Raw genomic sequence first — 50,130 nt, 5'->3', positions numbered from 1 at the left:
AGCCGAAAGACTGGTGGACAGGATCCTTGAGTCAAAGAAGGTATTCGTAGCCGGCGCCGGCAGGTCCGGGTTCATGGCCAAATCGTTCGTCATGCGAATGATGCATATGGGGCTGGACGCCTATGTTGTAGGTGAAACGGTGACCCCGAGCCTGGAAAAAGAGGACATACTCATCATCGGTTCAGGTTCCGGGGAGACCACAAGCCTGGTGGCCATGGCAGAAAAGGCGACAAGCATAGGGGCAGCCACGGCCCTGGCGACGATTGCCCCTGAGTCAACGATTGGCAGATTGAGCGACTTTACCATTAAACTTCCGGCCAAGCCCAAGGCGGGAGCAGACAGTGATTATAATACGATACAGCCGATGGGCTCATTGTTCGAACAAAGCCTCCTTGTATTCTACGATGCCATCGTACTGAGGCTGATGGATAAGAAGGGATTGGAATCCGGGGTCATGTACGGAAGACATGCCAATCTGGAGTAGAAAAAAAGCCAAGTCAACAGATGTGATAATGTCCTGTAATAAAAGAAGCTAAGCTTTGCAATACATGCTTGGCTTCTTTTGATAGATCTTATTGTTAACCTGAATAAGCCAGTTTCGTTACTAAGGATTCAGATACATTTCAAAACGCTTATATAATCAATGCAGGGCAGTAATTTTTCACAGAATCATGCACCTTCAAATGCAGTGTGAATAAATGTACAACTGTTTATAACCTATTTCCTCTGTCATTATTCTTTTACTTGTTGTTTTTCACAATATTGTCATATGAGTGAGGCAGAACAAAACCTAAAAAGGAATTGTGTTTATAAAATCCCATACAAGTGGAGAATGTAATTGTAATATTGAGTTTGATTTGATGAACTCAGTATCAAATTGGCAATTAGAAGGAGATTGAGAAAATGGGGACTATTGTATGTCGACACTGTGATTCCATAATTGAACATTTTGAGGATGAAAAAGTAATTGTGCAATATTCAGAATGTGTACGTTGTTCGGAAGATATGACAGATGAACATGATCATTAAATACATGCACGGTGGAATTTTCTTGCAAAGAAACCCGATGTCGATATGAAGTCGGGTTTTTGCACACCAATTAATTCGGTTAAATTCCCCAATATTTCGTCGTTATTGTAAATCGGCCAAAAAATAGCTTTTGCCCTTGGATTCAAATGAGAGGTTCTCTTCCCTGTCAGATACGGTAAGAATATCAGTCCTCCAATCCCGGATGGTACGGTTTTAGCACTTTCACAGACTGGTTTAAAATTGAGGAATCGATGCTGTTTCCTTAAACCATTTTAAGACGCACTAAGGCATTGCACCCATCCATAGCCAAGTGCCAGGTTAAAGTTACAAAAAGTATTGGTATTTTAGTGACAAATTATATATAGCCTCCTGTACTTATTGTTGAAGTGGCTAAACCTGGGCTGATCTCGTTCAATTCGTTATTATTAAACCTTTTCTTGGGTTGTCAGTTATTCATAAGGCAATCTCATGTTATTTTACAATTTTATGGACCTCATATATTAATACCTTATATTACTACTCATTATCCATGCCCTTTAATATATTTCTGAACTCAGTTTGATACTCATCTGAATTAATAATTCCTTTATCAATCAGTAAATTGACAATGGCAATAATACTGGACGCTGTAACTCTGGAATCAATAAGCTCCTTTATAATTTCTGCAACATCTTTATTTAATTCTCCTTGATTTGTCATTATTACACTCCTCCCTTCTCCTTTATTTCGACATAATATAAGTCAATTCCTACTTTTGTCCCTGATGATTATGCCTAATTATGAAGTTAAAAAAGAATTTTCCGTAACTCTCCGCCTTCCTATCACCACTATGTCGCTTTTGCATTATGATTCTTTCAAATTATAAAAAAGTTATGAAAGGGCTTTCATTTCGGAGTTCCTTAAAACATATAAGATATGTTTCAAAACTATATATTAATAAAAAAACAGTATATAGAAGTGAACTTTTTATAACGGCAATCAGGTTTAAAATGCGACGTTAAATGTATCTGAGTCCGAATGCTCATAGATGAAACCAAAATTTCAATTCATAAACGGTGGATCTGCATCCTATTATTTCTTCATAACTCTTTCGATCGTTAAGAGAACTTCATTTAAAACTTCCAGGTCACCATCTTGTATCCTGTCTAAAACGCAGCCCTTTAGATGACCTTCCAATAGCAGTTTCGAAACCCCATTCAAGGCTGATTGAGCGGCTGATATTTGGGTAATGATGTCATCACAATACGTATCTTTTTCAATTAGACCCTTAATTCCGCGAATTTGACCTTCAATACGGTTCAGTCTCGTCACTAAATTCTTTTTTACGTGTATTGAATGATGACTTTTCCGGTCGGAACTTTCACTTTGTAATTCCTCTTGTGAACAATAAAGATCAACCTTCATAAAATCCTCCCCCTTTTTCTTATAATACAATAACCTTCAATAATTTGGAAACATCGAATTAACAAATAGTTTAATTTGTCTTAATACCATTACAAAACGAGATCAATTGATCATGGATAGAATTAAGGAATGTGAAGAGCACAATGACATAAACGGGAAGTTTTGGGTTCCGATCACTATAGGGGAGGTAATATCAAAAGTCGACAGCATTTTTTGCGCTATTAACATCTCTATTAAACTATATAACTTGTTTATACAAAAATATGAATAACGCGAACAAGAACAACCTAATACTTCAAAGACATGATCAATTACATTCCATACTATCCCAACACTGTGCATTATACAGAGTGCTGGGATACTTTAAAATTACTTTCCACACCATTCGGTATGAAAAATGCCTTGCTGATCGATGCGCTGGTAAGTGTGAGCACCGAAGTAATCGCGTTGTGCTTGCAGCAGGTTTGCCGGTAACTTTTCTGCGCGATAGCTATCATAGTAGGCTAATGCGCTCGAGAATGCCGGTACTGGAATTCCTCGCTCAATTGCCACAATGATTACATGGCGCAATGCATATTGATAGCTTTCTATGATTTCTTTAAAATATGAGTCGATCAATAAGTTTTGTAAGTAGGTACACGGTCATAAGCGTCTTTTATTTTTTGTAAGAATTGCGCACGAATAATACAGCCACCACGAAAAATCATCGCAATATCTCCGTAGCGAAGGTCCCAGTTGTATTCTTCAGATGCAGCCCGCATTTGCGCAAAACCTTGGGCGTATGAACATATTTTACTCATGTACAAAGCTCTGCGAACTGCTTCAATCAATTCTTCTTTGTTACCTTCGAAGGCTCTGTCGTGCGGCCCCCTTAAGATTTTACTTGCCTTGACTCTCTCTTCTTTCATCGCAGAAATATAACGGGCAAATACCGATTCTGTAATAATGGGAAGAGGAACTCCTAAGTCCAATGCACTTTTACTTGTCCACTTACCTGTCCCCTTTTGTCCTGCTGTGTCTAAAATCAAGTCAACTAGTGGTTTTCCAGTTGCTTCATCCACCTTCGAGAAGATATCTGCTGTAATTTCTATCAAATAACTGTCTAATTCACCTTTGTTCCATTCTGCAAACACTTCATGAAGTTCGTATGCACTTAGGCAAAGTGTATGCTTCATTATAAAATAAGCTTCCGAAATCAACTGCATATCCCCGTACTCGATTCCGTTGTGCACCATTTTCACATAATGTCCGGCACCATTAGGACCGATGTATGTACAACAAGGTTCTCCGTCCACTTTTGCTGAGATTGCTTCTAGAATTGGCTTTACCATCGTGTACGCTTCTTCCTCGCCACCCGGCATAATTGAAGGGCCTGTCAATGCCCCTTCTTCCCCACCTGAAACACCCGTGCCAATAAAATGAATGCCAGTGGTAATTAATTCTTTATTACGCCTAATTGTGTCGTCGAAAAATGTATTTCCACCATCGATTAAAATATCTCCTCTATCAAGATGAGGTTTCAACAAATCAATCGTTGAATCTGTTGGTGCCCCTGCTTTCACCATTAACAAAATCTTGCGAGGTCTTTCCAATGAATTAACAAAATCTTCGATGCTATTTGTGCCAACAATCCTTCTTCCTTCTCCTTCTTTTGCTAAGAACTCATCCGTTTTGTCGGAGGAACGGTTGTACACAGAAACAGAATAACCGCGACTTTCAATATTCAATGCAAGGTTCTTTCCCATAACTGCTAAACCGATTACACCGATTTGTTGTTTTGTCATATAACCCGCCCCTTCGAGATGTCAATTATACTCCCTAAACTTTATTACGCGTCCATTGTCGCCTATTGCGAATACTTTAAACAAATGGGCATTTCACCAACAGTACTATTTGGTTACGATCAACTCGTCCTCAAAAAATGTATTCCCTCCGTTGAGCCATGCTTTTTTCAAGGAAACGCTTAATAAACTAATCGTTAAATCTTCTCAAGTTCCTTTTTCCCTTTTTCAAATCCGGGCTTGCCGAGTATGGCAAACATATTCTTCTTGTAAGCCTCGACTCCCGGCTGGTCAAACGGGTTTACACCCATGAGGTAGGCGCTAACGGCGCAGGCCTTTTCGAAAAAGTAGACCAGCTCGCCAAAGGTATATTCATTCATTTCATCCAGTGTCACAACCGTATTGGGCACGCCTCCCTCCACATGGGCCAATATGGTTCCCTGAAAGGCACTTTTGTTTACTTCGTCCATCGTCTTACCGACCAGGAAATTTAACCCGTCAATATTTTCCGGATCTCCCCCAATCGTCATTTCCACTTTTGGTTTGGTAACCTGAAGCACGGTTTCCAACAGGTTGCGCTGCCCTTCCTGTACATATTGCCCCATCGAATGCAAATCCGTCGTGAAGTCCAATGATGCAGGAAAGAGGCCTTTTTGGTCCTTCCCCTCGCTTTCGCCAAACAACTGCTTCCACCATTCGGATACATAGTGTAGGGATGGTTCATAATTCACAAGCAATTCCACTGTTTTCCCTTTTCCATATAGGACATTTCGTACGGCCGCATACTGATAGCACTCATTCGACAGCACATCCGGGTTGTCGTATTTATGGTAGGCTGCCTTGGCTCCCTCCATTATCTGATCTATATCCAGCCCGGCCGCCGCCATCGGCAAGAGGCCGACTGAAGTCAGTACCGAGTAGCGCCCTCCTATGTCATCCGGAATCACAAAGGTTTCATACCCTTCCCTGTCGGCAAGCTGCTTTAAGGAACCCTTCGCTTGATCGGTGGTGACGAAAATGCGCTCCCTTGCCCCGTCTTTCCCATACTTCTTTTCCAGAAGCTCCCGGAAAATGCGGAAGGCAATCGCTGGCTCCGTTGTCGTCCCGGACTTGGAGATAACGTTCACGGCGATATCCTTGCCGTCCAGCAGCTGCAATAGGTGGGAGACATAGGTGGAACTGATGTTTTGTCCGGCGAAATAGACCTGTGTCCTTCCGTCCATCTGGTTATGGAAAGTATGGGCCAATGCTTCGATGCCCGCCCTTGCGCCTAGATAGGATCCGCCGATGCCAATCACGATCAAGGCATCCGAGTGGCTTCGAATCCTCCCGGCCGCTTGTTTGACACGTACAAATTCACCTTCAACAAAACGGATCGGCCAATCTACCCAACCGAGAAAGTCGGAACCTGGACCTTTTTTCTCATGAAGCCGGTTATGGGCCACATGTACGAAATCGGCCAGCTGGTCCACTTCACTTTTTTTCATAAATGACAAGGCATTCGAGTAATCAAAAGAGATCGACATATGACATTTTCCCTTCTTTATAGTAAGTGCATTTATTTGTTCCAGTGTTGGTTCCTTTTTTTCAATGAATGTCTAGTCCGCTAGTTATTGACTTGTTTTCTTGAGGTCATGCGAAAATATACTCAAATAAATAATCACAGGTTCTTTTTCATAAAACCCGGTGTATTGGTGTCGATATTAAGCTGGCCACCTTTATTGGCTTTTGTAATAAAAATAAACTTTGAAGAAACATAGTAGCAAATTCCCGTTACAAAGTATGTTGGGATACCGGCAGTAACATAGTAGAAAAGATAACTTGGCTCATCCAACCAAGGATTATACATATACCAATAGAAAACGGTCCCAACAAACATGCTTAACGCTGCTGAAGGATTAATACCATGCCAGTATTTATATATTCCATTTGTGTTGTAAAGATCACGTACTGATATGGTCTGTTTCTTAACAAAGAAGAAATCTGAAACAACAATACCACCTAATACTGACATGATAAATGAAATGAATAATATAAAAATATTATAAGAATCATAAAAAGCTGGAGTAAGGACTAATAATATTACAGGTATGTTGGTACCCATAGCAATCGCCCATTTCTGTTTGGGGAATACCGTTTTAAAGCTGATGGCTTGGGAATACATGAAGAAGATGGCCGCAGTCACATTTCCTAATATTAGAAGTCCTAAGCCCAGCACCGCAAGGGCTGTACCGCCGATTTCCAGCATCCAGTCTGTTGGATTTAAAGATCCAGTGAGCAAAGTCATAAAAACGGCTAAAACAGCTGCAATGCATAATCCTATGCCATAGCTTAGGAATCCCCCGTTAAATGCACCTTTTTCAGTTTTGCCGAGACGGCTGTATTGTCCTAAATATGGCAGCCAAGAAAATGCAAGACCGACATTTAGCTCGATCGCCGTTGAAAATGATCTTCTGACAGTTTCATATGGTTCTGCAGGCTGTAGACTAAAGACCTTATCCAATCCTTGTACAAATAAAACCACTCCAAGTAGGACCAAAATAAGTACAAGCATGGCGGGAGCGCCAATCCAGTTGAAATACTTAATGACGACAGGACCTTTTGCAGTGATAAAAAGACAGAGAAGAATCAACGAAACTGAAAAAAAAGGAACCCCGAAACTGTTTACTGTGAATATATTATCTGTATGGAACATTCTTAATATCTCAACAATTGCTTGACCAGACATATACATCGTAAAAGCCGTATATCCTAAAGTCGTTACGGCAAACAACACCCAGAGGAAATTCGATCCAAGATAGCCCAGAGAACTTCTAAACCCGACAAATGTATCCACCCCATATCTAGCGAAATAAACGGCAATCGGGGCAATTAATAACATCGGAATTGCATTTCCAAATAAAATGGCACCGATGGAATCTTTAGCATCTAACATTATGCCTGTGTATCCCCCGGTAAGCAGGCTGAAACAAGACAAGCCTGTTCCTAGTTGAATAAGCAAAAGACTCCAAAACCCTAAAACTCTATCACTTTTTTGTGCAGGCAAAAACCCAAATGCAACCTCTTTTGAGATAGATGAATCATTACTACTCATAAAATCCCTCCTTAAGAAAGCGCTTTAATTTTATAAAAAAGTTATTCCCTTAGTTCCTCAATGCTGATATCTGAGAAATCAAAGATTATAAGTTTTACTTTTGGCGTTTTAATTCCATATCAGGTAGATCAAATAAAGACTGATAGCAAAAACTAAAAATAACGGAACTGAAAAATCCAATAAGGTTATTCTTTTAACCTCCGATTCCTGCCCTTCAAATTCCTCAATGCGCGTGTTTAAATCAGCATATAATTGCTTGATAAATGAATCTTCTGAACGTGTATTTCTTAAAATTACATCGTCTGTAACTCTCGAATCATACTCTGCTGGTTCTATTACACCAACATGTTCTCTCATTTCTAACACATCATCTTGTGCTTTCTTTTCCAAGACAATAACTTTAGTATTCATATTTTTCACACTCCATCATATAATTGTAAGTTAGGAAATGAATACCCCTGACACTTCACCGTTATACCGATAGTCATGTTGGGAAGTTAATAAGATTAAACCCTTCACAATAACCATTATGTGTTCAAAAATAATTTTCGTTCATACTACATATCCGGCGTCCCCCCTTGTTTATTTGCTACCGAACTTTTCATTAAACTTCTGAACTACCATGATCCCCCGGATCTCAATTACTCGAAATTGTAGATTAATCCTATAATTGCATAAACGGGTAAACAAAGCCTAGTTGGTTTTCCCAATTATCGAGACAAGTGAAAATTCCAGAAAAACTCATTACGTAGATCTGATCAGAGACTGCTTTCTTTTAGGCGTCACCACATTATTTCTGTCTACACAGGCAGCTGAGCAAGTCCAAAAGGTGCAAATTGTATAGGTTCCTCCCGCTTCATCATTAGAAACACTGAAAAAGCAAAGTTTGGTAGAAGGGGGCCCCAGAACTTTGCTCCAAAATTTTTTTCGATTTAAAGACTTTTTCCTATTACATATACAAGATTTTATAAAATGGAGTTATCAACACTGATATGCGCGGTCATATAAACTCCTTATCTTTTTATTCAAACCAAGGAACTTCAATCAGGGTTTTACCAATCCACTCACGCAAGATTTCATTAGTAGGACCCATGATCGCCCCGGCCCGACCGTCGCGCAAGAATTTTTCCACTTGACCTGTCAGATAGCCTCTGCCGCCTGATACTTGCAGTGCCTGGTTGGTTACCTGGATAACAATATCAGCGGCATGGGTTTTTAGTTGCCATAGTGGATAAAGGCATTCCGATAGTGCACGCCCATTTTGAATGGTATTGTCCATGCCCTCCGCTGTTCGGTACAACATGGCTCTAGCGCTATCTACCAAAATTTGAGCCTTGGCCAGTTCGTGACGTATGACCTGATATCCTGCAACAGATTTCCCTGTATCTGCGTGAACCTTTTTCTTGGCACCATCAATCGCAGCGTTAAGCGCTCCTTGAGCAATACCGGTCCAGCAAGCAGCAGTTCCTAACAAAAACAGGGGATCGATTGTATTATCATTATAATAATTCATACCACCCTCACTACCAAGGCGGTCCTCTTTAGGAACGAACACATCTTTGAATTTCATCGGACCACTGGAGTTACCACGCAGACCCATGGCTGAAAATGGAAAGGATTCAACCCCTTCCTGATTATTATTCACCAGTAAAAACATTAACTTATCCGACTCAACGCTGTTCGGAAAAGATGTGGCAACAACATACCAATCTGCTTCCCCAGCACTTGTGACAAATGATTTATCTGCATTCAACAAATAGCCGTCCCCATGCCGCGGAGCTTCACTGACTACGTTCCAAAAATGGCTTCCTGTTGCCGGTTCACTGAATGCCAATCCACCGATTTCTCCCTTCAGCACACCTGGGATATATCGCTGTCGCTGTTGATCGGTTCCTGCTGTATACAGTGTTTGTACCGCTGCAGTGTGCATCACCCAGCACATCGTTGAAGAAGCACAATATTGGGCAAAACTTTGAGATAAAATTGCGAACCCTGTAAAGCCAGCTCCAAGCCCGCCATCATCAGCTGGAATGGTCACTGCAGCAAATCCAGCATCCGCAATTTTTCTTAAACTCTCACGGGGATAACAGCTCTGCTGATCAGAAGTGGAGGCCCGGGGCAGTAACTCATTTTTTCCGAGCAAATGAGCCGTTTCTTGAAGTTTTTCATAACCTGGGGGAACCTTCCACCAACTTGGAATCTGCATGACTCCTTCTTCTAAAACAATGTTATTGACTGTCATATTCATCACTCTCCATTAGTTTTTTAGTCATAAGTTCAGATATAAGAAGGGAACGCGAAGCACTTCCTAAGCACTTCAAGCGTCCCCCTGTTTCTCCCCAAAGCACAGAAGCTATGAACAAATTTGATGATTAACTAAATTTTCCCTTACATAAATGAAGGTTCTGGCGCTCTGTGTCCAGTATAGATTGCATCTCCATCACTCTCACCGTCAAATACAACGGTTGTAGTAGGAGTGAAAAGGAAAACATCGCCCTTTTCTGCTGTATACTTTTTTCCTTGATCGTCACGTACAACAATCTTTCCATTGATGATGACCTTTATTTCCAAAAATGTGTAGGTGAATTCAAATTCTTCCCCAGGCTGCATGGAGAAGTAACCCATTTGTAATGGTCTTTCATCTGAACACACGGGGACATCAATGATCTGGCTTTTAAGTTTCGGTACTCCCAACAAATCATTTAATTCTTTCTTTTTGTACGTGCCAGCTTTAATCAATTGCACCCCTGGTTTTACATGTAAATAATTAAACTCTGTTTTTGTAACAGTTTGTTCACTCATCTTCTTCACTCCCAATTAATAGTATTAATTAGGAAGGATTAGGAATTATCCTTCCTAATTGGTGTCCCATCGCCTTCGCAAACAAGCTTGTTTCCATAAAATCTCATGCCGTTCAATATATTCCCTTTTACATAAACGAAGGTTCTGGCAACCTGTGTCCGGTATAGATGGCGTCTCCATCGCTCTCTTTATCAAAAATTACTGTCGTGTCCGGGGTAAATATTAAAACATCGCCCGCTTCGGCTACATGTCTTTTTCCTTGATCGTCACGGACAATGATTTTCCCATTGACAACGACCTTCACTTCCAGGTATGTGTACGTGAATTCGAAATCTTCTGATGGCTGCATGGAGAAGTATCCCAAAGATATTGCGTTTTCTGTTGAAGAAACCGGTACATCAATGATTTGGCTCTTAAGTTTTGGAATTCCCAAAAGATCATTTAATTCTTTCTTTTTGTACGTGCCGGCTTTAATCACCTGCACGCCCGGCTTTTGACTTAAATAATAGTATTGCGTCTGTGTCGCCGTCTTCTTGCTCATCTTCTTCACTCCTATTTTTTAGTTTCCTACATCTTTCTCAAGCGCTTTCATTTTCTGAAGTGTTGTGCCGGTTTCTTGATTTAAAAGGTACAGAAAACAAACTTGATATTGTAGGACAATTTTATAATCACATAAAAAACGAGCAAAACATACTTGATTTTCCCAATTATCGGGATGACCCTATTTTTTGAATTGAGAACCGACAATTATAATTTTGTTACATAGGATCTAGCTATGGCAAGGCACAATAGTGACAGTGCAGATATGCCGATTATCGCTAGATAGGGTGCAGAAGCGAATCCCCAAAACTCGCTCATTTCTGGCATAAAGATCACCTTCTTTCCTGGTTTAATGTCATTAAATTATTCCTGTGTCACGCATCCGCTGTTCACCAAAACTTGTAAGTGCAAACTTAAATAAAATCTTTCCCTCACCGAAGTGTTCACCCTCGTCTATTTTTTCTTCAATGGTTTCGATTAGTGCACCTGAAAACAAATCGGTTAATGTAACACGAACATTGCCCTTTGCATAATCTCCAGCCAATTGATATTCAGTCAGAATTTTGTCTGCTATGTTATAATCCCATATCCCGTTTTTTTGGCCATTGGAGTTTTCACGAACTATTTGCAGTATTCTCCCTTTCATATGCATCTTAGGCATTTTCGATGGCCTCCTCACTACTTTTATTATCTGAAGGAACTGAGCGGATAACCTCCAAGACATCTCGCTTTTCGGTATACATGACAAACCCACCTATAATGACAACCAAAGCTCCTAACACAAAATTCCACTTTGGCATAGTAAGAGTGAAAATGCTTATGAATACGATAGAAAATAAACCGTATAAATCCCCGATTGCCTGGCCTCTTCCAACACCAATCAAAGGAAAAGATTTATACCATGAAACATAACAAAAACCAAAAGTAATACCAGCTAGCAGCAACCAGATTATTGGCAATAGAGTCATTGTTTGTGAAATTATTGTCAGAATGGGGGCATCTACTAAAAGGATAAAAGCTGGCAGAATTACAGCTACCCACCAGAAAACTTCACCTGTAAATCTGAGAGTTAATCCTACATCAGGGTCCGTGACATCCAGTGCTCTCCCAGCAATTGCGCCTTCAACGCCCCATCCCACAGCAGCCATTAAGCCTCCTACGTATCCTAACCAAGCCCCTGAACTGCCTTTAATTTCTTCTAAAATACCTGGAGCAAATACGACTACCCCGCCAGCCATTATCATTGCAATGCCTAAAATGGCCCTTCGTGTGATCTTTTCGTCGTACCATTTGAACGCTAATATGGAGCCTACAATCGGATACATCAGTGCTGCAACTGCCGCAAAAATGCCACCAACATAACCGATCGCTAAAAAGCTTCCAAAAATCGCCATTGGCCCCCCGAATATGGCAGCCCAGAAGTACCATTTAGTAATGTTTCTAAACTGTACAATAGTTCGACCGTAATCCTTCCATTTACCAAGTACACCAATCCAGACAAACATGAATAATAGAACTGATACTGCATTTAAAGCCGTAATGACTGCCGCCGCCGTCAAGTACTGAATATTTGAATCCAAGGCCATGGAAACATAGGGAAACTCATACCATATTGATGATCCTGGCACATACCATGCTCCCCATAATATTGCCGCCCATAAAGCCCACATAAATCCCCAACGCACCGTCTTTTCTTTGTATTTATTTCTTGCAGCTTCCACTGACTTCATAAAACCCCTCCTAACTGTATTCTGGTACACACAACAATTTCAGCATCCCACTTTACTGTGTAATGATTGATTTGAAACAATAGAAGTTTGCCTTAACCGACATTTATTCGCTCATATTCTTCCCTCCAATACCTTTTGGTTGGTGTTTGTCTTAATGCTTTTTTAATCTCTTACAGGAGTAGCACAATCCTATAATTAAAAAGAAAAAAAGCCTACCCCATTTTCTCAATTATCGAGATTCAACCAAATTTTCATAAACTAACAGGAGTATCTTCAAATCACGGGGTGCAAAAAAGTAGATAACATTAAGTTTTTTGCATGAATTCACATATGAATTCACGCTATTTTTGTTATTACCAAAATGGCTTTATATCTTTGCTTGAAGAGGCAACTCGCTTTTGTCATTATAGTAATGATGAAGATGTAGGCACAGAACCTGTTTTGTGGCTGCCTTAGGCAATATTTGAATACGCAAAATAAAAAGCATTGGAATCTGTTAATTCCGATGCTTTTTTCATGTGATTTTCACTGGAATAGAGGGTAGAAATCATATGCTATTTGATATTGCGTAGATTTAGAATAAGATTGGAGAAATAAATTGATCTTGCTGAAAGATTATTTTACGTCCAAAAGTCAGTTGTAGAATTCCATGAGTGTATCTTCACTTCCAGAATAGAATTACAGACATGTATATTGAGCATGGGGGAATTATAGGTCAATTCTTCCTGAGGTATCGAGATTTGAGTTGGACAAGTGAACTATACCTCTCTTCATTAAAACAAAGTAAATAAGCCGGCCATTGGATGGAGGTCGGCTTATTTCAACTATTTAGTTACTATCTCCTCTACTGCATTTACAATATCATTCGACGTTAATTGGTAGAATCGCTTTAAATATTCAGTCTTCCCAACTTGACCAAACTGCTCTTTGACCCCAATTCTTCTCAATAATGTAGGGCAGTTTTCACTCAATACTTCAGCAACCGAACTTCCCAACCCGCCAATGACGTTGTGATTTTCCGCGGTTACAACCGCTTTCGTCCTTGCAGCGTATTTTACGATAAGGTCTTTATCGATTGGTTTTATGGTGTACATATCAATCACGGTTGCTTCTATCCCATTTTCGAGCAGCTGATCTGCAGCTTGCAATGACTCGGCCACCATAATGCCGCTTGCGATGATCGTAACATCTTTTCCTTCACGCAAAACTTTGCCCTTACCTGTTTCAAATGTCTCCTGTTCATCATAAATTTTAATCGCATTTTTTCGGATAGTGCGGATATAATGAATCCCATATTCATGAGCAACTTTTCTCAATAAATAACCAAGCATTGTAGAATCGCTTACTTCATATACGGTTGCATTGGGAATAAGGCGGACCAGCCCGAGATCTTCAAAAGCCATATGAGTCCCGCCGTTGTGTTCAGCAGTAACGCCCGAATCAGAGCCTAATATTTTTATATTCAGCCGCGCATACGCACCAGATACGAACAATTGGTCAAAAGCTCGCCTTGTCGCAAATTGTGCAAAAGTGTGGACGAAAGGAATTTTACCGGTAAGCGAAAGCCCTGCGGCCACTCCCGTCATATTGGCTTCCATGATTCCGCAGTTAATGAGCTGATTGGGAATTTCCTTAAGAATTTTATTTGTGCTGATGGCGCTCATCAGGTCAGCTTCAAGGGCAATGATTTTCGGATTATTTCGGGCTAACTCCAGAATCGTATTTGCGTACATTTGCCGCATTTCAATCTTTTCTGTTTCGTATTGCTTCGAGGCCGCTTGTATCACCGTTCCACCACCCTCCCGATTTTTCTTTCCAAGTGGTCAATTGCTTCTAAAATCGCTTGTTCATCCTCGTTGTTGGGCCGGAGATGATGATTGTCGGCTTTTTCCTCCAAATAAGGAACTCCCTGTCCTTTTATCGTATCTAAGATGATGGCAACCGGTTTGTCCATCTGGTTCTTTCCGCGTTTAATGGCATCCAGGATTTCTTCTAATGAACTGCCGTCCACCTTTATTGTAAAAAAGCCAAATGCCTGGAACTTCTCAGCAAAATCGAGCGGATCAATGATGTCCTTCGTCAGGCCGTCGAGCTGCTTTTTATTATCATCCACAAACACAAATAACCGGTTTAGCTTATGATGAGCGGCAAACTGAAAGGCTTCCCAGCACTGCCCTTCATTTAATTCACCATCACCGACAATGGTGAACGTGTAGTTTTCCATTCCCGAAAGCTTATGGGAAAGAGCTATGCCAACGGCTGCCGATGTTCCTTGCCCGAGCGATCCGGTCGTCATATCAACACCAGGAGTTAAATTTCGGTCTGGATGAGATGGTAACGTCGTTCCATTCTGATTTAATGTGTAAAGCATTTCCTCTGGAAAAAATCCTTTTAAACACAGGGCAGCATAGTATGCCGGTCCCCCATGGCCTTTGGAAAGGATAAAATAATCTCTTCCTTCCCATTTTGGATTTCGTGGATTAACCTGGAGAACCTCGCCGTAAAGAACGGCAAGGACCTCCACAATTGACAAACTTCCTCCATAATGGCCAAATCCCAAATGATGCAATTCTTTTAATGTTAATAAGCGGATTTCGTCACGGAAGGTTTGAAGATGTTCCATTGATGTGATCATGCTTAACCTCCTTAAGCAAGCGATTCTGTGTCCTATGCTTGAATTTGCTTGTTGTCATCTTTTGACTTTCGCATGAATCCAAAAACAACAGCCAGTAAGGCTATGCCGATAACAAGGATGGTTACACCTGTACTTCCAAAGGAGTTCGCGACATTTCCAAGAAGAATGCCTGCTGCCCCAAAGTCACTATCTGAGAAGGTTGTATTTGCAAATCCCAGATCACCGAGGACAGGCATTAGAAATACAGGCAGGAAGGTGATCAGCAGACCGTTAGCAAAGGACCCAAGTGTGGCCCCGCGAATTCCACCGGTTGCGTTTCCAAACACTCCGGCCGTCGCCCCTGTGAAAAAGTGTGGCACAACACCCGGTAAAATGATGACCGCTCCTGCAGCTCCAAGAATAGCCATCCCTACAATCCCGCCAATGAAGCTGCAGAAAAATCCGATTAATACGGCATTTGGTGCATATGGGAACACAACTGGACAGTCAAGTGCCGGCTTTGAGTTCGGTACAAGCTTGTTTGAGATCCCTTTAAACGCAGGTACGATTTCAGCTAAAACGAGACGGACACCTGAGAGAATAACAAATACTCCGGCAGCAAATGTGACTGCTTGAATAATAGAGAATACAAGATAATGAGTTCCATTGCTCAATTCTGTTTCCACATAGGATGGACCAGCAAAGAGGGCAATGATTACATATAAAACCGTCATCGTAAGGGCAATGGTTACTGAACTGTCACGCAAAAATCCGAGTCCCTTTGGAAACTTAATATCTTCTGTCGATTTGGACCCTTTTCCTACCATTTTTCCAACCAGCCCGGAAAGTGCATAACCGAGAGTTGAGAAATGGCCAAAGGCAACACTGTCATTTCCGACTATTTTTCTCATGAACGGCTGGGCAATTGCCGGGAAAATAGCCATGATCAAGCCGAGGGCGATCGAACCGACGACAACCAAGGATATTCCTTCAAGACCTGATACGACCAATATGATCGCCAGCATACAAGCCATGTATAAAGTGTGGTGTCCGGTCAAGAAAATATACTTTAACGGCGTAAACCGGGCCACCAAAATGTTGGCAAGCATTCCAAAAAACATAATAAGTGCTGTTGCACTGCCATATTCAGTGAGCGCCATTGCGACAATTGCTTCATTATTAGGGACGACTCCATTGACATTAAATGCTTCCTGAAACATCTTTCCAAATGGTTCAAGCGAGCCGACCAGGATTCCTGCTCCAGCTGCAATTACAAGAAATCCAAGGAATGATTTCGTTGTTCCCTTGACGATTTCGCTTGCTGGCTTTTTCTGCAGAACAAGGCCTATAAATGAGATTAGTGCAATAAGCACAGCAGGCTGACTCAAAATATCCATCATTAACTTAAGAAATCTCTCACCCATGATTAAAACCCCCTTATTTTTTTACAACAAACCTTTATTTTTTAATACTTCCACAAGCTTTTCCCTGATGCCGTCCTTGTCGATGATACTTTCGATGACCACCACCTCCCCCAAGTGCGCCATTCCCTCAGCAATGTCTTTTGTCGCAATAAAACAGTCGGCCATGTCCGGCGTCGCAGAGCTTAAATCTGAATGGCTGACTTCGACTCCCTTTACGCCGAGCTCATCCAAAATCTCTTGAATATTCATTTCGAGCATAAAACTGCTGCCAAGTCCTGATCCACATACCGCAAGAATTTTCATTCATGTTCCCTCCAAATAATGTGTTTTACTATTATCGCTTACATTACTTTTGAGTACTGATCAAGGAGTTGAAGTACGTCTTCAGCACTATCCAACCCTTTTAGCTTCTGTACTTCTTCTTTGTTGCTTAATAGTCTTGTTAATTGCGAAAGGGCTTTCAAATGACTTTTATTATCTATTGCGGCTATACAAAATAATAAGGAAACAGGGTATTTCTCATCATTACAGAAATAAACCGGCTCTGTTAACTTCAGAAAACTCATGCCAATTTGGTTAACACCCATTTCCGGACGGGCATGCGGGATAGCGATTTCCGGGCCAACGATGACATAAGGTCCCAATGTTTTTACATTATCGATTATGGCATCGATATAGGAAGGTTCAATCACTCCTTTTATCAGCAATGGCTGTGCTGCTACTTTTATGGCTTCCTCCCAATCTGGCAATTGGTCTTTAAACTGGATCGTCTCCTTCGTAATTAAATCGGTCAACACTGGCGCATTCCCCCTGTACCTAGTTGCATTTTTATGAATGGATAAATGATTGAGAGCTATTTTTAGGCCCTCCCTGTCAAAAACAGTTGCATATTCTTCTATCAATTGGATGAATTCATTTGAAGAGACACCTTGATGTTCAATGCCAAACAGATTTTGATATACCTCATTAATCAGGCTGCTTTTTTCCATCGGTGTCATAATCGGTTTTACCAGATAATAGTGCCGCCGGGTTTGGAGTGGCACAGTAGAAAAAATAATATCAAAGTCACTAAAGCTATTATTATTAAATTCTTTCAACGACACGGTTTCTTCGACGGAAATCTCAGAGAAAAGCGCTTCTAGCTGGTGCTTGACCATTAAGGAAGAACTGATTCCGCTTGGACAAACAATGACAGCACTTTTCTTTTTCGGCAGTAATTGCTTTGGCTTTTCCAAAAGCGCTCCGAAATGAATCGTAATAAAGCCAATTTCTTCATCCGGGATCGTAATATTTAAGAGTGACTCGATAGGAAGCAGCAATTCCTTGACGATAAAATAAAGCTCCTTGTGCTCTTTCTTAATCTCATTAAGCAATGGATTACTAATTGGAATGCGGTATTTCATCCGATAATAGGCAGGCTTAATGTGCTGGTACAGCGTTTCAATCACATTGTTCTTTTTTTGAAACGTAACGCAAGCCTTCGATTCAAATTCTGTGACGAGCCGGTCACATATGCTTAGAAGCAAATCATGATCATCTTTTACAACAGAAGCATTTCCCAGCGACAGACCTTGAAGCTGGATAATAAGATAACCGATTTCAGACTCTGCTTCTTCAAGGTTCAACAAGTGAACCAGTTTGTTGGCAACAACTTTAAGCGGGTCCTGCATTAATACATCCAGCTCATCCGAATAAATCTGAACGATTTTATTCACCCTTTGCCTGATGCAATAAAATTGTAAAAAGAAAGCAAATTGACTGAGTCGTTCCTCGACAAACTGAAGGTGAAAGTCCCTCTCAAGTGAAAGAAGATGCTGTGTAATCTCTTCCAGATGTGTCTCACGCCCGCCTTTTCTTAAAATATAATGCAGAAGCTTTTCTCCATTTGGCTTTTGCAGAAGTATATTTAGTTGATTCATGAGGAGCACCCGTTTATCCCACTCTGTCCCCTTTAAGTGATATCCCGATTTTCTACTGTAAGAAACTTTAACCAGAAAAGGGATGATCATATCATTCAACTTTCTAACATCAGAAATCACTGTGTTTTTGCTTACCTTTAAAAGGTCAGTCAGATGGGCTGAGGAGATTGGTTCATGCCTGGCGAATATATAGAGGTAGATCGCCAAATACCTTTCCTCGTCTGTCAGAATAAAATCTTCTTTTGAAAACACCGGTAAATCAGAAACATGGTCAAGCACTTTCACAGGAACATCAATAAACTGATTTCGCTGGACAGTAATCGATGGAAGTTTCTCTTCCTTCAGCCAATGATTGATTTTGTCCAAATCATATTTAATTTGCCGTTTGGATAATTGTGTCTGGTCCATTAGCTGCGGTATGGTTGTCTTTTTGAAACGGACAAGATGGTTCAGTAAGATTGAAGGCCGCTCTTCTAAAATCATTAAATCACCCCTGCTTAGTTTCATTGTATTAGAAAGCGTTTTCATTTTGTATAACTGTTGGAACCAAAGTTTGTTTCATAAATTAAACAAAATTGTGCTGAACGTGTGAAACATACAATGCTGAAATTTTTTAACCTATGATAACATTTTTATACTCAATGAATATAGGCTGATTCTTGTACAAAATGCTAAAAAGCTTATCTCTTTGAGACAAGCTGGCTTAAAAAAGGCACATCCTGAAATTGATAGTCATTCGTTTTAACTTTGAATGTACCGGTACTTACCTGACCGAATTCCAATTCCTCCTTTATTCTTTCCCTTGCTTTTTATCCGGAACAAGCTCTTCCGAAGCCTCGATACTTGTATTCGGACGAAGGGTTTCTAATTTAAAAGGACCTGTCGCTTCTTCCATGTCCTGACGCACCCGGTTTGCTAATTTAATACAGGATCTGATTACCCAATAAATAATCGTATATAAGACCACTAACGATAATCCTGCTGCAAGCCCCGCTCCCTGTCCGGGAACCAGCGGCATACTTGCAATAATGGCAACCAAGCTTGCTAAAACCAGCCAGGATGAAAAGGGATAGCCCGGCAGCTGGCACTGACCTTTATCAGGGCACCCGTGTTTCCTCCGAAACTTGAAGTGAGTAGCAATGATGACAGCATAGGTAAACAGTAGAGCAAAACCACCGGAGCTTATCAAAAACACATAAACCTGTTGTGGGAGAAACAATCCGAGCCCTAATGCTGCGAGCATAGCGGCACCTGAAAAGAGGATCCCCCGGTAAGGAACATCTCCTTTGCCCTTTACCCAGGACGGAGCATGTCCCTCATCGGCCAACGATCGGATCATGCGCCCTAATCCAAACGTTGCTGCCAGCATCGTGGAGAGAATAGCGGTCACTAACACGATATTGATAACAGTTCCAGCCCAGCCAAATCCCTGCCTCGTAAGGGCTGCTACCATCGGACTTACCTCTTCCGTTAAATCAGCCGTCGGTATTAAAGGCAGCAATACGACAATAGCAGCAGTATAAAGTCCTACCAGCGCTAATATGGTATAGGTAATAGCTCTCGGTACCGTTTTGTGAGGATCGCTCGTCTCAGAAGCCGCCAAACCAATAATCTCAAAACCGGCATATGTAAACATTACGACCAGCATGCTTCCGGCAATTCCTCCAATCCCTCCAGGAAGCCAAGGTTCTGCAGCTAACTCGCCGGCTCCTACCCGGGGAGCGCCTGGCATTAACCCCAAGATTAAAACTAAACCGAGAATAATAAATCCTGCGATAGCAAGAAGTTTTACAGCTGCAAGCCCACTCTCCAATCGGCTTAAACGCTCAGCGCCAAGTAAATTGAGCAGTGTCACCCCTATAATAATGATCGATCCTAATAACGGCAGAGAAATACCCGGCAACCACTCCCTTAAAAAAATCGATGCAGCAGTGGCCTCACTTGACATGGCCAGAATAAGGCCTGTCCAATAGACCCAACCCACTACAAAGCCCACTCCTGGACCATAAGCCCTTTCAGCGAAAGTACGAAATGAACCAGGGGCTGGATCTGCCACTGTCATTTCTGAAAGCGCAATAAGGATAAAATATACTAAAACTCCTCCCAATATGTATGAAATAATAACAGCAGGACCGGCAGTCCGGACGGCCAGGGATACCCCGAGAAAAAATGATCCGCCCACTACAGTTCCCAATGCCATCATCGCCAACTGCCATGCCGACAGTCCTTTTTCCATGATGATTCCTCCCAAACCTGTTTATTAAGATTATTTGTAATTTAAAATAAATTATGAGTGGGTGAGACTTGTTTTTTGCATTGGTCCGGACGATAGACTAAAAAATCATAATTCCCCTTTTAAATTTTTGAGTTTTATCGTTGCTATCCAAACAATAATGTATGAACTCGTTTTGATTTTGGGCAAACTTCTCCTTGATATTACCCATCTTAAGTAGACTGTTTTAAAATAAAAAGCCCCATGCCGAATCGACAAGGGGGTGAGAAAACATTATATAATCTAGCTTATTAGATGTTAACCATAACGATTTTGTCTTCTTTAACCATTTCATTCAATTTCCCAAAATCTTTTTTACTTATACTTTCTTTATCTATTGCGATACATAACAACTTTGTTGCTCTACTCATTCCAACATAAGCCATTTTTAAACTCTTAAATTCTTCTTGGTTAGGTTTTTTGCTGTTGTGATTAAGAAGAAATTTCATTATTCGTTTTATATCATTTGTTTTGTAAAATGTCTCAAGATATAGGGTTGCTGTGTGAGTCTCACCTTTAACACCATGAATAGTATCTATCATGACATTGATACCATCTTTAGAATAGGTATTTACATGTTTTTCAAAATCTTGTTTAACATTTGCTTCAGAAGATTGAAATAACGAATCAAAATATGCTTCATCAAAATTTTCTTGGCCTGTGAATCTTTTTAATAAATCCTTTAAAAAAGAATTTACTTCAGAATATACATTCCTATCATTCAAAAAAATTAATTTAGACCACACATATGTTTGTTTCCTTAGCTCTTGAAAATCTTCATTATAATTTTCTTTAAGTAGTTTTTCGAATTGCGATTTCGTTAGTATGGTTTCTTCTACTTTTATTCCGACATTATCAAAATAATTCGAACAGAATTCGAGAATACCCTTGTATACATTGCCAACTGTCAGCTTTCTTTTAGTGTTTTGATTTAAACAAATATGGAAATTATTTTTGTCAATTTGAGAAGTAATTTTTTTCTTTGATACATAATTTGGGAAGTAAGATTCGATAGTTAATCTATCAGGGTTGACATTATAGCCTACCCAACCAACCGCCTTAAAAGGGTGTTTATGATCTTTTAAATCAAATTCTTTGATTAACTCTACAAATTTTCCCTTAACTTCTGATATCTTATCACTATCATATATTATCATGTGAGGAACTATGCTATCTTCACTAGTGATTCCAACTAACTCTTTGCCATTGTTAATAACTCTAAGTGGACTAATCAAATTGGCGATCGATTGACTATAGCGCATACTGTTACTTATTTCATAAAGTCTTAGTTGAATTACATTTTGAGGATCAACTATATTTACATTTTCATATATTGCTTGGTTTGGATCACCAAAGCGTTGAATTATGGTTTCTCCTTTTTCAAATAATGAATTTAAAATTTCATGCTGAATACTGCTATTATCCTGAGTCTCATCAAGAAAAACGTATTTAAATCTAGAAGAAAAGAAATTCTTAATTTCTGGATGTTTCTGAATATATAGTCGTCCCAAGAAATAAGAGTCCCTATATCTCAAAACGCCATTACCGATTAAATCTTCATAAAATAGTTGAAATAACTCTTTATACAATTCATTATCCGGATTTTTCACAATAGTTCTTTCATTTACTTTAAATACTATTTGACCCTTTTCTAGATCCATATATATACGTGTTAAGTAAGCTTGCTGAAGCCGGCTTAATTCTTTTGTAGGTGGACGCTCTCCTTTATTTTCTCTTATTACACACGCATAAATAAATTTACCTAACTTACTAAACGGTCTAAACTTTCTAGTTAATTTTTGATTAAATATGTCATCATTGATGGTAACAATATTGGATTTAAAAATTTCTTTATAGAATGGTATCGCAAGATATTTATCCACAAATGAATGAATCGTACCAAAGAAGTTAGGGTAACTGAATAAAATATCACTCTTATTGCCTAACTTATTCTTTATTTCTTCGATTGCTACATTCGTATGAGTTATTACTGCAATCCCTTTATCGTTATTGAAAGGCATTTTTTCAGATAGTATACATAACTTTGCTAGTAAAGTTGTGGTTTTTCCACTACCCGGGCATGCTATAACATCAATTGATTCATCCATGCAGCTTATAATAGGTACTTTTTCCTCTTTATCAAAATAACTCCCTTCATTAAGGAGAATCTTTTCTGCAGCCGCAATATCTTCAGATGTGATTATTATATGATCATTCACTAAAATCCCCCTCCCGACAAACATGCTTAATGGAGTCGATTAGATACTTAATGTGCTGATCTGTTTCAAGAATTGGTTTAACAGTTTCCTCATGCATTTTTATTAATTTTCCAAAATACTGTGCTGTTACGGCTTTAGAGGCTCTATTTTTATATAAATCTTCGTATATCCAGTAAGCAGTTTCTTCATCACTTTTACTAATAGCGTATTCCTCAATTTCCTTTTTTGCTGCTTCTAACTCCTTTTCGAGATTTAAACTATTAATTATATCCTCATCTGACTTCACTTTTTTGCTGATTTGAATTGCACAGTGAATATAGTATTTAAGACCGCTTAGGGCAATGTCATATTCCATAGTCCATTCATTTAGATATAATTTGATTGTGTCCGTTTCATATTTTCCCCTTTTTTCCCTTTCAACCAATTCCTTTACTACAGTAATGCTCTGATTTAGAGTTACAGTCCTATCAAATTCTGTTTGAAATCCTCTAAAATCTTTAAAATCATCAATTTGGTTATACCTTAATACCGCTCTTCTAGCCTTATCTAATGAAAGAAATTTATTTTCTCTTAAACAACCAAGCATCAAACCCACATACTTTTTCTCTAGTTCATTGATTGCTGCTTCAGGAATGGTTAAATATTTGTAATCATCACAACTACTATTATTTTGATTACAGATTAGAGGTTTAACATCCAAGTCATTAATTATCGATACTGGAAAATCTAAAGGACAAGATTCATCCTTCCTTCTGAAGATTCTTGAATACCTTATAAAAGCCGTGTTTCCTACATTCACTAATGAAACTCCATATTTATGTAATGGTTTTTTGATTATTTCAGCTAGTATTGGTAATAAAATATTTTCAGCATCCCCTTCAACAAAAATAACGCCCTTTGCAAAAAATAAATTTGCTTTAGTAGCATCGAGAAATCTCTCGATGAATTGATAGTCACCACTACTTAGCTCTGTGTATTGAGGCCCCATGGAAAATGCTAAATTATTTCTACACAATATAATATTATCTAACTGTACTTTTGAAGCTAAGGTTATGCTATGCGTTGTTATTATGTACTGCTCATTAGCATTCTCACCCTTGTCTTGTAAATATTTGATCAATCTAAGCTGTGCTTGAGGGTGAAGATGAGCCTCAATTTCTTCAATCAATGCTAAGTTAAAATTTGTTTCTATCTCAAATAACAATAATTCCATTGCTATGAACAGTTGATTGAGAGAACCTAGTCCTATTTTATTTTCATCTATATTTAAACTTAATTTCCTTAATATTGAAGAAAGGTCATTTCTAGTTATATCTAAGAATGATTTGTAATTGTTTTCATTAAAACTAATTCCCATAAAAGCTGAAAGTGTATCATCAAGAAACTGAGTTATTAACTTAGCACCTTGTTCTCCTTCAGTGATTTCAAATATCTCTTCTTTTTCTAAGGTTTCTTTGTCGAAATATCCCTTGATTCGGGAGTTCGCAATTCGAATATACTTCTCTAATGTATGTTCATTATCTTCTTTAGCAAAAAGAGGATGATTTCTTAATATCTGTGCAAGTCTTGATTTATACCCCGATGATAATTCGCTTTCCGCATCTCTTAACGGTTTTAAGTAGGTTACTCTTAACAAGTCCCTTGCCTCAAACCGCGTATCTAGTCCTTCAACACCCGCTGTAACATTAGTGATAATCTGATGATTGTTCACTTTGGCACCCAAACGAACAATTAATTCGGTATTTCCTTTTTCATCGAAACTGATCCACTCTAAAAAATTGCCTGCCTCTTCATCAGTGAGTGATTTAAATATCCCTTCAATTTTTAAGTGCTTAGTTCTTATTCCCGAATTACTTATATAAAAGTCGTCTTCTTCGATTCTAGTATAGTCGTAGCTTTGTGTACCTAGTAGATGTTTGACCGCATCTATAATCGTTGTTTTTCCACAATCATTTTCGCCAACAAGGAGATTTACACCTGGTTTAAAATTAACTAGTATAACTGGTTCTCCTTCCATTGAGGCGTCACCATATTTTCTGAAATTCCAAATCTTTAATTCAGCCAAATACACTAAAACCACATCCCTTACTAATTTTTATACAAAATAAATAAATTATTACATACTACCAATTATAACAAATCTTTACAACCATTAAGACATACTTCTCGATATTATTGCACTTAACCTCTAAAAAAATTAAATAAGACTTTTAAAAACAAATAGTAAACCACGATTTTTCATTATTTTTCCTTAACTATGACGTTGATTAATTCAATAATATTGAAATACTACACCTCAATGAAAATATGTAGGGGAATAGGAGTGAAAAATTTAGATGATGAAATAGAATAAGTTTTGTAAAGAAAAATATCCAAACTATAATATACTTATATATGGTGGCCGGACATGTTCCACTCTATTCGCTATATTTATTTTGATTAAAAAGTAAACCGTTGTATAAACAAATTTTTTTTGATGGTTTAATTATCTACAGTATAAAACCCCCTTGTTTTTCAAGGGGGTTTTATGTGCATCGTTATATAACTTCCATCTTTTCAACTTTTCCTACAGCACTCCGCCCCAAAATATGATCCGAAGTCAAGTAAGCCAAAGCCATAATCGTTTCAGTAGGATTATAGGATGGCAGTGTCGGGAACTGGCCTCCACCAACTGCAAACAATCCTTTACACTCATGGACCTCGCCGTATGGATTTACCACAGATGCAGCAGGGTCCCAGCCCATTCGATGAGTCCCTGTATCATGGACAGTAACATGGTAATTCGGAGTCGGCGAATCCTCCCACCAATCCTTCATTCCCATTTCCCGGGCCAGTTGTCTCTTGATCTTCATAAAGTATTCAACTGTTTTGCGGTCGTATTCCGTCCAGTCATGCGTGATTCTTAATGCTGGCTGGCCGAATGGATCCTTCACCTTCGGATCCAGGTCAACGTAGAATTGTTCCGAAGGCAAGGTTGAGTGCTGAGAATACATTTTGAATAGCTTGCGATAGTTTTCACTGAGCCAGTCTTTCAAGCCCTTACCCCACTTTGGAACATGCGGCGGAAGACTGTGCACCGTTTCGATTGGCTGCATGTCCCCGGTCCAAGTATTGATCGGCGATCCCCAAAGCACTCCCTCTTCATTGTCTGGAATTAATTCCGATGTCAGATCGTCAAGCACACTTCCTGATTGCAGAGATCCCATGAACGGGTTCGTTATTTCAGGCATGATGCCTGTAAACCAGCCGTAATTATGAATGGATAAGTGTTTGCCGACATGGCCGCTTTCATTAATTCCTGAAGCCAGAAGCAGCCGTGCATTTTCGAGGGCATAACAGCTCAGTATCACAATATCAGCTGTTACCTCAACAACATTTCCTTCAGAGTCAAAATAGGAAACGCCATGGACGTGACCCGAAGAATCACGATTTACTTTAAACACTCGAACATATTGTCGGATCTCAAGATTATCTGTTTCTTTATTGGCGGCACTCACCAGTTCATGTGTGGACAGCTTGGCACCCACGTGGCAGTGATAACCGTGACAGAAACCGCAATTCGTACATGCTGAGCGGCCCTTATAATCGATTGTCGCAATGCCGGTTGGAGTCGCAAACGGATGATAGCCTAGCTTCCGAGCTGCTTCTGTGAAAAGTTTATCCGCTCCTGCCCGTGGTAACGGAGGCATAGGATAGTCCCTTTTGCGCGGGGATTCAAAAGGGTTTCCTCCCTCTTGCACCTCTCCGTTTATGTTGCCTGGTTTTCCTGCAACCCCAAGCTCCCACTCCACCTTGTCGTAATATGGTTCTAAATCCTCATAGCTGACCGGCCAATCGACCACTGTCGTATCGTCTTGAAGGGCCGATTCTGAAAATCGTTCGACAATTAAGCTTCTCATTTTAAAATCACTTTCGCGAAAGCGGAAGGATGCAGCACCCCACGAGCGAGTTCCTCCTCCTGTTCCGATCGAAGGCGGCGTTTGAAAAGGGTCGCCGAGTCCGAGTTTGTTGCTCGCCCATGGTAAAACGACGGCTTCTTTCTTGTTATTGGATCTCCAGGTAATCGGGTCTGTCCGCATATGCGGAACCATTGCACTGCGGCAATAATAGCGGATTTCATCAAACTTCGTTAAAAAATCCTGTTCTTTATAAAAAGCTCCTTTTTCAAGCCCGACTACTTTTAAGCCGGCCCGTGCAAGCTCAGTGGCGATAATGCCGCCGGAAGCTCCAAGTCCGACTACGATTGCATCATAATGTTTCGTCATTTTAGCACCTCTTTTTTAAGAGCGGATGCACCAAGCTTTTGAATATCAGCAAGTGATTTGATCTCAATCTGTTTGCTGTCATAACCAAGCTGCATTTGTTCCGGTGAATATCTCCATTGCGCTCCTGGGAAACCGATCATCTTCCAACCGACGCCATCCCGGTTGCCGCCGTATATAGGGTCACCAAACGTTCCTTCGATCGTGTGCTCGTAAACGACTGAAAAAAATTGAACCAGTAATAAATTCTCTTCATCAATGTTAGCAACAGATGGCTCCATTTTTGCTCTCAATTGGTCAATATCGTGCAGCACCTCATCCTGCTGTTCAACCGATAACTCTGCGAACTGTTTGCCAAACTTCTTTTCACAAAATTGTTCAAAAAGTGCCAGTCCTTTTCGATAAAAGGTTTGCAGATGGCTGTAAAATCCGGAAAGAGAGCGGTCAATAAAAATGACTGCCCCTGCTTCCCTGGCGCCCGGACTGTTTTCTTCACTTGGAATAAACCGGGACGCAATCGCTTCAATCGTTTTGGCTTCTTCCTGATTAAAATACATATAGGCTTGAAAATCCAACATCCCTTTCCTCCCTTGTAACCAGATTAGAACTGCAATTATTTCACATTTACCGGCTTCTCAGCGTAGAGAGGAAGCGACTTGAATCGTTTTGTATTTTCCGTAATCGCGATTTCAACAGGCAGACGCTCCATGCTTGATGCTCCGAAGAATCCTGCAATTCCGCTTGTATGCTTTAACACATACTCAACATCCTCTGGGACCGCGATAGGCCCTCCATGACAAATGACCACTGCATCAGGATTCACTTCTTTCGCTGCATCGCTCATTTTCTGAACACTTTCAACCGCTTCATCCAATGACATTGTGCTTTTCGCACCAATGAATCCTTTAAGTGTGGTTCCCACGTGGGCAACAATGAGATCTGCTCCTGCCTCTGCCATTGACCGAGCTTCATTTTCATTAAATACATATGGAGACGTGAAAAGATCCAATTCATTGGCATAACGAATCATTTCGACTTCTCTTTCAAAGCCCATTCCGGTCTCTTCCATATTGGCACGCAAACGCCCTTCATAAAGGCCGACTGTCGGGAAGTTTTGCACGCCTTTGAAACCAATTTTCTTCAGTTCTTCTAAAAATTGCGGAATGATTCTGAACGGGTCGGTACCGCATACGCCTGCGAGAACAGGCACATGTTTTACGACTGGTAGAACTTCCGCAGCCATTTCAACAACAATTTGGTTGGCATCCCCATAAGGCATTAAACCAGAAATCGATCCGCGCCCGGCCATTCTGAAACGGCCAGAGTTATAAATGATAATTAAGTCGGCGCCGCCTTCTTCTGCACACTTAGCGGAAAGGCCTGTTCCTGCACCTGCTCCGATAATCGGCTTTCCTGCGGCTACCTGCTGTTTTAATCGGCTTAAAATTTCTTGTCTATTCATGGTTCAGCACCTCTTCTTTTTTGTATAGTTCATTGAGCTTGACCGCCATCGCTTCCGCGAATTTCGGGTTATTAATATTTACATTCATTTCGAACAGTTCAATATGAGAATCCAGTGACTCTCTTAAACTTGAAAATAAAGCCCGGTCAGCTTCTGGATCGTAAAACACCCCGCCATCTCCGGCAATGGATGAGATTCCTTTTAGTGGAACAAATACACTCACCGGCCCTGTGGCTTTATTCAATTTCTCAGCAATTCTTTTCCCTAGCTCAGCACATTCTTCAGCTGTGGTCCTCATCAGCGTGACGTTTGAATTGTGCTTATAAAATTTCCGGTGACTGTAGTGTTTAGGCAGTGTTTCAACGGGACCGAAGTTAACCATATCCAATGCACCGAGTGAAACAACCTGGGGAATGCCGAGCTTCCCGGCCATTTCAAGTCTGTCCGGACCAGCTGACAGCATTCCGCCTGCCAGCTCATCAGCGAGTTCAGTAGTGGTCAAGTCCAGAGACACGGCAATATATCCGTCTTTCATCAAGGATTCCATTGCTTTTCCGCCTGACCCATTAGCGTGAAAGACGACGGTCTCATAACCTAAACTCTCCAATACTTTGCCTGCTTGGGTGGCACAAGCCGTTGTCACCCCAAACATCGAGATCGCCGCGATTGGCTTTTCTTCTTCCACGGTTTCTTCCAAGTATTCATTTGCTCGGACCATACCTGCGATCGCTGCGGCTGCATTCCGGAGGATTTTTTTCGAAAGACGGTTAATGCCAGCGATATCAACAACCGAATACATCATCGTGATGTCGGTTTGGCCCACATACGGACTTGTATCCCCTGAGGCAATCGTTGACACAATCAGCTTCGGTACGCCAACCGGCAATTCACGCATCGCTCTTGCGGCTATCGATGATCCGCCAGAACCACCTAATGCAAACACACCTCCAAGACAGGCTTCCTCGTACAACTTCTTGATGAGCTTGGCCGCGCCTTCCGCCATCGCATCAATCGCCTTGCCACGATCGTTTTCGCCAATTAGTTGAGCTATACTTGTACCGGCTGCATTTGCTACTTCTTCCCGCACAATATCGGCCGTTACTTGCGGATTGCCAAGAATCCCTACATCCATCAGCAACACTTCACATCCATGCATACGGATGAGATCGCTGACATATTGATGTTCGATTCCTTTAGTATCAAGTGTTCCAATTACAACGACAGCTACCATCCCCTTATGCCTCCATGACTTCTATCTTACCGGGACTTTGCCTGGTTCAGTGATTGTGCAATCGGAACCGTTTCGCATCGCTGCTTCCGACCCGGCAGGAGAATAAAGCACGAACACTCGCATCGGTTCCCAGCCTGTATTAATGCTGTAGTGGTACCTGCTTTCCGGGACATAGACCGTGCTTCCAGCCGTAATTTTAAAAACCTGCGGATTGCCATGCTCATCTTCAACCATTTGCTCCCCTTCACCGGAGATAATGTACATAATCTCTTCGGCACCCGGGTGGTTATGCCTGCCATGCCCTTTGCCCGGATCAACAATCACCACTCCGGCACTAAAAGCAGTAGACCCGGTCAATTCGGGTGTACTTGTCAGCTTGATCGTTCCCCAGTCAAACAGGAGCGTTTCTACTTGTTCAGGTGTAATATGAAACTGTTTATCTGCCATCCTTTATCCCTCCAATCTTTTTTGAAAAATTTAAATCTTCTCCAGTACAGCGTTTTGGCTTTCCACCTCTTTAATAACCGCCCGCAAATAATCATGAGCCTGACGTGCGACTAAATCGGGTTCAATATCGCGGCGGTCAAAACCGATTTCCATTGCCAGGTATCCGTCATAGTTGATATCTTTCAGTGCTTTAATGACAGAATGGAAATCTCCTCTTCCCTGGCCCGGCGCAAGACGATCGTTATCTGAAATATGCATGTGGGCCAGATTGTTGCCCATTTGATAGATATAATCACTGGAAACTTCCTTGCGATAAAGGGCATGGAACGTATCGAACATGACTTTGACGTTTGGCTGGTTGACTTCTTCCATTAACTCAAGTGCATCATCACAACGATCCACTAGATTGCTATCAAACGGAGTCGGTTCCACCACTAGTGTGACTCCATAATCCTTTGCCGTGTTAGCGATTTCGGTCAAAGCTTCCTTACTCCACTCCCATGCCTGTTTCCGGCTGGTTCCGAACACTTGCCAGCCCGGGATATATAGAAGTGTTTTTCCGCCCCACTCAGAACATAATTCAGCTAAATCTTTATAGTGTTCAATCGTATGCCTTCTTTCTTCCGCGATTGGCGAAGCAACATTATGTCCCGGACCACCACTTAAAGCTGGAAGCATACTGGACAATTCCAAACCATAGTGATCAAGAATTTTCTTTACATCTTTGCGTCTTTCTTTTGTTAAAGTTGGAGGGTATGCATGCGGACTCGCTGCTCCAATCTCAATTCCGTCATAACCAATGTTGGCGATTCTTTTAATCACTTCTTCAAGTGGATAGGCAGGTAACCAAACCGGGAAACTCGCATACGGCCAAGTGTTAAAAGATAATTTCATTAACATGATTAAATTCCTCCTAATATTGTTAATAGATTAATAAGTGGTACCTTTGTATTCAGATAGATTCTCTTTAGAAACTACCGGTGACTCCAATTTGATAAACTCTGGTATTTCTTCCCCAGCCAATGCTTTAGCTGCGGCAATGATATTCATCGGTGTAATAACCGGATAAACCGTTGTCGATTCAATTACTCCCTTTTCAATCGCATCAAAAGCCGCTTCCTGACCGTCAATGCTGATCACTTGTATTTCATCTTCACGACCGGCTGCTTTGATAGCTTGAAGGGCTCCAAGTGTCATAATATCCGCATGGGTAAAGACAGCATCAATCTTGCCTTTCGGGAATCTTTGCAGCATATCTTCCATGACTTTCAAGCCTTGGGCCTGATCATAGTTGGCAGCCTGGCTGGCAATAACTTCGATTCCATCTTCACCTTTAATCGCATCCATAAAGCCTTTATTGCGATCAATCGTTGGCGATGCTGAAGGACTGCCTTGAAGTTCAACAACCTTTCCTTTGCCTCCCAATCTCTGAACGAGGTCTTTACCAGCAGCATTTCCGAGTTCATAGTCATCGGCTTTTATTGTTGTTAACACCGGAGCATTCACAGTTCTATCAACAGATATTACTTTGATTCCTGCCTCCGTTGCTCTCTTTACCGCCGGGGCAAGTGCATCTTTTTCGACCGCGTTGATGATGAGGACATCTATTCCTTTTGAGATAAAATCGTCAACGAGTCTGGTTTGAACGATCGGGTCGTTCTGCCCGTCCCCAACTAGCAATTCGATATTCGGGAAAAACTTTTTCGCCGCTTCTTCTGTTTTATTTTTTATCGCAACTCCGTAAGGAAAAGTTGTAGACGCAACTGCAAACCCAACCTTGCCTTTAATTGAGGCCGGATCCGCTTCCAACTTCAACGCCTCCTGGCACTCAGTTCCACAATAAGGGCCGTACTCAATTTCTCCTGACGGTTCTGCCCCACCCGCTGTTTTAACGTCCGTTTTTGTACCTGCCGAGTTGTTTCCGCAAGCTGTTATAATTAGAACAGCTAGCGAAATTAAAACTAGATTAAACATTTTGATTGAACGCATTCCTTTTCCCTCCTTAATAAACTTGTCTTTATAATCGTCTTTACCAACCTGCCTGTGCGCTTTCCCCCTTTGCCGATTGCTATTTATTTACCATCATAACCCTGTCCACTGCTGCTTAATGTGCTGCTTCAGGTATGGTGTTGTAAACAGGATTGCGGCGACAATAATCAGTCCTTTCGCTACTTGCTGGTTGTACGGAGATACACCCAACAGATTTAATAGATTCGCTACCATCGCGAGCAGCAAAGCACCGAGGACGGTTCCGCCGACGCCGCCCCGTCCACCCATCAAGCTCGTTCCGCCAATTACGACGGCAGCGATACTATCAAGCATGATCGTGCTGTCGGCTGTCGGGTGCCCGACGTATAGTCTTGAAGCATTGATAAGGCCAGCCAAAGCAGCGGTCAATCCGCTTATCGAGTAAACCATAATCAAGATTCTTGTGGTCCGTACTCCTGATAATCTCGCTGCATCAAGGCTGCCGCCAACTCCATATACAAATCTGCCAAAAGGCAAGTATTTCAACACAAGCCAGGAGATAACCGCAATTCCGATAAACAAGATGACTGGTCCGGGAACCATGCCAATTCCACCATTACCGAGCATCTCAACAATCGGGCTATTCACCATGAACGTCTGCGGGCTTCCATTTGACAGAAGTAGCGCGGCGCCATTTCCAACAGCCATTGTCGCCAGTGTCATAATAAAGGGCTGGATTCCGAAAAATGTTGACCCGATTCCATTGATAATTCCGATTAACACACCAATAACCATGACGATTAATAACGCAACTGGAACAGCCATTCCGGCATTAAGCATCAAAGCGAATGCCACTCCCGAGACGGCAAGGATCGCTCCAACTGATAGGTCAATTCCACCGGTCAGAATCACAAAGGTCATGCCAATTGCGACGATTCCAACGACAGAAGCTTGCCGGGTCACATTGATAATGTTTTGCAGGTTGAAGAATTCGGGTGTTAAAACCGCCGTCAGAACAATGATGCCGACAAAAAGCAGGATCGTAACTTTATAGGTTCGAAGAATGCTTAAAAATAAATTGTCCGATCTTGCCGGATTTTTGATTACGTTTCTTTCAAGCGTGATTGACGAAACACTTTCGTTTTTCATTCCTATACTCCTCCCACTGCATATTTCATAATCTTTTCTTCTGTCGCATCAGCCCGGTCAAGTTCCCCGCTGATTTCTCCGTTGTGCATCACAAGAATGCGGTTACAATTTTCAAGAATTTCCGGTAACTCTGAAGAGATTAAGACAATTCCGATGCCTGCCTGACAGAGTTCCCGCATTACACTGTATATTTGCGCTTTGCTGCCGACATCGATTCCGCGGGTCGGCTCATCCAAAAATAAGATAAACGCGCCAGTTTCCAACCATTTTGCCAATACTACTTTTTGTTGGTTGCCTCCGGATAGACTTCCGACCAGAACATCCAAATGAGGAAGCTTAATTTTCAGTTTTTCTACATAGTCCTTCGCAATCGTGCGCTCTTTCCTGCTTTGGATCCAGTTCGTTTTGGAAAATGACAGTTTTGCAATCGAAATATTTTGTAAAGCTGACAAGTTTTTAAATAAGCCCTGCCCTTTTCGGTCCTCAGGCACTAAGCCGATCCCTTGTTTAATCGCAAATTTAGGAGAAGTAATCTTTATTTCCTTCCCTTTGATAAAGATTTTTCCCGAGTTGATCGGGTCAGCCCCAAAAATAGCCCGGGCTACTTCTGTTCGACCTGCTCCCCGAAGACCGGCAATCCCCAATATTTCTCCTTTATAAAGAGAGAAATTAATGTCATGTAACACTCCAGTTCTTGAAAGCCCTTCGACCCTGAGCAATTCTTCTTTCTCATCCTTATAAAGTTTTTCAGGTATGACCTGTTGAATCTTCCTGCCGACCATCTTTGAAACTAAATCATCTGGATTGGTATCACGGATCCAGCCATCATCAATTTGTTCACCATCTTTTAAAACTAAATAACGATCGGCTAGTACGATAATTTCTTTTAAACGGTGCGATATAAAGATGATCGCCACACCCCGCTTTTTCAAAAGACGAATCATATCGAGAAGCTGTTCGACATCGTCCCCGCCGAGTACGGCAGTTGGCTCATCAAGGATCATAATCTTGGCTTTTTGATAAAAGGCTCTGGCGATTTCAAGCATTTGCTGCTCAGCAATACTGAGACTGAATACAGCTTTTTCGACTGGTAAATACAACTTGAGATCATGAAGAAACTTTTCAGCTTCCTTGCGCATTTTACGCCACTCAATCAGCCCTGCTGTTTTCTGGTACTGGTTATAGAATAGATTTTCGGCCACAGACAAATGGGGAAATAAGCTTAATTCCTGGTGGACCGTAATCACTTCATGATTCACTGCTTCAAGTGGACTATTAAACTTAACGATTTTGTCATTAATCAAAATTTCGCCACTGTCAGCCTGGATGACTCCCGCTAATATTTTGATCAATGTTGATTTTCCAGCCCCATTTTCCCCGACAAGCGTCAGGATCTCACCGGCGTTGATTTTCAAGTTGATATTATTCAGCACTGTCACTCCGGAATAGCTTTTTGAGATTCCACGCATTTCGAGAAGGTGTGGGGCAGAGACTGCTGCTGCTTCACTAGAAATACTCATTCCTGTTAACCTCCCAACCAATTTGTTACCGCTTACATATTTAGAGAGAAAAATTTATTTGTAGGAAAAAGAGTAGATTCCTTCTTTAGTACGGATAAGTGAATCATCGATGATTTTATCAACTGTCAGTACCGCCGCTCCGATGATGCCTGCTTTGTCCCCTTGATAGGAAGAACGGATCACTAAATCTCTAGTTGCTAGGGGGAGTGACTTTTGATAGACTGCCTGCCTGATCGATGCCAGTAAGACATCGCCGGTTTCCGTTACACTTCCTCCGATACAGACGAGCGAAGGATTGAAGAAATTGACAAGACCGGCCAGGACACTGCCGATTTGAAAACCGCATTCGCGGATGAGCTCAACCATTACTGGATCCGCTTCTCTTACAGCAAGCTTCACATCATCCATAGTGATTTTTCCTTTCCTTTGCAAAATCTCATGGAGCAATTTGCTTTTCCCTTCCCTGGCAATGAGTTCCGCTTTTCGAGAAATTGCTCTCCCTCCTGCCAACGCTTCCAAACAGCCCCGGTTTCCGCAGTAGCATAAGAGATCATGGCCGATATTGTTATGCCCGATATTGCCGGCATACTCAGAAGCGCCTCGATAGATCTTTCCATTACAGATAGTCCCTGCACCAATTCCATTTCCTACTTTGAGAAAGATGAAGTTATCAATCTCGGAAACTGATTCTACCATATGCTCCCCAAGCACCATCGTGTAAACATTATTATCAACATAGCATGGGCAATCGAAGTATTGATCCCAGAATCGTTGGATTGGAAAGCGATCCCAGCCCGGCATAATGGGCAGTGAGGCCGGTAATCCTGTGCTGTATTCCACCGGTCCAGGTACACCCATGCCAATTCCTTTGATGAGAGAGTGATCGATACCGCTTTCATCAAGTAAGAGAAGCACCAAATCTTTGATTTGCTCCAGCACGGCCTTAGGTCCGTGGGCTACGTCGATTAAGCTCGATCTTGATACGACAATGCTGCAGGTTAAATCGAGTATGCCAACGTGTACGTGGGTTGACTCAAGATCAACGGCAATAATATATCCAGCTTCGGCATTGAATGATAGAAGCCTTGGTTTCCGGCCACCGGTTGAATGTCCAACCTCAAAATCCATCACTAGATCACTTCTTATTAACGTTTCAACATGCTCGGTAATTGTCACTAAACTTAACCCGGTAATCTGGACAAGTTCTGCTTTAGAAAGGGGCTTTTTATTCCGCCGAATAGCCTGTAAAACCTTCATCGTTATTTTCGGAACAGTCAATATTGGAGTCTCCTTTCGGAATCAATCTTACTTTCTAATGGCTGTCTGCTTGCTTTCTAATATAAAATCATAACTTTTTACAGTCAATTATAAAAAGTATAAATATTCAGTAAATAAAGTTTGCAAAATCTTTTTTAAAAGCAACCATAATCTTGTTCATTTTTAATTTAGTGTTGTAACTTTTTATAGTTAATTTGAAAAGTTATAGTCAGAATAAATAAAGTCGTGAATGTATTCTAAAAAGATGATTAGAATTCCTTTCATTTTTCAACTGAAATAGAAAAAAAATAACCACTTGCCATTCGGCTAGTGATTAAAATAAAATTTCTGTTTCCCAATTAAATACTCGGCAAAAAATAGTTCCTAAAAAAGGAGATTGTGTGGTGCTTAACTAATTTGTTCATTTACTATTTTTGTATTTTCTGACATCGTATCCACCTCTCATTTTATAATGAGCGACAGGAATTTCCAAATTCAAGCTTTCCATTATTATAAAAACCAAAACCCCAGTGAATGAAGTGACCCCATAAAGTTAGACAGGTTATTTCATTAGGCAGCTTGTAAGGTCTGAACTCGGTATTGAACCGGGCTTAGGCCTTTTAGTTTTGCCTTAATACGTTTGTGATTGTAGTAATCGATATACCTCGCTAATTCTTTTTTAAAATGTTCTATACTCTCAAATTCTTTTAGATATAGAAACTCAGATTTCATAATGCCGAAAAAGTTTTCCATCACAGAATTGTCGTAACAGTTGCCTTTTCGTGACATACTCTGGGTGATGTTCTTCTTTTTTAATGCTTTACGATACTTTTTCATTTGGTAACGCCAACCTTGATCTGAATGCATCAGGAGCTCATCTTCTTCTGATAACCGTTCAAATGCCTTCTCTAACATTTCAGAAACAAGGGAATACGTCGGTCTAGATCCGATTGTATATGTAATGATTTCCCCATTAAATAAATCAAGTACGGGCGATAGATACAATTTCTCTCCAAATAATTTAAACTCCGTAATATCTGTGACCCATTTCTCATTTGGCTTTTCAGCCTTTAAGTTGCGATCTAGAATATTTGGTGCAATCTTGCCCACTGTCCCTTTATACGAGCGATATTTCTTCATACGAACAAGACATTTTAACCCTAACTCCCTCATGATACGTTGAACTTTTTTATGATTAACCTTTTGTCCTCGGTTGGCCAATTCATCTCGAATTCGACGGTATCCATAACGACCTTCGTGTTCGTCATAAATGGTTTGAATCAATACTTTCAGCTCTGCATCCGGATCAGGACGATCCAAGTTTTTCACCCAATAATAGTACGTGCTACGCGGAACGTTTGCGAGCTGTAGAAGTGCTTTCACCGGAAATTGTTGCCTTAATTCATAGACTACTTGCGCTTTGTCTTGTTTGGTGATTTTCCCTTGTTTTGAACTAAGGCATTCAACTTTTTTAAATACGCATTCTCCATTCGTAAACGTTCAATTTCAGCTAATAGTGCTTCTGGTGAGCCCTCTACTGGTTGTTTTTTCTTTGGGTCCTTTTTCATCGATGGACGCCCCCGTTTCTTTGAATGAAGGGCGTCTGTACCTTGTTCTTCTAAAACTTTTTGCCACTGCAAAATAGTCGTTGGAGCTGAAATATTAAAGATAGCAGCTGTTTCTAAAAGAGACGTCCCTGTTTCGTTCATATAATTAAGTACGTCTATTTTAAATTGAGCAGAGTAATTTGTATACCTAAATTTCAAACCATCTGGACCATGAGCATTATAGAGAGCGACCCATTTTACTATAGATTTATGATCAGTACCTATTCGATTTCCTATGTCTCGATAAGACTCTTTTCCTTCAAGATAATCTTGTACGGCCTTCAGTTTATCTTCAAATGAAAACTTCCCCATAAAAAAACTACACCTCCAATTGTTAGTTGTGTCTAACAATTGGGGTGCAGGTCAATAAAATCTGGGGTTCGTTATAAAACCATTCACTTAAAAGGACTTATTTCTTATTATTGGAGGAGTAGCTGCCCACAACGTAATGACTTCAGTATTACTTTCGTTTGCCCATCCATGCGGGAGGTTGCCAGGAAAATAGATGCTATCTCCCTCGTTCACTTCGAATCTTTCTTCACCTAAATACAAGGTTAATTTCCCTTTTAATACATAACCGACCTCTTCGGCACTGTTGACATAAAGCTTATCACTCTTGCCGCCAGGTTCGATGACGATCATATGCATTTCAATATTTCTCATGTTATTTGTAGGAGTTAGCAAAAAAACTTCTGCTTTTTCGGCTGGACTATTCAGTTTTTTCCTTCGCTTTTTTCTTATGATATATTCATCTTCCGATTCATTTTGGTTCGTATTTTCTTCAAAGAAATGGATCAAAGGGACATTTAATATATCTGCAATTTTCTTTAAAGTATTGATGGATGGATTTGCTATATTTCGTTCAATTTGGCTAATAAAACTGGGTGTGCATTCCGATAATTCTGACAACTGCCGGACTGACATGTTTAAATTTTTTCGAAGTGTTCTGATTTTCGGTCCAATATCCAATGCTTTTTCCTCCCGAGCTTAATCTAAATGTTAATGGCACATTTTATTTGTTGTTTTTCCTTAAATCGTGCTCCTCCTCTTTACAGGCTCTTTGCCATTGGATAACAGGTGCTAAAAGGACAACCTTCAAGCTGATTCAAGGAATGAAGCATTTCTCAATTTATTATAACATATTCCCTTTTTTTGGATGAATATCCAGTGAATATTTTATTTAATAGTTTCCTATTTTTATCTAAAATGCCAACTCAGCTGTACGATAAATTCTCAAATTAAAATTTCTCATAAAAATGAATTCAATAAGTGCTCAATCAGAAATCACATGTTTTGTTTAGGGGATCTACAATAAAATGGGCATTTCCTGAAACTAATCTTTCGCCTTTCCCGATTAATACGGGTGTGGCAGAAAAAAGGGTTATCGCTTCAGTATCGGAGTTGTTTTCCCAGCCATGAGGAATATTGCCTGGAAAGTAAATGCTATCTCCCTCTTTTAATTCAAACTGATTATCGCCTAAAAGAATCGTGATGGATCCTTTTAAGACATATCCGACTTCTTCAGAATGATTGGTATATAACTTTTCACTCTTGCCCCCTGGACCTACAATCAGTAAATGCATTTCAATAGTTTTACTATCAATGTCAGAGGATGTTAATAGTTGAATATCCGTGTTCTCAATCTCACTCTTGAATCTTTTTCTTTCGTTTCTTCGGACAATGTATTTCTTCCCCGGATCACTAGAACGTGATTCTTCTTCAAACAGGTCCGCTAATGATACTTTCAAGCCGACACTTATTTTTTTCAATGTATTGATAGAAGGATTCGCCATTTCTCTTTCAATCTGGCTTATAAAGCTTGGTGTACACTCAACCAGTTCCGCTAACTGCTTGACTGTCATACCCCGTTCTTCTCTAATAGTGCGTATCTTCTTCCCGAACTCCAAATGAATTCCTCCTCGTATTGCTAGTTGCAGATACTTTGAGAGCAGAAAATGGCACCATCCGGCTGTACCCCATTCATTTGGATGAGGTTATATATGAAAGTGTTACCACTGTGAATTCTCTGTTAAAGGTAGATTTCTTGTTGATCTTTAAACGATTCATACATCCTCAAAAAACTTGCACGCGAATGCCGTAATGAGCTTCCCAATCATTCCCCCGGAACTGTTGCCCGGGGGCTCTCTAATAATTCTTTCAAAGCCAGCTCCAACCTCATACCTCTCATTAGGCCAGATGATGATGGCAAGCAACCCAGCGGCCCGGCATCTTCTCCTCAAACTTTGGTTCTTCCTTTTTACAGATTTCTGTAGCGATTGGGCAACGGGTATGAAACCGGCAGCCTTCCGGTGGATTTATCGGATTCGGTACATCTCCCTGGAGGATGATCCTTTCCCTTTTCCTCTGCTGTAATGGATTTGGAAGCGGAATGGCCGATAGAAGGGCCTTCGTGTATGAGTGGGCAGGCTCATGGTAGATATCCCCTGTTTCGCCGAGCTCGACGATTTTACCGAGGTACATGACCGCAACCCGATTACAGACGTGCCGGATGACGGAAAGGTCATGTGAAATAAAAAGGTAGGTAAGCCCTAGTTCATCTTGCAAATCCTGGAAGAGATTGATGACCTGTGACTGGACGGATACGTCAAGAGCTGAGATCGGTTCATCACAAACGATCAATTTTGGATTCAGAGCGAGTGCCCGGGCGATACCAATCCTTTGCCGCTGCCCTCCTGAAAATTCATGAGGATATCTCATTACATGATGATGCTCGAGCCCCACCTTTTCAAGAAGCCATTTCACTCTGTCGAGCTGCTCGGCCTTTGAACCTTCCCTATGCACCCTTAGCGGCTCCCTAATGATTTCACCGACCTTATGTTTAGGATTTAAAGAAGCGTAAGGGTCCTGAAAGACAATTTGCATCTCTTTGCGAACCTTTCGCAGCTCTGACTCACGATACTTGGTAATGTCTTTATCCTCGTAAATAATTTGTCCGGCTGTCGGTTTCTGTAATCTAAGGATGTTCCTTCCCAAAGTCGACTTTCCGCACCCAGACTCACCGACAATCCCAAGAGTTTCGCCAGCCTTCACCGAAAATGATACGTCGTCAACAGCCTTCACATACCCCGAAGACCGGTTAAAAAAACTACTGCTTACCGGGTAATACTTTTTAATATTTTTCACATCAAGAAGTGGTTTTTCCGGTTGAGTTTCAGCCCGTTCTATCACCCTTGGTCACCTCCACTTCCTGAAGTTTATTATAATGCCAGCAAGCCACCCGCCGACCATCTCCTACTTCTTCGAGCTCAGGCTCTGATTGGCGGCACAGATCAGACACGAAAGGGCAACGGGGGTTAAAACGGCACCCGGTTGGAAGCTGGAGAAGATTGGGAATGACACCTTTAATCGTCTGCAGCCGTTCCCCTTTCTCTTCAAGGGAAGGCATAGCTTCTAGCAAGCCTAATGTATAAGGATGATTAGGGCGCTCGAAGATTTCCCAGACACTCCCTTCTTCGACTACCTTTCCGGCATACATGACCACGACCCTGTCAGCCATGTCGGCCACAACACCCAAATCATGAGTGATGAGCAGGATGGACATACCGAGCTTCTCTTTCAGTCCCTTCATTAATTCCAGCACCTGGGCTTGAATCGTTACGTCCAGTGCCGTTGTAGGTTCATCCGCAATGAGCAGCTTAGGATCGCAAGTCAAAGCCATGGCAATCATGACCCTCTGCCTCATTCCCCCAGAAAGCTGATGGGGATATTCGTGCACTCGTTGTTCCGGGGAAGGAATACCTACTAATCGCAGGAATTCCACCGACTTTTTCATGGCCTCTTTTTTGCTCAATCCTTTGTGGTAACGAAGGGCCTCGGCGATTTGGTCACCGACGGTAAACACAGGATTTAACGAAGTCATCGGCTCCTGAAAGATCATCGCAATATCATTTCCACGCACTTTACGCATTTCCTTCGGACTCTTTTTAAGTAAATCTTCACCTTCTAATAAAATATGACCCTGATCTACTCTGCCCGCCGGTTTGGATAAAAGCCCCATGATCGCAAGCGAGGTTACACTCTTGCCTGAACCAGACTCGCCGACAATACAGACCGTCTCGGACGGTTGTATCTCGAAAGATACACCGTCAACGGCTGGTACAACTCCCTGTTTCCCATGGAAACTGACAGCTAAGTCATGAACCTCCAGAATAGGCGGTTTCATGACCCTTTTTCCTTTGAAAACCGTTCTATTACCGGAATAGCTTCGGCTATCAGCTGGCCAGGGTGAACCGGCCAGTATCGGTGGCCAATAGCCGCAATGTAGGCATCATCGGAAGGACAGTGCAGCTCTTCTGTAGTGTCACCATAAAGGTTCATAACCGACCCGAGCAGATCTCCTTTATTCAAAACATCACCGACATTGCAAGCCGGAACAAACAAACCCCCTTGGCCTGTAAAAAAGAAATCCGCCCCATTGATCACAGTATATTCATTTTGAATAGGTGCCAGGCCCGGCAGCATCTCAAGAGCTTTCATCGCATTTTCAATGGATTCTTTAAAGAGGCGTTCATGATCTTCCGTGACATTTCCACCGCCACATTCGACCGTGACAGCAGGAATGCCGTTCTTTACAAGCTGGGCCGTTCCGGTACCTGTAATATCTGTTTCTGCTTCAGAACGCCAGATGACATCTGCTCCCATACGCTCAGCGAGCCACAACGATTTCTTGCCCGCCTCGGTGTCGTTGTAATCACAGATAACGTAAAATGGCACGTACGCACCATTGCCGCCCGAGTGCAAATCAATCACATAATCGGCTGTCTCTGAAATAGTGGAAATCAATGTATGAGCCAAACGCTGGCTATATGTTCCTTTCGGGTCACCAGGGAATATCCTGTTCAAATTGGCACCGTCAAGCGGCGAAGTCCGGTATCGTGCCTTGAAGGAAGGTAGATTCGTAACCGGGACGCCCACAAAGGTCCCGCGAAGCTTGCTTAGGTCCAATTCCTGAAAGAATCGGATGATCGAGGCAGCTCCCCCATATTCGTCACCGTGGATACAACCCTGGACCCAAATCGTTGGCCCTTCCTCCTTCCCCGCCGCAACCAAAACGGGAAGCTGGAAAGGAGAACCATCCGTATCTGTTCCAGCGTGTAAATAACCTTTTGTTTTTTTTTCCGGAATAACCTCCGCTGTACCAACTGTCTTCATGGAATAGCCTCCCTTAATTTTTATCAATATTAAAATTCTGACTACTTTTTACTTTCTACTGGGATTGCTTCAGCAATCAGCTGCCCTGGTTCAGTCGGCCAATAACGGTGGCCAGTTGCAGCGATGTAGGCATTGTCTAAAGGACAGTGGATTTCCTCAGTGATATCACCATAAAGGTTCATAATCGAGCCGATCAGGTCTCCTTTATTTAAAACATCGCCGACCTTACAAGCCGGAACAAACAATCCGCCTTCTCCAGTAAAAAGGAAATCCGCTTTATTGATTACGGTATATTCCTTTTGTACAGGAGCTTCACCTGGGAGCATGTCGAGCGCTTTCATAGCATTCTTAATGGAGAATTTAAAAAGACGTTCATGTTCCTCCGTCACATTTCCTCCTCCGCACTCGACGGTAACAGTAGGAATGCCACTTTTGACTGTGTGGGCCGTTCCCGTTCCACCTGTCCCTGCTTCCCCTGCAGAACGCCAAATAACATCTGAACCCATACGCTCTGCCAGCCAAAACGACTTCTTTGCCGCTGCTGATTCGTCGTATTTACAGATCATATAGAAAGGCACTTCAGCCCCAATACCGCCGGAATGTAAATCGATCACGTAATCAGCATTCTCTTGGACCGTTGTAAGCAATACGTGGGCTAATCGCTGACTGTACGTACCCTTCGGATCCCCCGGGAAAATACGGTTCAGGTTGGCGCCATCAAGAGGAGAAATTCGGCTCCTTGCTTTAAACGAAGGTGGATTGGTAACCGGAACGCCAACAAAGGTACCCCGTACCTGGCTGAGATCCAATTCCTGAAAGAATCGGATGATCGAGGCCGCTCCGCCATATTCTTCACCATGAATACAGCCTTGGACCCAAATGGTTGGCCCATCTTCCTTCCCGGAAGCCACTAATACCGGTATTTGAAAAGCTGATCCATCTGTATCGCTCCCAACCTGTAAGTATCCTCTAGTTTTTTCACCTTGGATTACTTGTGCTGTTCCAATGGTTTTCAAATCGTTTTCCTCCTCCATGTTTATAAAACGAATATTTAGCTCTTATTTCTGTAAAAAGGAGCCTCCAGGGTAAAACTTTTACTCCTGGAAGGCACTTTTTGTTCAGGCCGTATAAGTTTCAGCAACCAGCTGTCCAGGATGTAAAGGCCAGTAGCGGTGCCCCGTCGCTGCAAGGTAAGCGTTATCCGAAGAACAGCGCAGCTCCTCTGTGACCTCTCCATAAAGGTTGATAATCGAACCGATCAAATCGCCCTTGTTTAAAATGGAACCTACCTTACAAGCGGGAACAAACAATCCGCCCTGGCCCGCAAAAATGAAGTCACCCTCTTTATAAACGGCATATTCCTTTTGAACAGGTGCTTCACCCGGGAGCATGTCGAGTGCCTTAAAGGCATTCTCAATCGATTCTTTATAGAGGCGTTCATGATTCTCTGACACATTTCCTCCTCCAACCTCGATGGTTACAGCAGGAATACCGCTTTTCGTGATGTGATCCGTACCAACACCGCTTGTAGCTGATTCTCCTTCAACCCGCCAAATGACTTCTGCACCCATACGCTCGGCGAGCCACATTGATTTCTTGGAGGCTTCCGTTTCTGCGTATCTGCAAATCATGAAGTAATCGACATGGAGTCCGATACCACCAGAGTGAAGGTCAAGCACATAATCCGCATTTTCTTTGACAGACTCCAATAATGCGTGTGCTAGCCGCTGGCTATAAGTTCCTTTCGGATCCCCAGGGAAAATTCGGTTCAGGTTAGCGCCGTCCACCGGGGAAGTCCGGTAGCGGGCCTTGAAAGAAGGCAGATTTACTACTGGCAATGCGACAAAGTTGCCGCGGAGCTGGCTGGTGTCCAGCTCCTGAAAAAATCGGATGATGGATGCTGTGCCTCCGTATTCATCGCCGTGAATGCCTCCCTGGACCCAAACGGTCGGTCCATCGTTTTCCCCTGCCGCAATCAGTACTGGTACCTGAAATGGAGATCCATCTGTATCGGTTCCTACCTGTAAATAACCTTTCGTTTTCTCACCCCGGATGACTTCGGCTGTTCCAATCGTCTTCAATAAATAGCCTCCTTTTCAAACAGTTTTTCGATAAATTGAAACAGTTTACCCACCTAGAATACTCGATTTCCTCAACTTCTTGAGGTGGGGGTCATACTGCCCGCTAATGTGGGATAATTTATTACTTCGTAAACTCGGCTCCAGAAACGTTTACATACTCGTCAAGTCTTGGAGCAAAGTTGTTAAGGCCTTTTCTTACACCGATAATCTGCGGCTCGTAGTAAAGCGGAAGTGTAGGCTTATCCTTATGAAGGATCTCCTGGATTTTCATATAAAGCCCGGCCGCTTGATCGTTATCAATGGTCTGGATGGCTTGATCCATCAACTTGTCAATTTCAGGATTTGCATAGTTGTTTTCAGATGTTTTGGAATAGAAGTAACCATCCCAGTGCTTGCTTGGATTGATCGTAAAGTCTGTTGCACCGATAAACCAGATGTCGTAAGCATCTTCATCCGTTTTCGGTACATAGGAGCTCCACTCCAAGGATTCCAGTTGGATGTTAACTCCTGCCTTCTTAAGCATACCGGCGATCGCTTCACCAATTTGTTTGTCCATGGCGTAGCGGCCGATCGGAGCACCCATCTTGATAGGAGATCCATCGTAACCAGATTCCTTAAGGAGCTTCTTCGCTTCATCCAGGTTAAATTCATAAACTGGCAGATCCTCGTTAAAACCGATTGTTCCCGGAGGAGATACGGAGGAAGCAGGAATCGTTGTACCGCCTAGAACATTATCCACTAAACCTTTTCGGTCCACAGCCAGTGAAAGTGCATCGCGGAATTTTTGATTGGCCATCCATTTGTTTTTAAACTCTAAAACTAAGAAGTCAACGCGAAGTGTTTTTGTAATGGAAACATCCAGCTCCGGATCGTTCTTGATCGTGTTAATTTTGTCTGTCGACATCGTTTCAGCGATCTGGACATCACCACGTTGAAGTGCTGCCAAGCGAACCGCATTTTCAGGCATAATTTTGAATCGGATCGTATCACTAACTCCGGCCTTACCCCAGTAGCCATCATATCGTTCTAATTGCAATTCATTGTTAGGGGTATACTTAACGACCTTATACGGGCCGGTCCCTACAGGCTTTGTATTATATTCTTCACCCAGTTGTTCTACGGCACCCTGTTCTACAATTGGCACCTGGGCAAGAGAACTGATTAATCCCCTTGTTGGTGTTTTCGTTTTAATAATAACGACAGAATCTCCTTCCGTTGTTACTTCTGCAACGTCTCTCAGCCATGTTTTAAGCGGGGTATTGAAATTAGGATCGTTGATCGAGTCAATTGTAAATTTAACAGAATTGGCAGTAAGAGGCGCTCCGTTGTGAAATTTAACGCCCTGGCGAAGGGTAAACTTCCAGGTTAGATCATCGACGTTCTCAAATTTCTCTGCAAGTACGCCCTCAATCTTCACCTTGCCACCTTCAATGGTACGGAAAACGAGAGGTTCAAAAATATGAGAGTTCATGCTGTAGCCGGGTCCTGACCATGTTTTGCGGGGATCAAGGCTGATCGGATCCGAACCAGTAGCAATCGCGAGCTCCTTCTTTTCCGCTTTTTGAGGTTCCTTTCCATCTTCCTTATCCTTCGTTGATGTTGAATTAACGGCAGAACACGCACCTAGTAAAAAAATCATAACCAGCAGCAATGCAGATACTCGGAATCTCTTAAACACATTCACAACCCCCTCATTAATAGTTGATTCAATCTATCCTTTTAATGCATGAAACCCCTTATCAAAATGCTGATACTAAAAATCCGAGGTAAAATACGCGATCTTATCCCCTGTCGTCAAAGCCTGGTTCCCCGCCATCGGGTACGCAATAATCATCCCGGTAACGGGAGCCCTTACTTCTTCCACCACTTCACCCCATGGGTTACGGATGGTCGCAATTACTTCATCCTTTTCAACATGGTCTGTTACTTTCTTACTGAAGTAGATGAAGCCGCCTGTTTTCGCAAAAAGAGCAGTGTAACGTAAACCCCGTTTAAACGGTGGGGTTCCCAGCAACTCTTGTGGCTGGCCATCGATCATACCTAGGTATTTCATGACATTCAGAGTTCCTATTACTCCAGCGTCAGAACTCAACTGATCAAACCGGCGGGAGAAGACGAGCTCCGGTGTGATCACTGGTTTCCCAACGGAGGATAAGTATCCGCTAAAGGTTCCCTGAGTTTTGTCAGAAGGGGCAACCGTTATGGCACCGAATGCCTGCGCCATTCCCATTGACTTTTCCTGTACTTCTGCGCTTCCTTCAGCGTCCACAATCGTAAAGACACAGGAAGGCGGATTACAAGAATGATAATCAACAACATAATCAGCGTGCTTTACAATTTTTTCGACCAAAGTATGGGCAATCCGATGACTAAGAGTTCCGTTCGCACTACCCGGAAAAACCCGATTCAGATCCGCAGAATCCTGCGGGGTGAAGCGGTTGGATACTGCAAGGGCAAATGGGTTGACGATAGGTACTGCCACTACGCGCCCACGGACCTTTTTAAAATCAATTTCTTCCCGGATCAAACGTCTTATTACATCGTAGCCACCAATTTCAACACCATGGATCAGGGCAGTTAAGAGTAAAGTCGGTCCTGGTTCGCTTCCTTCCCCAACAAGAACGGGAATGGAGAATTCGGTACAATCAGGAAGGCTTCCAATTGGAAGTCGTGCGGCATGGACCTCGCCGGTCTTGTGCTCTAATTCTTCTAAACTATGAATGGTTGTGATTTCTGACAATCTCCTATTCAACTCCTCTGTCAAAAAGATTAATAGAAGCTTGAGGTATAATTAGCGCGGATCAAGCGCATCACGCAGGCCATCCCCAAAAAGGTTGGCACTCATCGCTACAACCATCAGCATCATTCCTGGAAAAACAGCAATCCACCATGCATCAGACATATACTCTCTTCCATCGGCCAGCATTCCCCCCCACGTTGGCTGGCTGGCGGGAACGCCAAGACCGAGAAAGCTAAGGGAGGATTCGGCAATAATTAAGGTAGCCACTTGAAAACTGGCGACGACAATAAAGGGAGATATGATGTTCGGAAGAATGTGACGGAACAGGATCGTGAATCTGGACGCCCCTATTGCCCTTGTCGCCTCTATGAATTCTAAATGCTTGATGGATAGAACCGAGCTTCTTACGACTTTGGCATAAGAAATCCAGCTTGTGACAGAAAGGACGAGCACGACATTCATCACACTTGGCCCGAGAATCGTGACCATCGTAAGAGCCAGCAATAAGAAAGGAAAGGCCAATTGCATATCGACGATCCGCATTAACACGCTGTCGATCCATCCGCCGGAATATCCGGAAACAAGACCAACAATAAGACCAATCGTTCCGCCAATGATTACGGCACCTGCAGCAACCATAATCGAAACCCGGGAGCCGACGATAACCCTGCTTAATACGTCGCGGCCTAACTGGTCAGTACCGAGCCAGTGCTTTACCCCTTCTTCATCTGTCCAACCAGGAGGCTGCAGCCTCTCTACAATGTTCTGCTCCTCTGGATTCATTGGAACAATCAACGGTGCTATGACGGCGATGATGATGACAATCAATAGAAGAAAGAGTCCAACAGCCGCAATTTTTCTTTGGCTAACCCGCTGAAGGGTAGAGTACATATTTTCATCCTCCTTAGGAATCCACAACGATTCGGCGATCGATAACGGCATATAAAATATCAACAATAAGGTTGATGATGACAAAGACCAATGCAGATATAATTACCAGCGATTGAATCATCGGATAGTCACGGAATTGAATTGACTGAACGGTAAGGAATCCAAGTCCCGGCCAGGAAAAAATGTATTCCGTAATGATGGCCCCGCCTAGCAGCTGACCCGTCTGGAGCCCGATCATCGTGATCGTCGGAATCAATGCATTTTTAAATACGTGCTTGAAAAGAACAATTCTCTCTGGCAAGCCTTTGGCGCGCGCTGTCCTGACATAATCGTTGTGCATGACATCAAGCATACTCGACCTCATCAACCGCGCGATCAAAGCCAGCTGATAAACCGCTAAAGTAAAGGCTGGCAAAACCAGATGGCTCCAGCTGCCAAAGCCGGATGTCGGAAGAAGATCCCATCGTACCGCCACCAGCAAAATCAGCATCATCCCCAGCCAATAGCTCGGAACCGATTGGCCAAGCATCGCCAAAATACTTACCGCGTAATCGGATAAACTATTCTTCTTTACCGCTGCTAACATTCCAAGTGGAATCGCAATGACAATGGCAATCACCATCGCCCAGAATACCAGGATGGCCGTTGCCGGCAAGTGATCAACAATCAGCTGCATGGATGGCAATCCACGGTTTAAACTGTCTCCAAAATCCAATACAAGCATTTGTTTAAAATAAACGATGTACTGTGTCCAAAGAGGAAGATTCAACCCCATGGATTCTCTCATTTGATTAACTTCCTCTTCAGTGGCATTTTCAGGTAACATGAGGGTCGCAGGATCGCCTGGAATAACTCTAAGGATGAAGAAAGCAATTCCCGATGCACCCACAAGTACAATCATCGCCTGGAAAAAACGGTTTAAAAGAAATCTTCCCATCATTTCACCTCCCCTAAATTTCCATGACGAGCTGGTATCTGCATCAATTAAATCAACATTTTATATGTACCGCGATCACCTCCTCATAATTGATGGTTACAGTAAATGTCACTCACTCTGCTTTACCTTTTTCCGTTTTAAACGAAATCTTCATAAATTAAATTAGAGTTAACTTATATTGGATTAATGAAACCAAAATTCTTTAATTATATTTAATCCTGCCAGATTCTACGCTAGTCCAGTTCATTAACTATATTTTAATTTCTGGCTATTATGTATAAAAATAAGTCATTAATTGACTTTTTTTCAGCCTTTTTGAGCTCTTAAGTTAAATATGATTTAATTAATGAATATTTAGAATATTAATAATTATTAATTATAATAACTTATCCTAAGGTGGTAATCAATACTTTTGTTAAGTATAATTTCACTTTTTTTATACAATTAAGTTATGTTCAAATTTGTTATCTATTTAAAGTTTGTCAGGTATAGTAAAAACAAATAACAACATAGATAAAATAGAGTAGGCGCATGAACAATTTCATGCGCCTCTCACAGATCCGTACGTGCGGGTCATC

42 protein-coding genes and 1 pseudogene are annotated in these 50,130 nt (G+C 41.8%); 2 read left to right on the top strand and 41 right to left on the bottom strand.

Features of this window, described 5'->3' with window-relative positions; translation table 11 throughout:
• Positions 1–484, top strand: a 484-nt coding sequence (hxlB, locus tag CU635_RS12310; protein ID WP_101577675.1) for a 6-phospho-3-hexuloisomerase, incomplete at its 5' end; no start/stop codon positions are given.
• 419 nt (positions 485–903) lie between these two features.
• Complete coding sequence (locus CU635_RS12305) at positions 904–1,029, top strand: GapA-binding peptide SR1P (protein ID WP_101577673.1); 126 nt, start codon at positions 904–906, stop codon at positions 1,027–1,029.
• Positions 1,030–1,545: 516 nt separating this feature from the next.
• Here CU635_RS12305 and CU635_RS12300 read toward each other — a convergent pair.
• The 41 genes and pseudogenes from CU635_RS12300 to CU635_RS12100 all read right to left on the bottom strand — a co-directional run bounded on the left by CU635_RS12300 (position 1,546) and on the right by CU635_RS12100 (position 49,555).
• Positions 1,546–1,728, bottom strand: coding sequence for a hypothetical protein (locus CU635_RS12300; RefSeq protein WP_101577672.1), 183 nt, complete (start codon positions 1,726–1,728; stop codon positions 1,546–1,548).
• Between the two features lie 372 nt (positions 1,729–2,100).
• Positions 2,101–2,433: a metal-sensitive transcriptional regulator gene (locus tag CU635_RS12295; RefSeq protein WP_101577671.1), complete on the bottom strand. Its 333-nt coding sequence runs from the start codon at positions 2,431–2,433 to the stop codon at positions 2,101–2,103.
• Positions 2,434–2,802: 369 nt separating this feature from the next.
• Positions 2,803–4,217: pseudogene (gene gndA, locus CU635_RS12290) on the bottom strand (NADP-dependent phosphogluconate dehydrogenase).
• A gap of 194 nt (positions 4,218–4,411) precedes the next feature.
• Entirely contained in the window at positions 4,412–5,740 is a 1,329-nt protein-coding gene (locus CU635_RS12285) for a glucose-6-phosphate isomerase (protein ID WP_101577670.1), read from the bottom strand.
• 134 nt (positions 5,741–5,874) lie between these two features.
• Entirely contained in the window at positions 5,875–7,308 is a 1,434-nt protein-coding gene (locus tag CU635_RS12280) for a purine-cytosine permease family protein (protein ID WP_101577669.1), read from the bottom strand.
• A 108-nt stretch (positions 7,309–7,416) separates the two neighbouring features.
• Positions 7,417–7,719, bottom strand: a complete 303-nt coding sequence (locus CU635_RS12275) for a hypothetical protein (protein WP_101577668.1) — start codon at positions 7,717–7,719, stop codon at positions 7,417–7,419.
• A 610-nt stretch (positions 7,720–8,329) separates the two neighbouring features.
• Positions 8,330–9,550 (bottom strand): acyl-CoA dehydrogenase family protein, encoded by a 1,221-nt coding sequence (locus CU635_RS12270; protein ID WP_101577667.1) that lies wholly within the window; start codon positions 9,548–9,550, stop codon positions 8,330–8,332.
• 146 nt (positions 9,551–9,696) lie between these two features.
• Entirely contained in the window at positions 9,697–10,110 is a 414-nt protein-coding gene (locus CU635_RS12265) for a cupin domain-containing protein (RefSeq protein WP_101577666.1), read from the bottom strand.
• Between the two features lie 127 nt (positions 10,111–10,237).
• Entirely contained in the window at positions 10,238–10,651 is a 414-nt protein-coding gene (locus CU635_RS12260) for a cupin domain-containing protein (protein WP_101577665.1), read from the bottom strand.
• Positions 10,652–11,008: 357 nt separating this feature from the next.
• Positions 11,009–11,311 carry a hypothetical protein gene (locus tag CU635_RS12255; RefSeq protein ID WP_101577664.1) on the bottom strand — a complete coding sequence of 101 codons (303 nt, stop codon included), beginning with the start codon at positions 11,309–11,311 and terminating at the stop codon, positions 11,009–11,011.
• Complete coding sequence (locus tag CU635_RS12250) at positions 11,304–12,380, bottom strand: DMT family transporter (RefSeq protein WP_101577663.1); 1,077 nt, start codon at positions 12,378–12,380, stop codon at positions 11,304–11,306. The genes CU635_RS12255 and CU635_RS12250 overlap by 8 nt, the downstream gene beginning before the upstream one ends.
• Before the next feature lie 824 nt (positions 12,381–13,204).
• A complete protein-coding gene (locus CU635_RS12245; RefSeq protein WP_245917451.1) occupies positions 13,205–14,167 on the bottom strand; it encodes a transketolase family protein in 963 nt (320 codons plus the stop codon).
• On the bottom strand, positions 14,164–15,015 hold the full coding sequence (locus CU635_RS12240; protein WP_101577662.1) for a transketolase: 852 nt from the start codon (positions 15,013–15,015) through the stop codon (positions 14,164–14,166). The genes CU635_RS12245 and CU635_RS12240 overlap by 4 nt, the downstream gene beginning before the upstream one ends.
• A gap of 32 nt (positions 15,016–15,047) precedes the next feature.
• Positions 15,048–16,418 carry a PTS ascorbate transporter subunit IIC gene (locus tag CU635_RS12235; protein WP_101577661.1) on the bottom strand — a complete coding sequence of 457 codons (1,371 nt, stop codon included), beginning with the start codon at positions 16,416–16,418 and terminating at the stop codon, positions 15,048–15,050.
• 21 nt (positions 16,419–16,439) lie between these two features.
• Complete coding sequence (locus tag CU635_RS12230; RefSeq protein ID WP_101577660.1) at positions 16,440–16,721, bottom strand: PTS sugar transporter subunit IIB; 282 nt, start codon at positions 16,719–16,721, stop codon at positions 16,440–16,442.
• Between the two features lie 38 nt (positions 16,722–16,759).
• Positions 16,760–18,820 (bottom strand): BglG family transcription antiterminator, encoded by a 2,061-nt coding sequence (locus CU635_RS12225; protein WP_101577659.1) that lies wholly within the window; start codon positions 18,818–18,820, stop codon positions 16,760–16,762.
• A gap of 307 nt (positions 18,821–19,127) precedes the next feature.
• On the bottom strand, positions 19,128–20,573 hold the full coding sequence (locus tag CU635_RS12220) for an amino acid permease (RefSeq protein ID WP_101577658.1): 1,446 nt from the start codon (positions 20,571–20,573) through the stop codon (positions 19,128–19,130).
• A gap of 287 nt (positions 20,574–20,860) precedes the next feature.
• Entirely contained in the window at positions 20,861–22,828 is a 1,968-nt protein-coding gene (locus CU635_RS12215; protein WP_180956486.1) for a UvrD-helicase domain-containing protein, read from the bottom strand.
• Positions 22,821–24,899, bottom strand: a complete 2,079-nt coding sequence (locus CU635_RS12210) for an ATP-dependent nuclease (RefSeq protein WP_101577656.1) — start codon at positions 24,897–24,899, stop codon at positions 22,821–22,823. Before CU635_RS12210 ends, CU635_RS12215 begins: the two co-directional genes overlap by 8 nt.
• Before the next feature lie 466 nt (positions 24,900–25,365).
• Entirely contained in the window at positions 25,366–27,093 is a 1,728-nt protein-coding gene (locus tag CU635_RS12205; RefSeq protein WP_101577655.1) for a GMC family oxidoreductase, read from the bottom strand.
• On the bottom strand, positions 27,090–27,668 hold the full coding sequence (locus tag CU635_RS12200) for a gluconate 2-dehydrogenase subunit 3 family protein (protein WP_101577654.1): 579 nt from the start codon (positions 27,666–27,668) through the stop codon (positions 27,090–27,092). The genes CU635_RS12205 and CU635_RS12200 overlap by 4 nt, the downstream gene beginning before the upstream one ends.
• 35 nt (positions 27,669–27,703) lie before the next feature.
• Positions 27,704–28,552, bottom strand: a complete 849-nt coding sequence (locus tag CU635_RS12195; protein ID WP_101577653.1) for a phosphoenolpyruvate hydrolase family protein — start codon at positions 28,550–28,552, stop codon at positions 27,704–27,706.
• Positions 28,545–29,783 carry a Tm-1-like ATP-binding domain-containing protein gene (locus tag CU635_RS12190; RefSeq protein ID WP_101577652.1) on the bottom strand — a complete coding sequence of 413 codons (1,239 nt, stop codon included), beginning with the start codon at positions 29,781–29,783 and terminating at the stop codon, positions 28,545–28,547. The genes CU635_RS12195 and CU635_RS12190 overlap by 8 nt, the downstream gene beginning before the upstream one ends.
• A gap of 21 nt (positions 29,784–29,804) precedes the next feature.
• Positions 29,805–30,230, bottom strand: a complete 426-nt coding sequence (locus CU635_RS12185) for a cupin domain-containing protein (RefSeq protein ID WP_101577651.1) — start codon at positions 30,228–30,230, stop codon at positions 29,805–29,807.
• A 30-nt stretch (positions 30,231–30,260) separates the two neighbouring features.
• Positions 30,261–31,130, bottom strand: a complete 870-nt coding sequence (locus CU635_RS12180) for a sugar phosphate isomerase/epimerase family protein (RefSeq protein ID WP_101577650.1) — start codon at positions 31,128–31,130, stop codon at positions 30,261–30,263.
• 30 nt (positions 31,131–31,160) lie between these two features.
• The gene (locus tag CU635_RS12175) at positions 31,161–32,219 is read right to left on the bottom strand and encodes a substrate-binding domain-containing protein (RefSeq protein WP_101577649.1); all 1,059 of its coding nucleotides are present in this window, start codon (positions 32,217–32,219) and stop codon (positions 31,161–31,163) included.
• A gap of 93 nt (positions 32,220–32,312) precedes the next feature.
• Positions 32,313–33,347, bottom strand: coding sequence for an ABC transporter permease (locus tag CU635_RS12170; protein ID WP_101577648.1), 1,035 nt, complete (start codon positions 33,345–33,347; stop codon positions 32,313–32,315).
• Between the two features lie 2 nt (positions 33,348–33,349).
• Positions 33,350–34,867 (bottom strand): sugar ABC transporter ATP-binding protein, encoded by a 1,518-nt coding sequence (locus CU635_RS12165; RefSeq protein WP_101577647.1) that lies wholly within the window; start codon positions 34,865–34,867, stop codon positions 33,350–33,352.
• Positions 34,868–34,921: 54 nt separating this feature from the next.
• Complete coding sequence (locus CU635_RS12160) at positions 34,922–36,145, bottom strand: ROK family protein (protein ID WP_101577646.1); 1,224 nt, start codon at positions 36,143–36,145, stop codon at positions 34,922–34,924.
• 549 nt (positions 36,146–36,694) lie between these two features.
• A protein-coding gene (locus CU635_RS12155; RefSeq protein ID WP_101577645.1) for an IS3 family transposase occupies positions 36,695–38,043 on the bottom strand; the annotation gives its coding sequence in 2 pieces (ribosomal slippage) (positions 36,695–37,599 and positions 37,599–38,043; 1,350 coding nt in all).
• 87 nt (positions 38,044–38,130) lie between these two features.
• Positions 38,131–38,700 carry a helix-turn-helix domain-containing protein gene (locus CU635_RS12150; RefSeq protein ID WP_101577644.1) on the bottom strand — a complete coding sequence of 190 codons (570 nt, stop codon included), beginning with the start codon at positions 38,698–38,700 and terminating at the stop codon, positions 38,131–38,133.
• A 308-nt stretch (positions 38,701–39,008) separates the two neighbouring features.
• Positions 39,009–39,638 (bottom strand): helix-turn-helix domain-containing protein, encoded by a 630-nt coding sequence (locus tag CU635_RS12145; protein ID WP_101577643.1) that lies wholly within the window; start codon positions 39,636–39,638, stop codon positions 39,009–39,011.
• Positions 39,639–39,918: 280 nt separating this feature from the next.
• Positions 39,919–40,920 (bottom strand): ABC transporter ATP-binding protein, encoded by a 1,002-nt coding sequence (locus tag CU635_RS12140; protein ID WP_101577642.1) that lies wholly within the window; start codon positions 40,918–40,920, stop codon positions 39,919–39,921.
• Positions 40,904–41,914 (bottom strand): ABC transporter ATP-binding protein, encoded by a 1,011-nt coding sequence (locus tag CU635_RS12135; RefSeq protein ID WP_101577641.1) that lies wholly within the window; start codon positions 41,912–41,914, stop codon positions 40,904–40,906. Before CU635_RS12135 ends, CU635_RS12140 begins: the two co-directional genes overlap by 17 nt.
• On the bottom strand, positions 41,911–42,903 hold the full coding sequence (locus tag CU635_RS12130) for a succinylglutamate desuccinylase/aspartoacylase family protein (RefSeq protein ID WP_101577640.1): 993 nt from the start codon (positions 42,901–42,903) through the stop codon (positions 41,911–41,913). The genes CU635_RS12135 and CU635_RS12130 overlap by 4 nt, the downstream gene beginning before the upstream one ends.
• Before the next feature lie 41 nt (positions 42,904–42,944).
• The gene (locus CU635_RS12125) at positions 42,945–43,919 is read right to left on the bottom strand and encodes a succinylglutamate desuccinylase/aspartoacylase family protein (protein ID WP_180955734.1); all 975 of its coding nucleotides are present in this window, start codon (positions 43,917–43,919) and stop codon (positions 42,945–42,947) included.
• Between the two features lie 102 nt (positions 43,920–44,021).
• Positions 44,022–44,984, bottom strand: a complete 963-nt coding sequence (locus CU635_RS12120; protein ID WP_101577638.1) for a succinylglutamate desuccinylase/aspartoacylase family protein — start codon at positions 44,982–44,984, stop codon at positions 44,022–44,024.
• 121 nt (positions 44,985–45,105) lie between these two features.
• Positions 45,106–46,662 carry an ABC transporter substrate-binding protein gene (locus CU635_RS12115; RefSeq protein WP_101577637.1) on the bottom strand — a complete coding sequence of 519 codons (1,557 nt, stop codon included), beginning with the start codon at positions 46,660–46,662 and terminating at the stop codon, positions 45,106–45,108.
• 75 nt (positions 46,663–46,737) lie between these two features.
• Positions 46,738–47,724, bottom strand: a complete 987-nt coding sequence (locus CU635_RS12110; protein ID WP_180956487.1) for a succinylglutamate desuccinylase/aspartoacylase family protein — start codon at positions 47,722–47,724, stop codon at positions 46,738–46,740.
• A 51-nt stretch (positions 47,725–47,775) separates the two neighbouring features.
• The gene (locus tag CU635_RS12105; protein ID WP_101577635.1) at positions 47,776–48,615 is read right to left on the bottom strand and encodes an ABC transporter permease; all 840 of its coding nucleotides are present in this window, start codon (positions 48,613–48,615) and stop codon (positions 47,776–47,778) included.
• A 13-nt stretch (positions 48,616–48,628) separates the two neighbouring features.
• Positions 48,629–49,555: an ABC transporter permease gene (locus CU635_RS12100; protein ID WP_101577634.1), complete on the bottom strand. Its 927-nt coding sequence runs from the start codon at positions 49,553–49,555 to the stop codon at positions 48,629–48,631.
• Positions 49,556–50,130 lie beyond the last annotated feature (575 nt).

Source organism: Bacillus canaveralius (assembly GCF_002860125.1).
GTDB lineage: Bacteria > Bacillota > Bacilli > Bacillales > Cytobacillaceae > Bacillus_BJ > Bacillus_BJ canaveralius.
The sequence above is the reverse complement of the archived record's forward strand: the minus strand, read 5'-3'. Positions and strand labels throughout refer to the sequence as shown.

Excerpts from the sequence above, each read along its gene's own strand:
- CU635_RS12305 (WP_101577673.1), top strand. The coding sequence starts at position 904 with ATGGGGACTATTGTATGTCGACACTGTGATTCCATAATTGAACATTTT.
- CU635_RS12300 (WP_101577672.1), bottom strand. The coding sequence starts at position 1,728 with ATGACAAATCAAGGAGAATTAAATAAAGATGTTGCAGAAATTATAAAG.
- CU635_RS12295 (WP_101577671.1), bottom strand. The coding sequence starts at position 2,433 with ATGAAGGTTGATCTTTATTGTTCACAAGAGGAATTACAAAGTGAAAGT.
- CU635_RS12285 (WP_101577670.1), bottom strand. The coding sequence starts at position 5,740 with ATGTCGATCTCTTTTGATTACTCGAATGCCTTGTCATTTATGAAAAAA.
- CU635_RS12280 (WP_101577669.1), bottom strand. The coding sequence starts at position 7,308 with ATGAGTAGTAATGATTCATCTATCTCAAAAGAGGTTGCATTTGGGTTT.
- CU635_RS12275 (WP_101577668.1), bottom strand. The coding sequence starts at position 7,719 with ATGAATACTAAAGTTATTGTCTTGGAAAAGAAAGCACAAGATGATGTG.
- CU635_RS12270 (WP_101577667.1), bottom strand. The coding sequence starts at position 9,550 with ATGACAGTCAATAACATTGTTTTAGAAGAAGGAGTCATGCAGATTCCA.
- CU635_RS12265 (WP_101577666.1), bottom strand. The coding sequence starts at position 10,110 with ATGAGTGAACAAACTGTTACAAAAACAGAGTTTAATTATTTACATGTA.
- CU635_RS12260 (WP_101577665.1), bottom strand. The coding sequence starts at position 10,651 with ATGAGCAAGAAGACGGCGACACAGACGCAATACTATTATTTAAGTCAA.
- CU635_RS12255 (WP_101577664.1), bottom strand. The coding sequence starts at position 11,311 with ATGCCTAAGATGCATATGAAAGGGAGAATACTGCAAATAGTTCGTGAA.
- CU635_RS12250 (WP_101577663.1), bottom strand. The coding sequence starts at position 12,380 with ATGAAGTCAGTGGAAGCTGCAAGAAATAAATACAAAGAAAAGACGGTG.
- CU635_RS12240 (WP_101577662.1), bottom strand. The coding sequence starts at position 15,015 with ATGATCACATCAATGGAACATCTTCAAACCTTCCGTGACGAAATCCGC.
- CU635_RS12235 (WP_101577661.1), bottom strand. The coding sequence starts at position 16,418 with ATGGGTGAGAGATTTCTTAAGTTAATGATGGATATTTTGAGTCAGCCT.
- CU635_RS12230 (WP_101577660.1), bottom strand. The coding sequence starts at position 16,721 with ATGAAAATTCTTGCGGTATGTGGATCAGGACTTGGCAGCAGTTTTATG.
- CU635_RS12225 (WP_101577659.1), bottom strand. The coding sequence starts at position 18,820 with ATGATTTTAGAAGAGCGGCCTTCAATCTTACTGAACCATCTTGTCCGT.
- CU635_RS12220 (WP_101577658.1), bottom strand. The coding sequence starts at position 20,573 with ATGGAAAAAGGACTGTCGGCATGGCAGTTGGCGATGATGGCATTGGGA.
- CU635_RS12205 (WP_101577655.1), bottom strand. The coding sequence starts at position 27,093 with ATGACGAAACATTATGATGCAATCGTAGTCGGACTTGGAGCTTCCGGC.
- CU635_RS12200 (WP_101577654.1), bottom strand. The coding sequence starts at position 27,668 with ATGTTGGATTTTCAAGCCTATATGTATTTTAATCAGGAAGAAGCCAAA.
- CU635_RS12195 (WP_101577653.1), bottom strand. The coding sequence starts at position 28,552 with ATGAATAGACAAGAAATTTTAAGCCGATTAAAACAGCAGGTAGCCGCA.
- CU635_RS12190 (WP_101577652.1), bottom strand. The coding sequence starts at position 29,783 with ATGGTAGCTGTCGTTGTAATTGGAACACTTGATACTAAAGGAATCGAA.
- CU635_RS12185 (WP_101577651.1), bottom strand. The coding sequence starts at position 30,230 with ATGGCAGATAAACAGTTTCATATTACACCTGAACAAGTAGAAACGCTC.
- CU635_RS12180 (WP_101577650.1), bottom strand. The coding sequence starts at position 31,130 with ATGTTAATGAAATTATCTTTTAACACTTGGCCGTATGCGAGTTTCCCG.
- CU635_RS12175 (WP_101577649.1), bottom strand. The coding sequence starts at position 32,219 with ATGCGTTCAATCAAAATGTTTAATCTAGTTTTAATTTCGCTAGCTGTT.
- CU635_RS12170 (WP_101577648.1), bottom strand. The coding sequence starts at position 33,347 with ATGAAAAACGAAAGTGTTTCGTCAATCACGCTTGAAAGAAACGTAATC.
- CU635_RS12165 (WP_101577647.1), bottom strand. The coding sequence starts at position 34,867 with ATGAGTATTTCTAGTGAAGCAGCAGCAGTCTCTGCCCCACACCTTCTC.
- CU635_RS12135 (WP_101577641.1), bottom strand. The coding sequence starts at position 41,914 with ATGAAACCGCCTATTCTGGAGGTTCATGACTTAGCTGTCAGTTTCCAT.
- CU635_RS12130 (WP_101577640.1), bottom strand. The coding sequence starts at position 42,903 with ATGAAGACAGTTGGTACAGCGGAGGTTATTCCGGAAAAAAAAACAAAA.
- CU635_RS12105 (WP_101577635.1), bottom strand. The coding sequence starts at position 48,615 with ATGTACTCTACCCTTCAGCGGGTTAGCCAAAGAAAAATTGCGGCTGTT.
- CU635_RS12100 (WP_101577634.1), bottom strand. The coding sequence starts at position 49,555 with ATGATGGGAAGATTTCTTTTAAACCGTTTTTTCCAGGCGATGATTGTA.